Source organism: Verrucomicrobiota bacterium (genome assembly GCA_037139415.1).
Lineage (GTDB): Bacteria > Verrucomicrobiota > Verrucomicrobiia > Limisphaerales > Fontisphaeraceae > JBAXGN01.
This window is the reverse complement of sequence record JBAXGN010000033.1, coordinates 1-49497: the sequence shown is the minus strand read 5'-3', so window position 1 is coordinate 49497 and position 49497 is coordinate 1. Positions and strand designations below refer to the sequence as shown.

At 55.5% G+C, this 49497-nt stretch carries 34 protein-coding genes and 1 tRNA gene; 26 read left to right on the top strand and 9 right to left on the bottom strand.

From position 1 onward, the window contains the following. A partial coding sequence (locus WCO56_07985) for an autotransporter-associated beta strand repeat-containing protein (GenBank protein ID MEI7729497.1) occupies positions 1–10024 on the bottom strand: 10024 nt, incomplete at its 3' end. Between the two features lie 312 nt (positions 10025–10336). Here WCO56_07985 and WCO56_07980 point away from each other — a divergent pair. Then, complete coding sequence (locus WCO56_07980; GenBank protein MEI7729496.1) at positions 10337–12511, top strand: beta-galactosidase; 2175 nt, start codon at positions 10337–10339, stop codon at positions 12509–12511. A gap of 59 nt (positions 12512–12570) precedes the next feature. On the opposite strand, the gene WCO56_07975 is transcribed toward WCO56_07980, so the two are convergent. Continuing rightward, complete coding sequence (locus tag WCO56_07975) at positions 12571–13386, bottom strand: cysteine peptidase family C39 domain-containing protein (protein MEI7729495.1); 816 nt, start codon at positions 13384–13386, stop codon at positions 12571–12573. Between the two features lie 132 nt (positions 13387–13518). Between WCO56_07975 and WCO56_07970 the strand changes: the two genes are divergently transcribed. After that, positions 13519–14025 (top strand): zinc ribbon domain-containing protein, encoded by a 507-nt coding sequence (locus WCO56_07970; GenBank protein MEI7729494.1) that lies wholly within the window; start codon positions 13519–13521, stop codon positions 14023–14025. On the opposite strand, the gene WCO56_07965 is transcribed toward WCO56_07970, so the two are convergent. Next, the gene (locus WCO56_07965; protein MEI7729493.1) at positions 14022–15245 is read right to left on the bottom strand and encodes a mechanosensitive ion channel family protein; all 1224 of its coding nucleotides are present in this window, start codon (positions 15243–15245) and stop codon (positions 14022–14024) included. The genes WCO56_07970 and WCO56_07965 overlap by 4 nt on opposite strands. Positions 15246–15467: 222 nt before the next feature. On the opposite strand from WCO56_07965, the gene WCO56_07960 reads away from it, so the two are divergent. From WCO56_07960 to WCO56_07935, 6 genes are all read left to right on the top strand, one after another. After that, a complete protein-coding gene (locus tag WCO56_07960) occupies positions 15468–17708 on the top strand; it encodes a carboxy terminal-processing peptidase (GenBank protein ID MEI7729492.1) in 2241 nt (746 codons plus the stop codon). Positions 17709–17722: 14 nt separating this feature from the next. Beyond that, complete coding sequence (locus WCO56_07955; GenBank protein ID MEI7729491.1) at positions 17723–18328, top strand: riboflavin synthase; 606 nt, start codon at positions 17723–17725, stop codon at positions 18326–18328. A gap of 80 nt (positions 18329–18408) precedes the next feature. Then, the gene (gene nuoB, locus WCO56_07950; GenBank protein ID MEI7729490.1) at positions 18409–18921 is read left to right on the top strand and encodes an NADH-quinone oxidoreductase subunit NuoB; all 513 of its coding nucleotides are present in this window, start codon (positions 18409–18411) and stop codon (positions 18919–18921) included. A 7-nt stretch (positions 18922–18928) separates the two neighbouring features. After that, complete coding sequence (locus WCO56_07945) at positions 18929–19507, top strand: NADH-quinone oxidoreductase subunit C (protein ID MEI7729489.1); 579 nt, start codon at positions 18929–18931, stop codon at positions 19505–19507. Between the two features lie 5 nt (positions 19508–19512). Then, the gene (nuoD, locus tag WCO56_07940; protein MEI7729488.1) at positions 19513–20811 is read left to right on the top strand and encodes an NADH dehydrogenase (quinone) subunit D; all 1299 of its coding nucleotides are present in this window, start codon (positions 19513–19515) and stop codon (positions 20809–20811) included. 6 nt (positions 20812–20817) lie between these two features. Then, entirely contained in the window at positions 20818–21303 is a 486-nt protein-coding gene (locus WCO56_07935; protein MEI7729487.1) for an NAD(P)H-dependent oxidoreductase subunit E, read from the top strand. A 175-nt stretch (positions 21304–21478) separates the two neighbouring features. Here WCO56_07935 and WCO56_07930 read toward each other — a convergent pair. Next, positions 21479–21552: transfer RNA gene (locus WCO56_07930), tRNA-Gln, on the bottom strand. Between the two features lie 50 nt (positions 21553–21602). Here WCO56_07930 and nuoF point away from each other — a divergent pair. From nuoF to WCO56_07885, 9 genes are read left to right on the top strand one after another with little or no spacing between them, the layout of a single operon-like run. Further along, the gene (gene nuoF / locus WCO56_07925) at positions 21603–22994 is read left to right on the top strand and encodes an NADH-quinone oxidoreductase subunit NuoF (GenBank protein ID MEI7729486.1); all 1392 of its coding nucleotides are present in this window, start codon (positions 21603–21605) and stop codon (positions 22992–22994) included. Beyond that, on the top strand, positions 22994–24709 hold the full coding sequence (locus tag WCO56_07920) for a molybdopterin-dependent oxidoreductase (protein ID MEI7729485.1): 1716 nt from the start codon (positions 22994–22996) through the stop codon (positions 24707–24709). The genes nuoF and WCO56_07920 overlap by 1 nt, the downstream gene beginning before the upstream one ends. Positions 24710–24728: 19 nt before the next feature. Further along, positions 24729–25796, top strand: a complete 1068-nt coding sequence (gene nuoH, locus WCO56_07915; protein MEI7729484.1) for an NADH-quinone oxidoreductase subunit NuoH — start codon at positions 24729–24731, stop codon at positions 25794–25796. Beyond that, positions 25793–26359 carry an NADH-quinone oxidoreductase subunit I gene (locus WCO56_07910; GenBank protein MEI7729483.1) on the top strand — a complete coding sequence of 189 codons (567 nt, stop codon included), beginning with the start codon at positions 25793–25795 and terminating at the stop codon, positions 26357–26359. The genes nuoH and WCO56_07910 overlap by 4 nt, the downstream gene beginning before the upstream one ends. Before the next feature lie 2 nt (positions 26360–26361). Further along, positions 26362–26886, top strand: a complete 525-nt coding sequence (locus WCO56_07905; GenBank protein MEI7729482.1) for an NADH-quinone oxidoreductase subunit J — start codon at positions 26362–26364, stop codon at positions 26884–26886. 4 nt (positions 26887–26890) lie between these two features. Further along, on the top strand, positions 26891–27196 hold the full coding sequence (gene nuoK, locus WCO56_07900; protein MEI7729481.1) for an NADH-quinone oxidoreductase subunit NuoK: 306 nt from the start codon (positions 26891–26893) through the stop codon (positions 27194–27196). 4 nt (positions 27197–27200) lie between these two features. Continuing rightward, on the top strand, positions 27201–29114 hold the full coding sequence (gene nuoL / locus WCO56_07895) for an NADH-quinone oxidoreductase subunit L (GenBank protein MEI7729480.1): 1914 nt from the start codon (positions 27201–27203) through the stop codon (positions 29112–29114). 1 nt (position 29115) lies between these two features. Continuing rightward, positions 29116–30726 carry an NADH-quinone oxidoreductase subunit M gene (locus WCO56_07890; GenBank protein MEI7729479.1) on the top strand — a complete coding sequence of 537 codons (1611 nt, stop codon included), beginning with the start codon at positions 29116–29118 and terminating at the stop codon, positions 30724–30726. A 9-nt stretch (positions 30727–30735) separates the two neighbouring features. Next, a complete protein-coding gene (locus WCO56_07885) occupies positions 30736–32199 on the top strand; it encodes an NADH-quinone oxidoreductase subunit N (protein MEI7729478.1) in 1464 nt (487 codons plus the stop codon). 4 nt (positions 32200–32203) lie between these two features. Here WCO56_07885 and WCO56_07880 read toward each other — a convergent pair whose 3' ends face one another. The 4 genes from WCO56_07880 to WCO56_07865 all read right to left on the bottom strand — a co-directional run bounded on the left by WCO56_07880 (position 32204) and on the right by WCO56_07865 (position 36801). Next, positions 32204–32902: a hypothetical protein gene (locus WCO56_07880; GenBank protein MEI7729477.1), complete on the bottom strand. Its 699-nt coding sequence runs from the start codon at positions 32900–32902 to the stop codon at positions 32204–32206. A 53-nt stretch (positions 32903–32955) separates the two neighbouring features. Continuing rightward, entirely contained in the window at positions 32956–34896 is a 1941-nt protein-coding gene (speA, locus tag WCO56_07875) for a biosynthetic arginine decarboxylase (protein MEI7729476.1), read from the bottom strand. A gap of 136 nt (positions 34897–35032) precedes the next feature. Then, positions 35033–35875 carry an alpha/beta hydrolase gene (locus WCO56_07870; GenBank protein ID MEI7729475.1) on the bottom strand — a complete coding sequence of 281 codons (843 nt, stop codon included), beginning with the start codon at positions 35873–35875 and terminating at the stop codon, positions 35033–35035. A gap of 44 nt (positions 35876–35919) precedes the next feature. Next, complete coding sequence (locus WCO56_07865; GenBank protein ID MEI7729474.1) at positions 35920–36801, bottom strand: DUF58 domain-containing protein; 882 nt, start codon at positions 36799–36801, stop codon at positions 35920–35922. A 123-nt stretch (positions 36802–36924) separates the two neighbouring features. On the opposite strand from WCO56_07865, the gene aroQ reads away from it, so the two are divergent. The 9 genes from aroQ (at position 36925) to WCO56_07820 (ending at position 48077) form a co-directional block, all read left to right on the top strand. Next, the gene (gene aroQ, locus WCO56_07860; protein ID MEI7729473.1) at positions 36925–37356 is read left to right on the top strand and encodes a type II 3-dehydroquinate dehydratase; all 432 of its coding nucleotides are present in this window, start codon (positions 36925–36927) and stop codon (positions 37354–37356) included. 301 nt (positions 37357–37657) lie between these two features. Then, complete coding sequence (gene accB / locus WCO56_07855; protein MEI7729472.1) at positions 37658–38131, top strand: acetyl-CoA carboxylase biotin carboxyl carrier protein; 474 nt, start codon at positions 37658–37660, stop codon at positions 38129–38131. 80 nt (positions 38132–38211) lie between these two features. Next, positions 38212–39588, top strand: a complete 1377-nt coding sequence (gene accC, locus WCO56_07850; protein MEI7729471.1) for an acetyl-CoA carboxylase biotin carboxylase subunit — start codon at positions 38212–38214, stop codon at positions 39586–39588. 12 nt (positions 39589–39600) lie between these two features. Continuing rightward, complete coding sequence (gene thiE, locus WCO56_07845) at positions 39601–40278, top strand: thiamine phosphate synthase (protein MEI7729470.1); 678 nt, start codon at positions 39601–39603, stop codon at positions 40276–40278. A gap of 125 nt (positions 40279–40403) precedes the next feature. Further along, positions 40404–44789, top strand: a complete 4386-nt coding sequence (locus WCO56_07840) for an AMP-binding protein (protein ID MEI7729469.1) — start codon at positions 40404–40406, stop codon at positions 44787–44789. A 23-nt stretch (positions 44790–44812) separates the two neighbouring features. Further along, entirely contained in the window at positions 44813–45499 is a 687-nt protein-coding gene (locus WCO56_07835) for an HAD-IB family hydrolase (GenBank protein ID MEI7729468.1), read from the top strand. Continuing rightward, positions 45490–46752, top strand: coding sequence for a zinc-binding dehydrogenase (locus WCO56_07830; protein ID MEI7729467.1), 1263 nt, complete (start codon positions 45490–45492; stop codon positions 46750–46752). Before WCO56_07835 ends, WCO56_07830 begins: the two co-directional genes overlap by 10 nt. A 3-nt stretch (positions 46753–46755) precedes the next feature. After that, positions 46756–47361 carry an RsmD family RNA methyltransferase gene (locus WCO56_07825; GenBank protein ID MEI7729466.1) on the top strand — a complete coding sequence of 202 codons (606 nt, stop codon included), beginning with the start codon at positions 46756–46758 and terminating at the stop codon, positions 47359–47361. A gap of 212 nt (positions 47362–47573) precedes the next feature. Further along, entirely contained in the window at positions 47574–48077 is a 504-nt protein-coding gene (locus WCO56_07820; GenBank protein ID MEI7729465.1) for a hypothetical protein, read from the top strand. A gap of 243 nt (positions 48078–48320) precedes the next feature. Here WCO56_07820 and WCO56_07815 read toward each other — a convergent pair whose 3' ends face one another. Further along, the gene (locus WCO56_07815; protein MEI7729464.1) at positions 48321–49061 is read right to left on the bottom strand and encodes a hypothetical protein; all 741 of its coding nucleotides are present in this window, start codon (positions 49059–49061) and stop codon (positions 48321–48323) included. Positions 49062–49497 lie beyond the last annotated feature (436 nt).

Genomic DNA, 49497 nt, shown 5'->3' with positions numbered 1-49497 from the left:
CATTGGTCCCAATGGTGCCACCTAGCAGATCCAGCACCGCATTGGTGCCATTGAGCGTGATGGTGCCAGCCGACGTGCCGACCACGTTGCCCTTGGTGATTGATCGCACTTGGAAAGCCCCATTGTTTGTCAGCACGAGCGTGCCAGTACTGGTTGCTCCATAAAGCGAGTTATTGTCGGCAAGGGTCAAAATATTGGCCATCACCGAGCCTCCGCTCAGAAAGAAAGTTCCATTCCCCGCACCATTCGTGCTATTGGCTCCCAAGACTTGGCCCACGATCAGGTTCGAGGCAACCAGCGTGCCCGCCCCCATGCGGAAGAAGCCATTTTCCATGGTCCAACGCTGCTGGTTCCGCCCCACGGTCAGATTGACGATGAGGGCATCCAGCGTGCCGGCGCTCACATCGAACACATGGTTGAGGGACAGGTTGGTATTATTATTATCGGCCGCCCCCACCAGCATATTGGCAACGGGACTGCTCCCACCCGCCGCGCCACGCAACGTGAGCGACGGCGAAACCCAACCGGCCGCAAAATCCATGGTCGCGTGGGCCGTTCTGGAACCCAAGTACACGTTACTGGCATTGATCGTATTCACCTGGCCAAAGTGAAGTTGATTGGTGAAATTGGTGGTACAGCCAGCCGTAGTTATATCGCCAAGAGCCAACGTTATGGCCGTAATGGTATTCGTGGCGGCCAGCGTAGCGACGGCGAACTGACCATAATTGCCAGAACTTAACGGGCCAACGCGGAAGGTGTTGTTGACAGCCGTGTAGATAAAGTTCCCCAGCCCAGACATGTCCAAGGTATTGGTAATCACCGGATTGACGCCGGCGAGCACGCTCGGCCCAATGTTGATATCAGCGGCACCGTTGACCGTGAGAGTGGAAGCCGGACCGCCGGTAATGATGGCAGTGATGTGATTGGTGGCCAGAGTATTGGTCAAACCCGTGGTGCTGAGGGAAAGTTTGGCGATAGTCTGGCTGTGCCCTTGCAGATCCAGAGTGGCCAGCGTCACACCGCCATTGGTCGGGCTGAAATTGACGGTGGTACCGGTGGGCAGGGCATTATTCACACCGAGCGACAGGGTGCCTCCATTCAGGACAGTGAGACCGGTATAATCATTGGCCTGATTGAGGGTCACACTGCCGGTATTCCATTTGGTCAGCCCCGTTCCGCCGGTGAGCTTGCCAGCACCAGTGAAGGTGTAGCTAACGCTGGTGTTGCTGAAAGTCACCGAGGTCGGCGAGAGATTGGTGGTCAGATTCACCGTCGTAACACCCAAGGCACTATCATCAAACCGGACATTATCACCGCCCAGAATAGATTGCTGATACATGGTGGGGACAGGCAACAGATCCACCCAATTGGTCGAGGTATTAATATCCCAGTTCCCATTCTTCACACCGGTCCAAGTAATGGGATAATTGCCTTGCGCATCCGTCGCATTCGTGAGGACCAAGTCAATGGAAGCATTGGCGATATTGTTGGAAAGATACCCCGGCACCCGGTAGCCACTGGCGAGACTGAAATTATAGGCGCCCGCCAGCGTGGTGTATTTGATGAGGGTCAGTTGCGTCGTTGTGGTGGACATCGGCGGCAACTGCGAAATGCCAATGGTATTGGCTCCACCCACGCTGAGGGTGGTTGTCACCACGTTCGTGACGGCGGAAAACACATTCAAGGAGAGCAGTGCATTCGTGAACTGCACACTATCCAAAGGCACGGCTACGGTGCCGAGTTTACCCCCCAATATCAGCGTCGCGTTGGCCACCATCGCCGTCGCGGCCACGGACCCGCCCGCCACCGCATTGGTGACTTTGAGGATGTCCGCCTGCGAATTAAAGGTGCCCCCGGTGATATTCAGCGTTCCGCTGGCCGAACTATTGGTGCCTTGGGTGGCAAGTTTAAACGAGCCGCCAGAGTACACCGTGAACGTGCCACCGCCGACATTCAGTGTGGCCACCGCCGAACCAGTGCAGGTGTTGCTTTTGACCGCCATGGTAATGTTCGTCACCGTAAAGATACCGCTGTCGAAGTAAAGATTCCCAACCGTACCGCCAATGTTACCCGCTCCGTTTTCAATCCCAATGTACAAGTTCCCGGCCGTGACCGTGGCGTTATGGCCACGCAGGTCCAAAGTGCCGGTGGGAGTACCCGCTGTCCCTGTGTTATTCTTGTAGCCGAGCCAGATATTGGCTGCCGACCCGGTCTTGCCGCCGATAATTACAGTGCCGGGACTACCTGCGGTCTGGGACGCAAACTTGAGCGTGCCGTTCGCTTTGCACAGGGCGATATTGAATGTGTCCGCAAGCAGAACGTTGGTCCCGGCGCCCAGGATATTGGTGCCGGAACTGGCGTTATTTTGGAGCGAATTACCTAACTGGAAGGTGGTGGCAGTGATCAGGTTATTGGTGTCCGAGAGCGTCAAGGTGTCACTCGTTCCCCCACTGCCATTGCCATAGGCAACGCGGAATTCACTGATCGGGATACTGCTGTTGCCAAGGGTGACACTGGCCAATTTGGAGAGGTCGAGCGTACTGCTATTGCCGTGCGCATTGGCAGCAGCCACGTTGGTACCGACGGTGAAGTACTGGGAGGCGTTAGTAACAATCAGTGAGCCCCCGCCTGAAATCCTCAGATTGGTGTAGTCGTTGGTGCCGACGTCAACGCCTACGGTAAAGTTGCCACCGACCGCCAAGGTTTGCCCAATGCCAATGATAATGGAGTTCGTGGCCGTTGAATTGGTGCTGCTTACCGCCAAGGAAGAAACCGTCTGACTGAAGGTCCCAAGGTCCAATGTACCAGCGGTCGTCAGGTTGGTCTCACCCAGGACCAGGGCCGTATTGACCGGCAAATCGTTCTGAGAACTCTTTACCAGCGTACCACCGGAAACGACGGTCGGTCCCGTGTATTGATTATCCGCGCCCAGGAACAGTTTGCCAGGGCCGCGTTGGATTAGTCTGCCCGTGCCGTAAATAACCCCGCTAAAAACATTGGTGTCCGACCGGGCAAAGGCCAGCGCACCATTATTTGTGACTGGGGAAGACCACGGGGTTGCGCCGCCGAGCGAACCCACCGTCCCGCCGTTGCCCACTGCCAATATTCCCGCAGCAAGCTGAAGTCCGCCTGCCCAATCGTTATCCGCTCCAAGCGTGACTTGTCCGGGACCAGTCTTAATGAGCGTGCCAGGACCAGTGACCTTGCCGGAAATAATCAGCGTGGCACCCAGCGAATTGAAGGTGTTAAATCCAGGAGTAAGCGTCACCGGCCCCGCGAAGGTATTCGGATTTCCCGATATCTCCGTTGCAAGGGTTCCGCCGATGAGCGTCACCGGCGTATTTTCCGTGACCCCGCCATAGGTGGAAAGGATGGCATTAGTATAAACCGTCGCCAGCGGCGTGCCGGTAATGGAGGCTTGCAACTCCAGCGCACCGTTGGTCACAATGATCCCCGCCAAATTGATCATGGCAGTCGTCACCGCCACGCGGTTAATTCCCACTTTGGTGAGCACGTGCCCGCCACCATCAATGCCACCACGGATATCAAAGCGGGAGGTGTTGTTCTGTCCCACGGACGCATCGCTGCCCAAGGTCACCGCCTTGACCCCCTGGTTATTCAAGTTACCCCCACTGTTGATTAGCGATCCGGTGTTGGCATCCCGCTGCCCATTGAGGAGGATCGGCTTGGTGCTCCCCGTGGCCGCCTGGATGTCAATGCCATTCAAATCAAGCGCCGTACCAGACTGGACGGTGGCCAGGAATGGCCCCGAAGGAGTGCCGAGCGCATTAGCGGTTCCGAGCTTGAGCATCCCCGCGTTGATGAGGGTGCCGCCACTATAATCGTTGGTGGTGCTGATAGTATTGGTCAGTGGCGAACTTTGAATAACCAAAGCGGCACCGCTTACCTTGCCGGTACCCACGAGCGTATAGGGGGTAATGGTATTGGTGAATTGCACTTGAATCGGCGCAACCACGTTGGTCAGGTTGACCGTGTATTGCCAAGCGCCATCGCCAAACGTGACTGCATCCGCCGGAGAGTTGGTGTACCAGGCATCTCCGCTCTCAAACCACCAGTTGGCGGTGGTGGCAATGTCCCAAGTCGTCCCATTTTGTCCGTACCAGCTAATTCCCGAAGCGCTGGTAACTTCAAGGTCCACTTGGCCCGGAATCTCAGTCTTCAACTGCGCCACCACACCACGCGGCAGCGCGCCCAATTGCAGATTGTTTGCCAAATCCCCGGTCGCATTCAGGTACTTGATGAGCGGTATCCGAACGCCAGCCACCAGTTGCCCGCTGACATTAATAATGACCGTGCCATTCACCGTCAGGTTGGTCGCCCAGATGGAAGGCGAAAAATTCACCGTGTCAGCCGTCCATCCATTGAAGTTCAGCACCGTCGCGGTGCCACTCGGGCTGCTACCCAGCATTAGCGAAGACATCGGCACGGTCTGGCCGGTCGCCGTGAAGACAAGCGTCAGGGTCTTGTTGTCATTCACAGTGAAACCGCCACCTGCTGCAGCGGTGGCCAGGAAAGTGAGTGAGCCATCGTTCACCACAGTACTGACGCAGGTGTCGCCACCATTCAGGAGCAGCGTACCGGCACCAACCTTGGTCAGGGTACCCGCGCCACTAATCGGCCCATTGATCGTCATCGTGTATGCCTGATTATCGAGGGTGGCAGAGACGCCATTATTGACAACCAAACTACGGCCGACAGCCAGAGCGACGCCGTTCGCACTCACTTGCAGCGTACTATTGCCCGAAAATACCAGCGGTGCCGCCGCCCCCAGTGCGGCATCCGCGTTGATGACCAGCATGCCGCCGGCGTTGGTGGTGCCGCCGGCATACGTGTTCGCGCCGCTCAAGGTCAGCGTGCCCGCACCAATCTTGGTCAGGCTAAGGGTGCCGACAGTATTTTTGAGCAGACCGTTGAAGGAACTGTTGGTATCAGCATCCCCCACGATGAGGTTCGCATAACCACCCGAATTATCAATATTGCCCGCCACCGAAGGCCCGGAGTTACCGAGACCATTCACAGTTTCGGTGTACCCCGACATATCCACAAAACTGCCGTTGGTAATAATCAAGATGCCCTTACCCGGGCCGTTGGGAATGACTTCCGACGCACCCAACCTGAGTTTGGCCACAGGACCGTAGCTGTAGGCCACCGGATTATTGGCACCCACAATGGTATTACCAGCGTAGTCATTGAGAGGATTGGTGATGATGTTCGTGCCGGTCTCGAAACCGATGCCAAGGAAACCTGGGCCGGTGATTTTGCCATTGATGGTCAGGGTACCCGGAGAACCACCCGCCGCCAAGTAGCCGCCGCTGGCGGTGAGATTAAGGATGCGGTTGGCATTCACGGATGGCACCGCCGACCCCGTATTCTTTAGAGTGCCGCCCACGAGGGTGATGTTCGTGGTCGGTGTGGCCGGGGTGGCACCGAGATTGACGTCATTGTTAATGCCCAGAATACCGTTCGCAATAATGGTGCCGCCGGAATAGGCATTGGTGGAAGTGGTGCCCATCGTCAAAATGCCGGGGCCCACCTTCTGCAAGATCAACCGTCCGTTGGCGGCAGGGTTGTCGCCAATCGTACCGTTGATCGTGCCAGCACTCGCGTTGTTAAGCACCTGGCCGCTGCCCACCGACAGTATATTAGTGATATTGGCAGCACTGTTGGTCACCAGCCCTTGGGCCACGGTCGTATAATTCACATTCAACCAACTGACCGTTTCGTTGTACCCGTTCAGGTCAAGAATACCGGCCGGTATATAAGAGCTGTAACCAGCGGTGGTGGTGTATGGTTGGACGGTCACACCGTTGGTGCCAATCCCATCCGGGATCACCTCGCTGGCACCCAGTCTGACCATGCCGTTATTGATATACAGGCCGTTGGTCCAGTTATTATTGGGATTGTTAAGCAGCAACAGTCCTTCGCCATTCTTCGTCAACGAGAAGTTGCCCGTAATGGCGCTGGTGACACTCAGAGTTGTGTTTGGCGCGGCTTCCAAGGCGGCGTTGGCAGTCAACGTAATGCCTTGGTTCGTGTTAATGCCAACGAGGCCACCACCAGTGGCCCCAAGATTGCCGCCGGCGAAGAGCAGTTGGTTGGAGGTGTACAAAGTCGGCGGAGTGCCCAAGCGGTTGTCGCCATTGATCAGGAGCAGGCCGGAACTGATGATCGTCTGCCCGTGGTAGGTATTGTTACCGGTCAGGCCGAGCGAGTTGCCTTTGACAACCAGTACGTTCGTGCCGCCACCGAAGCCAACGCCATCCCCGACGTTGACGGTGGTGATACCACCGGAACCATTGGCTCCGTTGGTCATATAGGATGTGGTATTCGCCGCGCTGTTTGTCACCAAGCCGGTACCGGTCATGAGGTTGAAACCGTCGCTAGCGCCTTTGAAGTCGAACACCCCGTTCATATTCAGTACTGAGTAGCTGCCGTTATCATAAATTTGATCGCCGTAGGCGGTGTTGCCATATTCGATGGTGGCACCGGGAGAAACCCCGGTGATCCCATACACTGCTTTCCCGGTTCCACCCGCTTGCTTGTTCAGCACGAGTTTACCTTCTTTGACGTTAATTTTGAGATCGGCGTTGTTGGCCGTGCCGCCAAGCGTGAGGATGCCCGAGCCAGTCTTGACCAGATCAGAGAAGGAATTGGCACCGGTAAAAGTATTTGTGATGACAAGATTGCCGACGGACGCCACATCAATGCCGCCGCCAATGTTGTTATTCACATCAAACCTGCGAGCAGTGGGACTGGCACTATTGTCACCCGTGAACTGCAGCGTGCCCCCGCGCAAATAGACTCCCGTGGCGCCGCCATTGGTACCCAAGTTACTGTTGTAGCCTGCATCCGCGATCGCTCCAACGCTCAGAACACCTTCGTTGATGAAATTGCTGCCAGTGTAAAGATTGTTTCCAGACAATACCAATTTGCCAGGCCCGCTCTTAGTTAAATTCATCAGTGCGCCGTTACCAGCCTGATTGGTGATCACCGAACTTACAGTTAAGGCGTGAAGGTTGTTGGTAGGAATAAGCACGTGAAAGATCAGTTCGGTAGTGCCGCTGGCAAGATTACCGCCCGCAATGGTGCTATCGAAATCACCGCTGGCCAAAATGCCGCCGTTCGACACCACCAACAAGCTGCCAAGGTTTAGATTCACTGAGGCCGCCGTTTGCGCGAGGTTTAGGGTATTGTTCGAACGCAAGCCGGTAATCGGCCAACTGCCATCCGTCAACTTGACATTGGTGGTGGGCATCCAGTTGGCCGTGCTGTCGAGAGGGTTAATGGAATAATCACTGCTGACCATCGCGGTGACCGAAGTAACCTGCAAGCTGGTGTTGGTGGTCCACTTGGCAAATTCTGTTCCAGAAATAACGTACGCTGGACTCCAAGTGCCGTTCTGCATCGTTGGCGCTGTGGCAAGGAAGAGCATATTGGTCCGGTCCAACCCCAATCCCGGCCCGGTGATATTCACCGTGCCATTATTACCCCGGCTCAGCCCGGCACCCGTCAAAATCGAACTATAGCCTGGCTGGGTGGGTGTCAACAACACTTTGCAACTGCCCTGGTTGGCCACGTAAAAAGTGGAAATGTATTCGGAATAGTTGGCCGCCGAGGCGTCATTGGTAAACGCAAGCGTGCCGCCATTCAACATCACGGTGGTACCGGTAGGCACACGATCAGCGTGGCTTGCCGCGCTGGTGTTGAAAAGCGCCAACGCGCTGCCGCCGTACATCGTGTATTGGCTCACGCCGGAGAAGCGACCGCTCGTCCCGCCCAACGTGATGGTGCCGCCATACCCGAGAGCCTGGCCAGTGAAGGGACTATCGCTGGTGAACGTAATATTATTGGTATTATACTTATGATAGAGGCCATAACCACGCATGGTGTTCGTGAAGGAGTAATCGTCGGAGCGATTAAACTGGACCGTACCGTAGTTGGTAATATCCCCGTAGCCGACATTGCCGATAGTGCCGCCGTTGCCAATCATCAGGGTGTCGCCCCCCGATACAGTGGTGCCGCCCGTGTAGGTATTGTTGCCGGAGAGAATCAGTGGATTGCCCGCCACCTTATTCAGTTGCACCGCACCACCAGAGTTGTCCCCAATGGTGGAAGCAATTTCATTACCCAGCAAATTGAGCGGGGCGCTGGCACCCAGTTGGTTCATCTGGGTAAAGTTGCCATTGCCAGTTCTAATGATCAGCTCCCCCGGCGCGCCAGACGACAAACCCGCAGTCAGCGTGCCATTGGTGATCAACCAGAGCCCTCCGTAGGTCCTGCCGGACATATTCAAGTACCCGGAGGCGAGGCGAAGCGTCTGGTTACCGAGGTTCAACGGCGGTGCCATCCCGGAAGCCTGGGCTGGCGAATAAGCAAGTTGCAGCAGACCCACCGTGCGATCAGCCGTCAGGGTTTGTCCGTAACGGAGCAGGACGGCATTGGTCAGGTTATTCCACTGCGTCTCCGGTTGGCTGACCCAATAATCCTGATCGCCGTAAAGTCTCATCGGCGTGTTGCTCAGGGAACTATAACGCATATAATCATCGCCGTTTATGATCCAAGGAATGATGCCAATCGTATTTCCGAAATTGGTCAGGCTACTCTGGTTGGTGAACACCAGGCGATCCTGATAGGTTTGGTTCGGTTGCCCCACGCCCGTACCGCCAACGGTCAGCGTGCCGCCGCCCAAACGGACGACATTGCCAACCAAAAGCAGGTTGGTCTGGTTCGCCGTAGTGTCGTTGAGATTGATCGTACTATTCCGGTTGGAAATCACCAGCGTGCCAATGTATTCTTGAAAGACCGCATTCGCACTTCCCGCCCCGTTAAAGTTAATGGTGCCATTATCAAGGATGACGGTGGCATTATCCCCAATGCGGTTGCTATTGAAACCGCCGGTGGTATTATTCTCGATCTGGAGGGTTCTGCCATTGGCCACGATAATGAAGGAACTATTGGTGATGCTGCCCTGGTTGGTCAGAATCAGCGTACCGCCCTGCACACGGGTGTAACCGTGGTACAGGTTGGCATTGGTGAACATGGTGACCCCGCCGTTACTATTGCTGACGTTGATGAGGCCGCCAGTGCTCCAGTTGGGGTCCGTGATGTTGCCACCCCAGAACGAGTTACTGTTCTGGGCGCAAAGCACGAGTAACGAGGCGGTATTCAGGGAAGAGTTGTTCACCACCGCCGTGCCGTCACCATTCAAACCATTCAGGTTTTGCACGGTGGTTCCATTGAGATCAAAAACCGCATTGGTCATGTTCAGGTTGCCTTTGCTGCTACCGCTGGGGATGACATTGGCCACTGTGGCAATCGTCCGCCCACCCAACAGGAATGTATCCACCACTGCCCCAGCAGCCGTATTACCACTGTACGTATTAGCCGCCCCCAACGTGAGGTTGCCCGTGCCACTCTTGATCAGCCCCGCCACACCCGTGATAATGTTGCTCACCCCAAAATCACCCGTGCCGCCAAACACCAGCACATTGGTCCCGGCCGCCGCCCCCGTGGGAGCACTGTTGGTCAAATTACCCTTGAAAACGAGCGCGCCGCTACCACTGGCGACGGCATTCCACACGGTCTGGGTGGCTTGGGGAAGCCCCGCTGCCGAGGGGGCAACAAACGCCATCGCGTTGCTGACAAGGTTGTTCCCCCCGCTCACGTAGTTGGTGACGCCGTTGGTCAGGGAGAACCAGTTTCCCCACAGGACGAAGTTGAAATTACTGAAGGACAGTGCGCCAAAGGAGGTGCCCGCCGTGAAATCGTTCCAGTTGGTCTGGCGCACAGCGTTGCTCAGCACGAGAAAATCCCCGGCGACAGGCACACTAGGGGACCAGTTCGCCGCGTTATTCCAGTTGCTGCCGGTGGCAAATTGCCCAGTCCAAGTGACGGTCGCTGCCGTCAGACGAGCCGGGGCGACTCCCAAGCCAATCAGCGTGAGTAACAACGCAACACGTTTGGCATGACACGCCAACCAGCGAGTACTAAAACAGGTCTTCATATTTGATATTCCAACAGACAAACCGCATGTGGAACAACCCTTGTACCCGAATGCGTGTTAGCCTGAGCCAACCAATAGCACGTCCGTGCCAAAAAAAAAGAAAAAATATGTGACAAAAACGAGCAAAACCGGACCTAGCAAAAACAATCAGGTAGACAAATTGGTGCTGGTGAGACTTCCCCGCAATTTTCAAATTATCGGCGTACATCGGTGAAAACTATGCCCGGGCGGTTGCTGGTTTAAAAAATGTTTTTTTGATTTGCTTTTGTGCAGGCACGGTTATCGTTTGCCGTGTCGAAACGAATAACAATTATGCTGATGTATTACCCGTTTGGCCTACTGGCTGCTGCCTTGTTGGTTATCCCGTCGGCGATGATCCAAGCCGCTGCGCCGGAAGTGATGCCGGAGCGCACGGTCGTCAGTTGGTCGGCCTGGCCTGCCACCAATCTTCTAACCAAAGGCGCGGAGGCCATGCCGGACAAGGATGGCTGGTTGGTGGTCCAGACGCGGAAAGAGTCAGGCCGCGTTGGCGTGTCTATCCCGATGCCGCCGGATGCCCGGGACTTGGAAGCGTTTGCCGAAGTGGCGGTGCCCGTCCGCAATCTGGGTTCGGAAAACCTGCGGCTTACCTTGCGGGTGGACGATGAGGCCACGGAGAGCCTGCCGACCGTGCAACACCGCAAGGGGATCTTCGAGGCGCTGATTTCGCCCGGTCCGGAGCCGGTGTGGCTGGTGGTGCCGCTGGGGGATAAGCACACGAACCGGCTTGCGGGCAGGTTTATCTCCATGGTCGGGCAGCCGCGCGATTTTATTCGCCGGGGCAGTGTCAACGGCGCCAATGTCACCCGTCTTTCTATCTTCACGCCCGATCCAACCTCCGCCCATCGCTTCGCTGTGGGCCTCGTGATTGCCCGGGGCACACCCGCGCCGTTCCGGGATTGGCCGGAGGCGCGCGTATTTCCCTTCATTGATGAGTTCGGGCAATTCGCGCCGCGCGATTGGCCGGGGAAAATCCATACGGAAACCGACTTTGCCGAGTGCCGGCAACGCGAGACCGCCGATCTCGCCGTCCATGCGCGGCCGGTGGATTGGGATCGCTACGGCGGTTGGGCGGGCGGTCCCCAACTCAGTGCCACCGGCTTCTTCCGCGCTGAGAAATATCAAGGCGCGTGGTGGATGGTGGACCCCGAGGGTCGCCTCTTCTGGTCCCATGGCGTGGTGCGCGTGGGCACCCGCGTTCGGGTCGGCGGCATTTACCACGGCACGCCGTTGCCGGATCGAGAACCCTTCTTTCGCCTACCCGCGAAGGACTCCCCGCTGGGCGTTTTCTACGGCACCCAGCCGCAATCCACGCGCGGCTACTATCTGGGCCGGGATAATCACGCGGTCTATGATTTTCTCGAAGCGAATCTCTGCCGCAAATACGGGACCAACTGGTCGCAGGAGTACGCGGTGCAGGCGCAGCGCCGCCTGGCCAGTTGGGGGTTGAACACCATTGCCAATTCCTCCGACCCGCTCATTTACACCCAGCGCAAAACACCATACACCGCCATTGTGTATTCCGCGCCGCTGGGCCGCGACGAGTTCCGCCTGCAAGGTTCGGGCGGCAACTGGGGCAAGCTGCCCGATCCCTTCGATCCCGGCTGGCGGCAGTTGATGGATCGCACCCTGAGCACCGAATTGAAGGCTTCCCTCGACGATCCTTGGTGCCTGGGGTTCTTCGTGGATAACGAGCTGCACTGGGGCGATACCTGTTATCTGGCCGAGGCCGCGCTTGCCTCGCCCGCCGGGCAATTCGCCAAACAAGCTCTGGTCGCCGGGTTGCAAAAGAAATACGCGGATCTGCCCGCGCTTAACGCCGCCTGGGGCACGGCGTTCCCAACTTGGGACGCGATCCTCGCTGCCACCTCCCTGCCGGATAAAAAGCGTCCGCCGGTGCGCCAGGATCTCGAAGCGTTCAGCGAGCAATACCTCGACGCATACTTTCGCGGCTGCCGCGATGCCATCAAGGCTGCCGCGCCCAATCACCTGTATCTCGGTTGCCGCTTCGCCGGTTCGGGAAACGCCATGGTGATGCGGGTTGCCGCGCAATATTGCGACATTGTCAGCATCAACAGCTATTCCACCTCCGTCACGGACTTGCGTCTGCCCGCTGGGTTGGATCGCCCGATTCTCATTGGCGAATTTCACTTCGACGCGATGGACGCACCGATGCATCCCGCCGGCCTGGTGCTTGTGGCCAACCATACGGACCGCGCCCGCGCCTATATGACGTATGTGCGGAGCGCCCTGCAAAACCCGGCGGTCATCGGCACCCATTGGTTTCAATTCTACGATCAGCCCACCACCGGCCGTTTCGACGGCGAGAATTACCAGACCGGCCTCGTGGACGTTGGTGACACACCGTATTGGGAAACCATCGCCGCCTGCCGTGAGATGGGAAACCGCCTTTACCAAACCCGCGTCCAGAAATTCACCCGCCCCTGACTCAGCCAAGGTCTGTCCTGAAAAATAGAGTAAAACTGTTTGCCGGATTGGGCTGGCGCTTACTTGCGTCGCTGAATAACCACACCGGAATGACGCCATTTTTCGTCGAAGGCGGCGTATGACAATGCGGTCTTCCCGGCCAAGGGATCACCCAATACAATTTCGTTATCATTTACCTCCAATACCGCAACATAATGATCCACAAACAAGCCATATTTGATCACCGCCAGGACCTCACCCGCATTTCTTAACTCCTGGATGGTCTTAAAGAACCGATAATCCGCAGTGATTCCCTGCGCCCCATACTGCGCACTCAGGGTTTCTGCCAGCACATCGGGGGCGGTGCCGATGGCAAAGCTGGTGTGCGCCAGGATGGCGATGGTCCCTTCCTCCGCTTTCAGACCGAGTCGGCGCAGTGCCGTCACCGCCGCTGCCGGACCACACGTGTAATCCGTTTTTTGCAGGCAGACCCCGTCGCGGTTCACATCGGTTTCCAGGCTGGCCAGATGCTTGCGATTGATGGCGGGCCCAAGGAACGGCAGTACAGAAGAGGTGATGACAATCAACGCCATGAACAGGATGACCAAGCCGCGCAGGCGTGGCTGGGTTACCCGCGAAAGCGGAGTAGTCAACAACAACGTGGCAATGAAGCCGCCCAGCGCAAATTCCCGGCGTCCAGCGGTAAGCCAGGAGAAAGGGGGCAGAAAGAACAACGCATTGTTTTGCTGCGGCAGCCACAGCAAAAACAGGCAAAATAAGGGCAGGCCATATCCCACGGCCCAATACCATTTAGGCAACCGGGAAAACCAGCGTCCCAGCCACACTCCGGTCAGCGCGAACAAGGTAACACCAAGCGTTTCCAACCATGGATTCATGGGGACAACCTAATACGGCCATCCGAAAAGGAAAGGCGAAACAACGGACATTTTCGTTGGACGTTTTTTGATTGTCTTTTGCGCGGACGCGTTTATCCTTCGCCTTGCGAAACGAGAAATGAGAAACAAACTATGCCGATTTACGAATTTGCGTGTCCCAAGTGCCGGGTAGTCTTCAGCTTCCTCTCGAAGCGGATCAACCCGGAGCGCCTGCCGGTGTGCCCGCGATGCGGAAATAAGAAAATGTCCCGGCAGATGAGTCAGTTCGCTTCGCCCAAAGGGGTGAAGGAACCCGCTGCTCCCAACCCCGCCGGTCCCGAAGGCGGGCCGCCCATGCCGGATTTTGATGATCCAAAAATCGAGCGCGCCCTCAGTCAAATGGAAAGCGACATGGAACACATGGACGAGAATAACCCCAAACACATGGCACAGATGATGGCCAAAATGAAGGAGATGTTACCGCCCGGTTCCATGCCCAAGGAAATGGATATTGCCATCAAGCGCCTCGCTGCCGGGGAAGATCCGGAGAAGATTGAGGCGGACATGGGCGATGTGCTGGGAGATTTCATGGGCGATGAAAGCGCCAAGGGCGGTCCGGGCGCGCCGTATGCGCACGATGGGGGATTGTACGATTATTAAGCGCCCCCGATATGCTTCACTAAGTGCATCTGGGTGGGGAAGGCCAGTTCGATCATTTGTTGGTCGAACTTTTGTTTAATCGCCAGGTTGGTGTCGTGTATCGCGGCGGTAAAGGTTTTGCCATCCGTCTCCTTGCAGTTCAAAATGACCTTGACGATGATAGCTGAGTCAGAGAACTCAGTGAATCCGATGCTCATATCTTCGACGATGTTACAGCGACGATAGGTGTCTTCGAGGATGGTCATCGCCTGTTTAAGCTTGAGCAAGGGCGTTTGATACGGCAGGGCGTAGGTAACGATCTTTTGGACGTTCGGGCGGCGGGTGATGTTGGTGATGATGGCATTCATCATCGTCTTGTTTGGCACGCTGACCAGATGACCTTCCCAATTGCGAATCCGCGTGCTGCGCAGGCCAATCCGCTCGACTACGCCTTCCAGATCCTGAAGTTTGACCACATCCCCCACCTTGAACGGTTTATCGAGAGCGATGGACACAGCGCCAAACAAATTGGCGATGGTGTCCTGCGCGGCCAGCCCAAACGCCAGACCGCCAATGGATAGCGAAGCCAGGATGCTTGTTACATTAATATCCAGGTTTTGCAGCGTCATCAAGACCGCAACGACCACAATGGCCCACTTCAGGGCCTTGCCAAAGGTGGGAAATAATTGGGCGTCGAAACCGTCGCCGTCCCCCTGGTATTTCTTGCGCAAGTACAGGACAAACATATCTACCGCTCGGGTGAACATGTACGTGATGGACCAAGCCAGGACAATTTTCAAACCCACGCTGACATAGTGGTCCACCCAATGGGGATAATTGAAGACATTCAGCCCCACATGCAACAGAATGATAAAACAAACCATCTTGATCGGGCCGCGCAGCAAGTGAATCATGCGGTCCCGGACTTCATTCTGCCCTTCCAAAGCACGCCGTTCGACAATCGTCTTGAAGAGATAATCCACTGCCATCACCATTAGAATAGTCAGGCCGATATAGATAATGGAGGCGAGGTATTGCCAGAGGGGGATGTTTAAAAACGAAGTTTGGAGACACTGGACATTTTCCAGCCAGAAGCCAAACGAGTTTCCCATGGTGGGTGACTCAGGGAATGGCGTGACGGTTTTGGCGACCACGTTGGTGGTGGTTTGCGCCTGCGCGCCATTCAACATGAGCACGAGGACACCCATAAACAACAACCAGCTATAAAGCCTAATCTTCATGCGCTCCATTAAAAGACCACCCAAGGCTTCTGACAAGCCGGAATAATTCGCCAAATCATTGCGCATTATCACGGGTACATGCTATCCTTCGCCGATTGGAATGATCGGAGGTGGACTATTTTCCGCCGATTCCAGTTTTTGCCTGCTGGACAAACGGTGTTTATCCGGGATAGGCTTTGCCGAACTGACTCCGGCACCATGCGAGTCTGAAACATTATGGCAATGAAGGCTTTGATTAAGTTGAGTGTTATATTGGGACTGTTACTCGCACTGGCACACCCAGCGCGGGCAGCGGATGATTTGGCGGTGCTTGCCAACGGTGGGGGCTCCTATGCCGCACGGATTCCCAAACCGGAAGACCGCGCCATTGCCCGGGTCATCGCGGGTCTGCTGGAAAAAGTTCACTACACCAAACATCCGTTGGATGCGGAGTATTCCGGCAAGTTTCTCGACAAATATCTTGATGCGTTGGATCCCTCGCACATGCTTTTCCTGCAATCAGATCTGGAGGAGTTTGAGAAGTATCGCGCCACCTTGGGCGATCTCACCCGCCGGTTGGGGGATACCCTGCCCGCCGAAATTATTTTCGCGCGCTTCATGGAGCGCAGCGACCAGCAGGCCGTCTATGTCACCAACTTGGTGGCCACCGAGAAATTTACCTTTGATACGGACGAGCGGTATATTTTTAACCGTCGGGATGTGCCACGTCCCAAAGACCTCACGGCGGCCAAAGCACTCTGGAAGGAGCGTCTCCGTTTTGAATTTTTGCAGGACAAGCTGAACAAGGAAAAGCCGGAGGTAATCGTAAAAAACATTGTGCGCCGGTACGCCCGGCAGTTGCGCATGTTGAGAGAGCTGGACACCGATGAAGTGTTGCAAATCTACATGACGGCGCTTACGCATTGTTACGATCCGCATTCCGAATACATGGGCAAGCCCGCCTTGGAAAACTTTAACATCAGTATGCGCCTTTCGCTGTTCGGCATTGGCGCGTTGCTGCGCTCAGAAGATGGTTTCTGCAAGATTGTGGAATTAACGCCCGGCGGTCCTGCGGACCGCAGCAAAAAATTCAAACCCAATGACCGCATTGTGGCGGTGGCCCAGGGGACCAATGAATGGGTGGATGTCGTGGACATGAAGTTGAACAAGGTGGTCGAACAGATCCGCGGCCCCGAAGGCACCGAGGTGCGCCTGCGCGTGATCCCAGCCGACGCCCCCAACGAGGGCGACCGCAAGGAAATCACGATCATCCGGGAAAAAATCAAAATGGATGAGGCAGAAGCCAAAGCCAAGCTCATTGAATTGCCGGCGGAAAACGGCAAGCCAGCGCATCGTCTGGGGATCATTGATCTGCCCTCATTCTATGCCGACTTGGGAAATCGGCAAGCGGGGCGCAAGGATTGCACGGATGACGTAAATAAACTTTTGCTTAAACTGGTTGCTGAAAACGTGGAAGGGGTGATCCTGGACTTGCGCCGGAACGGTGGTGGCGCACTGGATGACGCGGTCAAAATGTCCGGCCTGTTTATCAAAGATGGCCCAATTGTCCAAGTGCGCGATCCAGACGGCACCATCAACGTGGATAAAGACATTGACCCAAGCATTAGTTACAATGGGCCGCTGATCATTCTCACCAGCCGGTTTAGCGCTTCCGCCTCCGAAATTCTGGCCGGAGCCATGCAGGATTACGGGCGTGCCCTGGTGGTTGGGGATATTTCCACCCACGGCAAGGGCACGGTGCAAATCGTGGAGGGGCTGAATCGTTTCGTCCGGCTTACCAATGATATTGGGGCGCTCAAGTTCACCATCCGGAAATTCTACCGAGCCAATGGCTCTTCCACCCAGTTGAAAGGCGTGACTCCTGACGTTGTGTTGCCGTCCATTAATAACCATGCGGAAGTGGGCGAAGGCCAGTTACCCAACGCCCTGGAGTGGGATACGATTCCCAGCGCCAAATATGACCCCGTCAATTACGTCGCCCCCCAACTTGATGAATTGCGAAAACGATCGGAGGCGCGGGTGGCTGCCGATAAGGATTTTCAATGGCTCCAAAAGGAGATCGCAATCTTTAAGAAGAATCAGAAGGAAAAAAGCGTGTCGTTGAATGAGCAACAGCGGTTGAAGGAGAAAAAGGAAAGCGAAGCCCGCAGCGAAGCCCGCAAGAAAGAGCTGCGCACGCGGCCAGAACCCAGTTACAAAATCTATGATTTCACCCTGAAGAATGTGGATAAGCCCGGTCTTCCTCCGGCGACCGTTAAGACTAATGCGCCGCCTTCGGTTTCCGCCAAGAAGAAGGATGAAAAGAAAAACGAACCGACCAAACCAAAAGATCCCACGCACGGAACCGGAGAGGATTTGGATGAGGATGCCAAAGATGACAGCCCGGTGAATGGCGTGGATGTGACCTTAGAGGAAACCAAACGTATTCTACTGGACATGATTGATTTGTCCGCCAAAAAATAAGAGACTTCCCTGTTATGTTCACTGGCATTGTCGAAGGTACCGGCGTGGTGAAAAAAATCCAGCCGACTGAAAAATCAATTCAACTGACGGTTGCGCCCGGCAAGATCGGACAGGGGCTGAAACTGGGCGACAGCCTGGCCGTCAACGGTTGTTGCTTGACGGTTGTAAAAATCGCTGGCAAAGGCGCCCAACGCACCTTGCAGTTTGATCTATTGCTTGAAACTTGGAATCGCACCAACCTGTCGGTGGCCAAGGTGGGCTCGCTCGTCAACCTGGAACGGTCACTGGCGGCAGATGGCCGCTTTGGCGGACACTTTGTCACCGGTCATATTGATGGCGTGGGCCGGATTATCCGTTGGGAACGTGCCGGACAGGATCATGTGCTGGAAATTTCCGCCCCGCCCGAAGTGATGCGTTACATGGTGTTCAAAGGTTCAGCGGCGGTGGATGGCATCAGTCTAACGGTGGCGGCGGTGACAAAAAAGAGTTTCCGTATTTGGATCATCCCCCACACGTTTGAAGTGACCGCTTTGCGCGAACGAAAAGTGGGCGACTTGGTCAACCTGGAAGCCGACATTCTCGGCAAATACATTGAGCAGATGTTAGCCAATCGTGGATAAAACTACTTGCGAACCAAGGCCGTGGCGATTACGCTGACTGGGCCAAAACGCATTGGAAGTTGTTGTTTGGCATGGATGTTATGGAACGCAGCACCGAAATCGGCTACAACACCAAGGTCGAGGGTGACATAATCGTTACCCGGCTTGATGCTGCCTTGAATTGGTGTCGCAAAAATTCACTCTGGCCGATGCCCATGGGACTGGCTTGTTGCGCTATTGAATTGATGGCCACCGGGGCAAGCCGCTTTGATATTTCCCGTTTTGGCGCTGAAGTGATGCGCTTTTCCCCACGGCAAAGCGATGTGATGATTGTTTCGGGCACGGTGACGTATAAAATGGCCATGGCCGTTAAACGCATCTATGAACAGATGCCCGAGCCCAAGTGGGTGATTGCCATGGGTGCGTGTGCCTCCACGGGCGGCATGTATCGCAGTTACTCCGTATTGCAAGGGGTGGATCAAATCTTGCCGGTGGACGTCTATATTGCCGGATGTCCACCCCGGCCCGAGGCGTTGCTGGATGGTTTGATCCGTTTGCAAGCGAAGGTAAGTAAAGAACACATTATCGGCTCGGGAGGAAAACGTTCGACGTAGCAGGATTATGACGGCATTGGAACCAGCCAAACAATTTAACGTAAAATTCGGCAAGCTACTGCTGGAGCCCACCGAGTTTCGTGGGGAAATCACGCTAGTACTGACGGATTCCGCCTGTATTAGTGAGGTGTGTGGCTTTGCCAAAAGTGATTTGGGCTTTGATTACCTCGTGGATATCAGCAGCGTGGATAATTATGGCGCTGATCCGCGGTGGACGGTGGTCTATGAGTTGTATGGCCTCTCCCATCGCTGCCATTTGCGGATCAAGACTAACGTCAGCGAAGAGAAGTCCGAACTTCCCACGGTTTCAGGTATCTGGCGCACGGCAGACTGGCATGAGCGCGAGATTTACGACATGATGGGTATTCGTTTCACTGGGCACCCGGATTTGCGCCGGATATTGATGTGGGAAGGCTACCCGTTTTATCCCCTGCGCAAGGATTTTCCCTTGGCCGGCAAACCATCTGAAACCGCTGAAGTGGCATTTAGCCGCTCCGCTCCGCTGGAGGGTGGCCCGTTCGTGACAGTGCCGGGCGGCCGGGATTCCATGGAACGTGAACCCCGGGCAAAGACGTTTGATGAATAATGTGCATGGCTGAAGTTCAAGACATACAATTCAGAGATCCGGCGTCCAAGGCAGCCGAGGTGGTCGAACGTCTCTCCGCCGGGCCGTTGCCGGAGGATCTTGGAGAGATTCAGGGGGATAAATTGATCCTCAACATGGGGCCATCCCATCCATCCACGCACGGTGTATTGCGGATCATCTTGGAGTTGGATGGCGAGACGATTGTCAAGGCTACCCCCGACGTGGGCTATCTGCATCGCGGCGATGAAAAGATCGCCGAGAACATGACCTATACCCAGTTTATCCCGTACACGGATCGGCTGGACTATCTGGCGCCGCTGGCCAACAACGTTGCCTACGCACTGGCGGTGGAAAAACTGTTGGGCATTGAAAAACAGTTGCCGCCCCGCTGTCAGTATCTGCGCGTCCTCTGCTGCGAATTGGCGCGCCTTTCTTCGCACCTGCTGGGGATTGGCTGTTTTGCCATGGATTGCGGGGCGATGACGGTTTTCCTGCTGACATTCACCGAACGCGAAAAGATTTATAACCTGATTGAGGCTCTAACGGGAGCGCGGTTGACCACCAGTTACACGCGCATTGGCGGATTATCGCGTGACCTGCCGCCCGGCTGGGTGGATCAATGCCGGAAATTTCTGGGCGAAGTAGTGCTCAATATCAACGAGGTGGATACCTTGTTGACGCGCAATCGCATCTGGGTGGATCGCACCAAGGATATTGGCGTGATCAGCAAACAGGACGCGATTGACTACGGTTTGAGCGGGCCAAATTTGCGCGCGAGCGGAGTGGATCACGATCTGCGCAAGGCGCATCCCTACCTAGTGTATGATCAACTGGAATTTGAAGTGCCGTTGGGTGCCGTAGGGGATTGTTACGACCGCTATTTGGTGCGCATGGAGGAAATGCGGCAGAGTGTGCGCCTTATCCATCAGTGCCTGGATCGTCTGCCGGGCGGCCCGGATAACGCGCTGGGTGAACCGATCAATGTGCCGGATGGCAAAGTGGTGTTGCCGCCGAAGAAAAAGGTGCTGACGAGCATGGAGGAGTTGATTCACCATTTCATGTTGGTCACCGAGGGCGTCAACGCCCCGCCGGGAGAAATTTATTTTGGTGCCGAAAATCCGAAGGGAGAATTGGGGTTCTATATCAATAGTCGCGGTGGCGGCACGCCTTACCGGCTGAAGATCCGTGCTCCATCCTTTGTCAATTTGAGTATCATCCCGCATCTCTTGCCGGGGCACATGATCAGTGATACCACGGCGATTTTAGGGTCCATTGATTTTGTCATGGGTGAGTGTGATCGTTAATAAGACATGAGTTTTTGTCCGCCAACCGAATTGGAAGCTGAAGTGAAAGAACTGCTGACGCACTATCCGCAGAAGCGGAGTGCGTCGCTGATGGTATTGCACGCCATCCAGGAGCGGTTCGGCTACATTTCCAAGGACGCCGTCGAATGGACGGCGCAAAAATTGGGGTTGCAGCCGATTAATGTCTTTGAATTGGTGACGTTTTATCCCATGTTTCTCCAGCAGCCACCCGGTAAATACGTTTTCAAAATATGCCGAACGTTGAGTTGTGCCTTGGGTGGTTCAAAAAAATTACACCACCAGTTGTGTGAGAAGTTCGGATTGAATCCCATGGCGCATGGGTTGCAAACCAGCCCGGACGGCAAATTTTCGGTCGAGTTTGTCGAATGCCTGGCGAGTTGCGGTACCGCGCCAGCCATCATGGTGAACGACGAGTTTTATGATGGTGTCAACCGGGAAAAAGTGGAGCTGATTGTGGCGGATTTGAAATGAGACCATGAGATGCGAACGCCGGAATAATCAAGAATGCATGCATAGAAAACGAGCCATAGCCAGATCGCAGATGAAGGGCAATACGCGCGTTGTGCCAAGCGTGAGTGTTCCTATGCTGCGGCTACGGGCGCATTGCGGCGGACGGATGGGAAAGATAGGTCGAAACCATGTAAAATGGCTGCCCGACATGGATTTGAACCATGACAAACAGATCCAGAGTCTGCTGTGCTACCGTTACACCATCGGGCAGTGCACGGGCATGAATGTACGGGTTTTTATTCAGGAGTCAAGCTGTTGATATGCCGCAAGAATATCGCCTCATTTTAAAGCAGGTGGACCAACCGGGTTATACCCCGGATCTGGACTGCTATTTGCGGCATGGCGGCTACGAATCGCTCAAAAAAGCCCTCGCCCTTCCATCGGTCACTTTACCAGATGGAAAAACCGAAACCGGACCAGAGCAAATCCGCAAGGATGTGATGGTTTCTGGGTTGCGGGGCCGTGGTGGTGCTGGGTTCTCCTGTGGGTTGAAGTGGTCATTTGTGGATCGCCGGACTAACAAACCCATTTATTTGATTTGCAATGCGGATGAATCGGAACCGGGCACTTTTAAGGATCGGCAGATCATTCATAAAGATCCCCATCAATTGATCGAAGGAATGATCATTTCCTGTTACGCCAATGGCGTCAAGTTGGCGTACATATACATTCGAGGCGAATTTGTCGAGGGTGCCAAGATCTTGAATCGTGCCCTGAATGAAGCGCGCGCGCGCGGTTTTCTCGGCAATAACATTCTGGGCAGTGGCTATGATCTGAATATTCACGTGCATCGGGGCGCGGGTGCCTATATCTGCGGCGAAGAAACTGGGTTAATTGAATCGCTGGAGGGCAAGCGCCCATATCCGCGGATCAAGCCGCCTTACTTCCCAGCGGTGCTTGGTCTTTACATGAGTCCAACGATCGTGAATAACGTGGAGACATTGTGTACGGTGAAACACATTGTCGCCATGGGTGGCGCCAACTATGCCAAATTGGGCGCGCCAAATAATACTGGCACCCGCATCGTCAGCTTAAGTGGCCACGTCAACCGCCCCGGCTATTATGAAATTGAAGTGGGCCGGGCCACCCTGGGCGAATTGATCTTCCATGCCAATTTTGGCGGTGGACTGCTCCCCGGCCGCAAGTTAAAAGCGGTGATTCCCGGAGGATCCTCGGCCAAAGTTTTCAAGGCGGGCGAAAAAATTAAAATCAAACGGAAAGGTCCGGATGGCCAGATGACGATGGTTGAAATGGATCCGTTGGATTTGCCTTATGATTTTGACACCATCCAGGCGGCGGGATCCATGTCCGGTTCCAGCGCCATTATTGTGATGGATGACAGCACGGATATCGTGGAAGCACTGGCGAACCTTGCCGAGTTCTACGCCCATGAAAGCTGCGGCCAATGCACCCCCTGCCGTGAGGGTTCGCTCTGGATGAGCAAGGCGCTGCACCGCTTGACGCACGGGCATGGCCGCAAGCAGGATGCGGAATACCTGCTGCACATTGCCAGGAATATTCAAGGCCGGACCGTTTGTGCTTTCGGCGAGGCCTGCGCCTGGCCAGTAATCAGTTTTGTAAATAAGTTTAAGGACGAATTTGAGGCCCGTGGCGCGGCGGATGAAAACCGCCCGCCGGACCATGTGAACTAATGTCGAGTCCCAATCAAAACGAGACCAAGCCCGCGCCGCCACCGGTCGAAAAGATCCAGGTGAAGGTGGATGGTCGCGCCATTGCGGTGCCCAAACTGATGCCGGATTGGACCGGCAAACTGGCGCCCACCACGATGCTGCAAGCCTGTGAACTTGCGGGCGTAACGGTGCCACATTATTGCTTCCATCATCAATTGCCTGCCGCTGGCAATTGTCGCATGTGCCTGGTCGAGTTTGGCACCCCGGTCATCGGGGCAGACCGGAAACCGGTGCTAAATGAAAAGGGCGAGCCAGTCATTCAGCGCTCGACGCTCCCCTACGAGCCGGGCACGCCGCGTGGAGCGATAGCGTGCGCCTCACCAATCTCACCGGGCATGGAGATTTACCCCAATTCGCCCGCTACCAAACAGATGCGTGAGGCGGTGTTGGAGTCGCTGCTAATCAATCATCCGTTGGATTGCCCCATTTGCGATCAAGCTGGCGAATGTAAACTGCAGGAGTACTCGGTGGAACACGGCCAGGCCGCCAGCCGTTTCGTGGAAACCAAGGTACACAAACCCAAGCAGGTGGATCTCGGTCCGCGGATCATGCTGGATGATGAGCGCTGCGTGCTCTGCACTCGCTGTGTCCGGTTCACCCGTGAAATTGTGAAAGATGACGCCTTGGGCATCATCAACCGGGGCAGTTATAACACCATTGCCGCTTATCCTGGCCGTCAGTTTGATAATAATTACACGCTGAATACAGTGGATATTTGCCCTGTGGGCGCGCTGACCTCAAAGGATTTCCGATTCCAAATGCGGGTTTGGTTTCTGAAAGAAACCAAAAGTATCTGCACCAGTTGTGCTACGGGTTGTAATATCCTCATCGGTTCGCGCGAGGGCAGGATTTACCGCTTTACGCCCCGGGAAAACGTCGCCGTCAACTCGTGCTGGATGTGTGACTTCGGACGCTTGAATTACAAGTGGATTGGATGCCCGGACCGCTTGAAAACGGTGCTAGGTCCACAGGGAAAACCATTGGCGTGGGATGAGGCGACTAAGGCCATTGCCATACTGCTGGGCAATTCGGCCAAAGGCTCGGTTGCCGTGGTTGCTTCCGCACGGCAGAGCACCGAGGAATTGTATCTGCTCGGCAAACTGATCCGGCACTTGGGGGCGATGAGTGATGCGGTGGCGCGGGAGGGGGATGAGGATCGCCTGCTGGTCAGTTTCGATAAAAACCCCAACAGCGTTGGCGCTCGATTGACGGGCATCAGTTACACAGAGGTGGGCATCAAACTGCCGAATATCGCACGGGCCATCGGTGAAGGGAAAATTAAAACCCTGATCGTCTTTGGTGAGGATGTGACCAAGCACGGTATTGGCGAGAATTTACTAAAGAAGCTGGACACCTTGATCGTCAGCGATATTTTGCCAAACGAAACCACCAAACTGGCTCACTACCTGTTGCCTGGGTGCGCCACTGCGGAAAAACGTGGTACCTTGATCAACACCAAAGGCCGTTTGCAAAAGTTTTGGCCGGCGGTGGATGCGCCCGGCGTGGCCCGCCCGGAAGTGGAGTTTCTCTCCACGATTGTACATAATGTGTTGGGGCAAAGCGTGCCGACCACCATGGAAGGATTGTTCAACCAGATGGCGGCGGAAATCCCGGCCTTGAAGGGGTTGAAGTGGGCGAGCGTGGGCGACTTGGGGGCCGATGTCCTCATTGGATAAAGCGAAGACTATTTGAATGATGGATTGGATTAATAAATTGAGTGAATCACAGCAGTTCCTGCTGTTTAGCGGGGTGAAGGTCCTGGCCGCCTTTGCGGTCCTGATGGGCATTATCGCCTACGTGGTGCTCGTGGAACGGCGGGTGTGCGCGTTCATGCAGGATCGCGTGGGGCCCAATCGCGTGGGGCCTTTCGGATTATTACAGCCGCTGGCGGATGCCGTAAAATCCTTCCTGAAAGAGGACTTCACGCCGGGTCATGTGCGCAAGGTCTATTATTGGCTGGCACCGGCCATTGTATTGATCCCCAGTTTGCTGACCATAGCGGTCATTCCATTTGGCTCCAAGCTGGGCAATCAAGCTATGGTGATTGCCGACCTGAATGTCGGTATTCTTTATACCTTTGGCATCGTGTCCTTGGGCGTTTACGGCATCGTACTGGCGGGGTACGCGGCAAATTCCAAGTATCCGTTCCTGGGCGGCATCCGATCCAGTGCGCAGCTTATCTCCTATGAAATCGCGATGGGCCTGTCGGTTATCCCGATTTTTCTCCTGGCCCGGGATTTGAACTTGAGCAAGGTGATCAGTGCCCAAAGCGGCGTTTCTTTTGGAATTGTGCCGAATTGGTTTGTGTTTCAAAGTCCGATGACCTGCTTGTGTTTTCTCATTTTCCTGGTGGCGGCATTTGCCGAAACGAACCGGTTGCCATTTGACATGCCGGAATCCGAACAGGAACTCGTCGGCGGGTACAATACGGAATACAGTTCCATGAAGTTTGCGCTCTTCTTTATGGGTGAATACGGCAACATGATTGCAGTGTCTGCCATGATGGTCACTTTGTTTTTTGGCGGTTGGACGCTGCCGTTTTTCGGACTGGATAAACCAGCGGATACACTTTTGTTCAGCCTATTGCATGTGGCGATATTCCTCGCCAAGTTATTCTCTTTTTTGGTTTTGTTTGTCTGGGTCCGCTGGATGTTGCCACGGTTCCGATATGATCAATTGATGAATTTGGGCTGGCGTCGTTTTGTTCCGTTGGCGCTGGCAAACATCGTGATAACGGCCGCTTGGCTGTGGTTCAAGGCATGATTGTTGAACGAAAAAAACTGACGTGGTTCGAGCGGCTGTACCTTCCCGCCGTATGGGGCGGCTTTAAGGTCACGGCCCGCCACTTCTATGCCACGGTGTTTAAAGGACAGAACGCTGCGGTACAGACTTCAGGCGGGTATCATCCCGAGATAAAATGGAAAGTGGGCGACGGTTATCGTGGCGCACCGTATTTGGTCAGGGACCAGGAAGGGCGCACCAAGTGCGTTTCTTGCCAACTCTGTGAATTTATTTGCCCGCCCAAGGCCATCAAGATCATCCCGCCCGGCCCTGCTGCAAACCCGGAGACTGGGAATGTGGAAAAAAGGCCCCGGGAATTTGAGATCAACATGCTGCGCTGCATTTTTTGCGGCTTATGCCAGGAGGTCTGTCCGGAAGAGGCCATCTTTCTGAAGCAGGATTACTCGCTCAATGGCCGGAGTCGTCAGGAAATGATTTACAATAAAGAAAAACTTTTAGAACTTGGCGGGGTGCATCAAGACCAGATCATGAAATGGAAAAACAAGGCCGAGGAGGCCGCGCATCAGGAGGCGTTTAAACCATGACCATGGCTCCGCACGATCTGCTATTTTTCCTATTTGCAGGGTTGACCTTGTTGTTTGCCTTCCTGGTGGTGGCGAATCCATTTAGCCGCAGTCCGGTGGCCAGTGCCATGTTCCTGGTGATGACGATCGTGTCTATGGCTGGTCTGTTTGCGCTGCTGCATGCCTTCTTTCTGGCGGCAGTGCAAATTCTGGTCTATGCCGGTGCCGTGATGGTGCTGTTTTTGTTTATCATCATGCTCCTTGATTTGCCGGCTGAAGAGCAGCGTAAAAACCAGATGTATGGACTGGTGTCTGGAATCGTGGCGGTGCTTGGATTGGCCGGCATCCTGATCAAGACTATTTGGTTTGCCGAGCCGATCAAAGCGACCCAGCCAGCGATCGAAGGCGGCACGAAAGCCCTGGGCGCAATGCTGTTTAACTACCAGTTGAAGTCACCCGGATTCCTGTTGCCGTTTGAAATCGTTTCCCTGATTTTGCTGGTAGCCATGGTGGGCGTCATTTTATTGAGCAAGAAAGACCTGAAATAATTGCATGAACATCGGACTCGAACATTATTTGACGGTAAGTGTGGCCATGTTTTGCCTGGGGCTTCTGGGGGTGATCCTGCGGCGCAACTTGCTGGTCATGTATATGTCGTTGGAACTGATGCTGAACGCCGCCAATCTGGCCTTGGTGGCCTTCTCCCGGTTTAACAACAATTTGAACGGGCAACTACTAGTGTTTTTCATCATCACGGTGGCGGCTGCCGAAGTCGCGGTGGGACTCGCTTTGATTGTGGCCTTGTACCGGCGTCGGCAATCCGCGCACGTGGAAGATTTGACCACCATGAAACTATAACGGGATGAATTTTGTTGAAAATATAGCTTGGGTCATTTTGTTGCTGCCGATGGTCGCGGCAACCCTGATCACTCTGTTTACGTTGCGCGATGGTCGCACAAGCGCGGCGTTGTCTATTGCGGCGATTGTGAGTTCGTTTCTGGTCACTTTGGTGCCATTTGTCTTGGTGCGGGAGGCAAATGTTGTTGAAAGCCTTTCCTTTCCTTGGTTGTCGGTGGGTGATTTGAAAATCGAAATGGGGTTGTTGCTTGACCCTTTGAGTGTGTTGATGCTGCTGGTGGTTACCGGCGTGGGCAGCGCCATTCATATTTATTCCTGGGGGTACATGAAGGATGACCCTTCGGTCGGACGCTATTTCGCCGGGCTCAGCCTGTTCACGTTCTCAATGCTGGGCATTGTGCTCGCCAATAACTTGGTGATGATGTTTGTGTTTTGGGAACTGGTGGGGGTATCGAGCTACCTGCTTATTGGGTTCTGGCATCAAAAAGCTTCGGCGGCAGATGCGGCCAAAAAAGCATTCCTCACCAACCGGTTGGGTGATTTTGGCTTTCTGGTGGGAATCCTGTTGGTTTGGGGGCTGACCGGTACCGTAAAATTTAGCGAGTTAGCAGCCAACCTCGGGCGTCATCCCGAACTGCTTGGTGCCTGGACTTGTGTCGCCGGTCTGCTGATCTTCTGCGGGGCGATGGGAAAATCCGCCCAATTCCCACTCCACGTGTGGCTGCCGGACGCCATGGAAGGCCCTACACCGGTCAGCGCCCTAATTCATGCGGCCACGATGGTAGCGGCAGGCGTATATATGCTGTGCCGGGTATTCTTCCTGTACAACCTCCCTCCGGTGTGGCCGGAAAATCTGGCTTTCTTGAATGGTTTCTCCGCGCTGGATTTTATCGCCTGGATCGGCGGTATCACCGCCCTGTTGGCCGCGCTCATCGCGGTGCAGCAAAACGATATTAAGCGCATCCTGGCCTACTCCACCCTTTCCCAATTGGGGTACATGGTTATGGCGGTTGGACTTCACGGTCCATCGCCGGCAATGTTTCACCTGACGACGCACGCGTTTTTTAAAGCACTCTTGTTTTTGGCCGCTGGCTCGGTCATCTATGCACTGCATCACGAACAGGATATTTGGAAAATGGGGGCACTGCGCCGCAAGTTACCGATTACTTGGTTGACGTTTCTGGTCGGCACGCTGGCGCTTTGCGGTATTTGGCCGTTCAGCGGTTTTTACAGCAAGGACGCGATTCTTGCGCAAGCCTGGGAGCATCAACGGGCTTTATTCGTTTTGGGAGTTACGGTGGCTGCCCTAACCAGTTTTTACATGTTCCGGCTGGTATTTGTGGTATTTCTGGGGCCCGTTAAAGACCAGCACGCGGAATCGGCCCACGAATCACCAAAAGTGATGACGATTCCTCTGGTTGTTCTGGCACTATTTTCAGCCATTGCCGCCTTCATTGGCATTGAGTCGCTGCTAGGACGTGTGAAGATGTTTGGGATCGAACATCACACCAGTTCGGTTGTGACCATGCTGTTTGGGCCATTTTTGCACGCACCAGTTGCTGCCGTTTCAGGACTATTCGCAGCCGTCATTGGTTTTCTCCTGGCTTGGGCCTTCTATGGCAAGGCGACTGTTGATCCCCTGCCCCAAAAACTTGGCTGCGTGGCGGTTTGGCTGCGCGATAAGTTTTACTTTGATGAAGTGTATGCCGGCGTCATTGGCTTGACGCATGACGCCATTGCCACGGTGGCAGACTGGTTTGACCGTTGGATCGTATCCGGGCTGGGTGTGCGTGGAGTTCATGCTTCTACGGAGTTCACGGGACGTGCTTTGCGTTTGCTGCAAACCGGGAACCTGCAAACTTATGTCTTTCTGTTCGCCTTGGGAGTGGTGATTGTGTTGTGGAAGATGCTTAAATGATATGAACCTGTCGCTTTTATCGCTTATCATTTTATTGCCCTTCCTCGGCGCGTTGCTGGTCGCCTTACTGCCGCGAAATTACCGGTTCGTCATCCGCATGGTATCCGTGGCATTTACGGCCCTGACCCTGATTGCGGCGGTTTTTCTTTTTGTTCAGTTCAACCCCAAGCTGGATGGCTTCCAATTCATCCAGAAAATACCGTGGGTCCCGTCACTGGGAATCAGCTATCACGTCGGCGTTGACGGCATTAACTTGGGATTGATCCTGATGGGCGCTTTGGTCGCGTTTGCCGCCGCCTGCATCAGCCGTGATATTAAAACCCGGGAGAAAGAATTTTATTTCCTTTTGCTGGTCATGACCGGTGGCATCTTGGGTGCATTTGCGTCGCTTGACCTCTTTTTCTTCTATTTCTTCCACGAACTGGCGTTGGTGCCTACCTTCATCATGATCGGCGTATGGGGACATGGCGAACGGAAAAATTACGCCACCTTTCAGATTACCCTTTACCTGAGCTTGGGTGCGCTGATTGCCTTGGTCGGGTTGATCTTGCTCTACCTGAAGGGCGGGGCGCGCACCTTTGACATGGTGGAACTGGCGAAAAACATTCAAGCCCGCCCGTTATCCATTGCCGATCAAGAACTCATATTCCCGTGGCTCTTGTTTGGTTTTGGTATTCTGGTTTCGCTTTGGCCGTTCCATTCCTGGGCTCCGCTGGGTTATGCCAGCGCTCCGCCTGCCACCGCCATGCTTCATGCCGGAGTACTGAAAAAATTCGGCTTGTACGGTTTGTTGCGGGTGGCGTTACCCTTGATGCCGCAGGCGGCGCAGTATTGGATGCAATGGCTGGCTGTTTTGGCGCTGGGCAATATTCTTTACAACGGTTGGGTGGCGATGCGCCAGCGCGACTTGAATCTGCTTATTGGTAATTCCAGCGTGGCGCACATGGGCTTTTGTTTCCTTGGGATAGCCAGCTTGACCTTGATCGGGGTGACCGGTTGCGTGATGGTCATGGTGGCCCATGGGTTATTGGCCGCCCTGACGTTTGCGTTGAGCGGTCATATCCGGCAGGAAACCGGCACCTTGGAGATCAACACTCTGGGTGGGCTGTTGCAACGCATGCCCTTTGCGGGTGCCTTGCTGGTCATGGCCATGATGGCGGGTTGCGGTTTACCAGGGTTTGGCAATTTTGCGGGCGAGATACTGGTCCTGTTTGGCGCTTGGAGTGGCCTATCATATATCGTCGTCTTCGCAGCATGGGGCGCGCTGATTATTGGTGCAGTGTATATGTTGCGGGCGGTGCGTAACGTATTGCACGGTCCATTACCAGAAGCTTGGAACAAAGTTAGGGACGCCGGTTACACCGAGCCCGACATGCCTTCAGCCATGGCTATGCCGCTCGGGCTATGGCGAAAATTGCCTTATGGTTTACTGCTTGCGGCCTTGCTGGCATTGGGAGTTTATCCGCCATTATTGACGAAAGCCATCGAACCAGCGGCGCGCCAAATCGTGAATAGGTCCAATAATGAATGGACCGCAAAACCGGTCAAAAAGATGGAAAAAACTTCTTTGAAAACATCGGGCAAAAAAGCCCGCAGCCAACTTGAAAAATAGCCGAACGGGATGAACGCAACTTTACTTAGCTTGGAAATCATCGTGGTGACGCTGGCGCTGGCGTTGCTGCTGGTGGATTTGTGGATCGCGCCAGCCTATCGGCGCTGGCTTGGGTATGTCGGGGCGGCAGTGCTGTTTATGGTCTGGGCCTTCACGTTTACCATGGATACCAGTGCCCCGGAACACGCTTTCGGCACCGCCTACGTGATGGATGACTTTGCCTTGTTTTTCAAGCGGCTATTTTTGTTGGCGGGGGCCGTTGTTCTAATCATGTCGGTGGAGTTTTCGGACCAGATACAGACCGGCATTACAGAGTTTTACGCATTGGTCCTATTGGCTTTGTCAGGCATGATGTTCGCCGCCTCCGCTAACAGTTTTGTCATGCTCTTTGTCTCCTTGGAGTTGATTACCATCACCTTCTATGTCCTTACCGGTTTTCTGCGCAGTCGGGTGCAATCGCTGGAGGCCAGCGTCAAATACTTGATTCTAGGTGCGTTGGCATCGGCGTTCATGGTTTTTGGCATCGCCATGGTCTTTGGGACTACGGGCACCTTGGATTTTGGTGAACTATCCGTCAAGCTGACCAGCAAAACTCCATTGGCGCAACCTATCCTGTTTAATTTGGGCATGTTGCTGATCCTGGCGGGGTTGGGGTTCAAAATCGCCGTTTTCCCGTTCCAATTCTGGGTGCCGGATGTCTATCAGGGGGCACCCACTCCAGTCACCGCCTTTCTGGCCATTGGTTCCAAGGCGGCTGGGTTTGCGCTTTTAGTGCGCCTGCTCTATGGGGTCATCCCCAAATTCGCATGCAGTTGGCTGCACCTGCTCATTGGGTTGTCGGCGTTGACGATTTTATACGGTAATCTGTGTGCCTTGCCGCAACGCAATCTTAAACGCTTGCTGGCCTATTCGGGCATCGCCCATGCCGGGTACTTACTGATGGGGTTTTCCACCTTGAACCAAGCGGGGAATCAAGCGGGTATTGTCGCCATGTTATTTTACCTGCAAGCATACTTGTTCACGGTGCTGGCCGCGTTCGCGGTCATTACCATCGTGCTGCGGCAACTGGAATCCGAGGATATTGGCGGCCTGGCTGGGTTGCATCAACGCTCACCATTCCTGGCAGCGACGATGACGCTGGCAATGATTTCGCTGGCCGGAATACCACCGTTGGCCGGCTTCTTTGGCAAGTTCTTGCTTATCAAAGCCGTCTTGCAACAAGGGGCAACGAATAGTGCATTTTATTGGCTCGCGGGGATTGCGGTGGCCGGCGTCGTCATGTCGTTCTGGTACTATTTCGGCGTGATTCGCGCCATTTATTGGGCCAAGGATGCCACTGACCTTTCTCCAGTCGAAATTTCATTTCCCATGCGGATGGCGTTGGTCGTATGCATTATCGGCATGCTCTATCTCGGTTTGATGCCCAATCTTCCGCTCGGTTTAGCGGAACAAGGCACGGCGGGTTTGCGGTAACCGGTCAGGACTTTGAGCCGAATATGCTCTGAAATACGACCTCTTTGATTTTCCAAAGGATGGCCATGGTGGTGGCGACTGGCAACAGGGTAAGGAGCAAAAAAAACCATTGATTGGCAGACTGGGGTTGTTGTAGCACTCGCATCCAGTGGGATGGCAGTTGACCAGATTGAACCAACGCGACCACCATGGAGAGTAGCGAAAGGCTGAAGGGAATGGCTACGAGCAAGTATTGATTCAATTGGGTGAACAAGCGGGTTTCCTGCTGTAACCCTTGATCGGGCAGCATCATGGCCAGGCGCAGCATCACATGGTTTAAATAATATAGAAACAGCAGCCCAAACGCCGCCAGCAGCAAGGTGGCGAGATAGAACACATTGGCATCAGGCACTTCGGTGTGCCAGAAAAGGAAAGGCGACAAGCCAGTCAGCACCATTGCCAACATGCGGACGCGATCCACACTCGCCAACCAGATGCGTTCTTGCCGGTGAAAATACCCAATTTGCCAGGTGCCATACAACAATACCCCGTTGACGATGATCGGCAGGATAAAATCAGAGGTTTGTGCCTCCAACCGGTTTTTTAACGCCACATGCACGCAGGTCACGAGCGAAACCGGCAATCCCCAGAACAGCGCTGAGAGCCCTCGCAATAACCGGCCCAGATCGCGCAGCAATTCAGGTGAAGGAGCGGGTTCCGGCATGGTCCATAAAGCGTGAGTTGTAAAAGCGGTATTGGTCAGTACGCGACGACCACTTAAAATGTCAGATAGGTGTATTCTTTTAAGCCGCGTTCGTATTCATCCAAGAGGCGCATGGCTTCGGATGGTTTCAGCCGGTCGGATTTGATCGCCTCATCCATCTGCGCTTTCATCCGGCGTTTCAGTTCGTGTTCATCGTATTGAACAGCGGACAGCGCTTGGACAATGGTATTGCCTTCGATGATTTCCTCAATGTAGTAGCCAGCCGGCTCATCAGGATCGAGAAAGACATGCACTTCGTTTACACGTCCAAACAAGTTATGCAAATCCCCCATAATGTCCTGGTAAGCGCCCATGAGGAAAAAGCCCAGATAATATGGCTCCTGTGCGCCATTGCCATTGGTGAGGAGCGGGTGTAGAGGCAGAGTTTCCCGCACATCACGCAGATCAATGAATTTGTTAATCTGGCCGTCTGAGTCGCACGTGATATCCACGAGGGTAGCCTCCCGCGTTGGCCTTTCCAGCAGCCGGCTGATGGGCATGATGGGGAATAGCTGACCCAAGGCCCAGTGATCCAGCAGAGATTGGAATACGGAAAAGTTGCAAAGATACTGGTCAGCCAGGCTGTCTCCCAATTTGCGGATTTCCTCTGGAATATAGGCTTGGCCGCGAAAACTCTGCACCACTCCAGTGCTGATTTCCCAGTAGAGACTTTCGATTTTCGCCTTATCCTGCAAATCCAGCAGACCGAGGGTGAACATGTGATGCGCGTCTTCTTTGCGTTCGAGCGCGTCGTGAAAGACTTCCAACTTGTTCAATTTGGTGAAATTTTGCCGGATATCCAGAAGTTCTTTGACCAAAGGATGTTCATCCTCCTCGTAGATGAACTGGCTGCCGCTCCTTACTTTTTCAATCGCGCCAAAAACTTCCACAATCAGCACGCTGTGATGCGCGACAATGGCACGTCCGCTCTCACTCACGATATCCGGGTGCGGCACCCCCTCGATACTGCATACGTCGGCTATATAATAGACCACGTCGTTGGTGTATTCCAGGAGCGTATAGTTGGTGGAACTGTCAAAAACGGAGCGGCTACCGTCATAATCCACCCCCAACCCGCCACCCACATCCAGATACTGGATGGGGAACCCCATTTTATAAAGTTTGCCGTAGAACCGGGATGCCTCCTGCACCGCCTTTTTCACCGTGATAATATCGGGTACTTGTGAGCCAATGTGAAAATGGATTAATTTGAGGCAATGCTGCAAGTTTTCCGCTTTCAACATATCCGTGGCGGCCAGAATCTCGGCGGTGCTGAGACCAAACTTGGCGTTCTCGCCGCCGCTGTCTGCCCACTTCCCCGCCCCTTTGGCGGAAAGCCGTGCCCGGATACCAATCAGTGGTTCCACCCCGAATTGCTTGGACACGGTGATGATCTGCCGGAGTTCTTCCAACTTTTCCACCACCAGAATGATGGTCTTGCCCAGTTTGGTCCCCAACAGTGCCATCCGGATGACACCGGGATCTTTATACCCATTGCAGATGATCAAATTACCGGGTTGGCTTTGCAGCGCCAGACCCGCATACAACTCCGGCTTGCTACCCACTTCCAAGCCAAACTGGTATGGCTTGCCGGCATCCAGGATTTCCTCGACCACCTCGCGCAACTGATTCACCTTGATGGGAAATACGCCCCGATAATGTCCCTCGTAATTAAATTCCCTGATGGAAGCGCGAAACGCCTCATTTAACGTCTCCACCCGGTGTCGCAGAATGTCCTGGAAGCGGATCAATAGCGGAAAACGCAGCCCGCGCCCTTTGGCTTCTTCGACCACATCGGTCAAATCCACCCGCGCGCCAGCCTCATGCAGAGGCATGGCCACCACATGACCCTCATCATTGATGTCATAATACTTAATGCCCCAGCGTTGGATATTGTACAAATTGCGGGCGGCTTGGACGTCCCAGCCGTTCGCGGTTGTATTCTGTTCACTCATGTTACGATTAAACCAGCCGCACAATAAAAAATGCCAGACCAGAATGCAATAGGCGTGAACGAATATTTTACAAAAGTTATCCACCACCGACACGTCGTCCATCGGGCGACCAAATCTCAATCCTTACGGGCTGTGATTATTTAGATGGCGGAAGGGTGTGCCCCTCTCCCGACAACACCGGTAGCAGGTCACTTTCCACGGTTTCCAGCAGGGTATTGTGTCCAGTGCCAGAATAGGCATGAAACTCTATCATTGTCGGATGCTTCTTGGCCAGCGACTTTCCCATGCTGACTGGCACCACCTCGTCCTCCCCGCCATGGAATAGATGGAGTCGGGGAGGTGTGGTTCGAGCAGCAAGCTCGTCTAATCGGGCACTATTGTCAAACCGGTCTAATAACGCGAGGCAAAGTGGCCAACCAATAATGCGTCGAGCCATGTCCATCAAGCTGGTGAAGGGGGCAAGCAAGACCACCTGCTTGACCGGATGATGCCCAGCAAAATCCAACCCGGCTGCCGTGCCAATCGAAAACGCCAAAACACTGACGCCTTTGTCGAGTTCTGCGCTGGGAACCTGATAGTGGCGTGCCAACGCTTGATATGCTCCCTCCGCTGCTTCAGCGATTGAGTCACGGGTGGGATGTCCGGCGCTGACACCATAACCAGGGTAGTCCACAAGCAGAAAACCCACGTCCCGCGAACGGACTTTGCCCACCGTATTCAGCCAGTGCAGTGCTGTGGCGGCATTGCCATGAAAACACACCCAAACATTCGCCGGCATCTTTGAAGGGTTGCCATTGGCGGCCAGGTAAAACGCGGTCTGCCGGCCTGAAGCGGTTTCAAACGCAAGTTCCACCATGCCATTCGGAAGGTGGGCGCGAAAATCCGTCGGGTATGCACGCGGATGGTAAATCAGACGCCGCTGGCAGCCAGCTAATAGCAGGAGGATGACGAATAACGCGATCCCAACAGTGGTGAACATGGCTTTGATGAGAGCTTTCTTTCCAAATCTTGAACCGGGCGTCTTCATGGATGCAGGCGGTGATGGCGCAGATGGAAAAAACGGGCCAGTGCTTGCAGGTATGGCTGATCCAATTCTACGACGATTTGATCCAGCCCCGCTCGCTGCAACGCCTGGCGAATGCTCTCCCGTCGGCGACCGGCGTTTTCGGCGAAGATGGCGCGGGCTTTGGGGTCCGCTGTGTTGATTTCCACCACTTCACCGGTTTCAGAATCTTCAAAGGCAATCCAACCAACATTTGGCAATGCCTCCTCGCTGGGGTCAATGATGGGGACGCCGATCAAATCGTGTTTGCGCCCCACCACTTTCAAGGCGCGTTCGTACCCTTGATCCATAAAGTCGGAAAGCAAAAAGATGACCGCTTTACGCGAATGCGCATGATAGACACGGTTAAGGGCGCCAGTTAGATTCGTCCCGCGCCGTTTGGGTTGGTGGGTCAGGATCAAGTCAATGATGGCCAGGACGTGCTGACGGCTTTTTCGCGGGCTCAAATAGCGCTCGGTCTGCTCCGTGAATAGCAGCAGGCCAACCCGGTCATTGTTGAGCACCGCGCTAAACCCCAAAATCGCTGCCAATTCCGCCGCCGTTTCCCGTTTGCTCTGCCTGAGGGACCCGGTTTGGCCGGAGGCACTGACGTCCACCAACAGCAGCACGGTCAAAGCACGCTCTTCGACGTACTTTTTTATGTGAACCACCCCCGTTCGGGCCGTGACGTTCCAGTCTATCCGGCGTACATCATCGCCCGGTTCGTATGGTCGCACCTCGTCAAAGTCCATGCCGCGCCCTTTGAATGCCGACCGGTATTGGCCAGCCATCAGGGTTTCCACCAACAGCGTGGTGCGCAGCTCAAGTCGGCGAATTTTTCGCAGCCATTCCTTGGGAATCATAAATCATGTTTGCGCAAGTCTCGACAAACCTTGAAAAAATACAAGTCGTTACCACAATTTTCCTGTTTTTTGTGAATTCTGCGTGACAAATCAGGGAAAATCTATTAAATTACCCCCCCATTCATGAAAGCATTATTCCTAAATGGACCAAACTTGAATCTGCTGGGTAGCCGGGAACCCCAAATCTACGGCCAGACGACACTGGCGGATATTGAAGCCATGGTCCGTAAACGAGCCAAAGCGCTTAAGATGGAAATTGATTTCAGGCAATCCAATCTGGAAGGCGAGCTGGTCACTTGGATACAGGAGGCCAAGGGTAATTTTGATGTCATCGTATTAAATGCTGCCGCCTATACTCACACCAGCGTTGCATTGAGGGACGCTATCGCAGCCGTGGGTATAACCACCATTGAAATTCATCTTTCAAACGTTTATTCCCGTGAAGAGTTTCGTCATCGCTCCCTGATAGCACCCGTCTGCAAGGGGCAAATTAGCGGTTTTGGGGCATTTTCGTATGTTTTAGCATTGGAAGCCGCCGTTAATGTTAAAGCTTAGTCATTTTTAGGCTTTTTTTCAGATTATTTGGCTTCCATTCGGTGATAACTGGCATTTTTTTAAGAAAAAAACTAGCTTGACGGTTTGGTAAACACCCGATATTCTCCCATTCGTAGTGTTGGTGAACCGTGAGCGGTAGTGTATTGAAAACTGTATATTACGATTGAGCAACAAAGTGCATAGTTTGAGATTTTTTTTGGCGTGTTTTTATCAGCAAGTGGCCCTTGTGATGGCAAGGGACATAACCTCGTTTGTTAGCTCGGATTCCATCTAAAACCATAATCACCACCTGGAGGGCTCTGTGGACCTAAAAGACATAAAAGCAATTATTGACCTGATGAAAAAGAACTCAATTAGCGAGTTCGAGTTGGAAAAAGGTCAGGAATTTAAAATTAAACTGAAACGAGGCAATGGGGGGACGACGGTCATGGATGACGGGCAGGGAATGACGGTTTATGCACCGGCTCCTCAGAATGTAGCTCCGCTGGCTTCACCTGCCACCTCGGCTCCCGCATCGGGAGCAGCTAATGCCAATGAAACAGAAATCAAATCGCCGATGATTGGCACCCTATATCGTGCTCCTTCACCAGAGTCCTCTTCTTACGTGGATATCGGCTCCGAAGTCAACCCTGACACCGTCGTGTGCATTATTGAGGCCATGAAGGTTATGAATGAGATTAAGGCGGAAGTGCGCGGAGTGATCACCGCCGTGCTGGTGGAGAATTCCAAGCCGGTTGAATTCGGGCAACCGCTGTTTAAGATTCGCCCTTTATAAATCGTTTATCATAAGTCGTTTGCCATTCCATTCGGTATTGGACTGGGGATTGGCTGTAGCGTAGTAATGCCTTTCACATCATGTTTGAGAAGATTTTAATCGCCAATCGCGGTGAAATTGCGGTCCGCATCATTCGCGCCTGCAAAGAACTGAACGTGCGCACGGTCGCGGTCTATTCCGAACCAGACGCCAACTCCATGCATGTGCAACTTGCGGACGAGGCGATCTGCATTGGCAAAGGTGCTTCCAGTGAGAGTTATTTGCGCGTAGACCGCCTTATTTCCGCCGCTGAAATTACCGATGTGGATGCCATTCACCCCGGTTATGGATTTTTATCTGAAAATGCACACTTTGCGGATGTCTGCGAAAACTGCAATATCCGGTTTATCGGCCCCAGTTCAAAAGCACTTAATGCCTTGAGCGATAAGGCGGTAAGCCGGGCATTGGCGAAAAAGGTTGGGGTTCCAATTCCGCCTGGATCAGAAGGTTTGGTGGAAACGGAGCAAGAGGCAATTCATATTGCGCAGAAGATCGGCTACCCGGTTCTGATCAAGGCCATCGCTGGCGGAGGCGGACGTGGCATGCGGTTGGTCCACAATGACATGACCTTGATCAAAGGGTTTCACACGGCGAAAGTGGAGGCGGAAAAAGCTTTTGGCAATGGCGGTGTCTATATTGAGAAGTTTATTGATAATCCCCGCCATATTGAGATTCAGATTTTGGGCGATAACCGAGGTAAAGTGATTCATCTGGGAGAGCGGGATTGTTCCATTCAACGGCGTAACCAGAAATTAATTGAGGAAACCCCTTCCCCTTTTATCGAAAATAAGTTTAAGGATTTACGGAAAAAACTCTGCAAAGCCGCCATCAAGATTGGGGAGGCTGCTGGTTATACCAATGCTGGCACGGTTGAATTCGTGGTGGCGGAGGATGGCAGTTTTTACTTTCTGGAGGTTAATAAACGCATCCAGGTGGAACACCCGATTACCGAGGAAGTCACGGGCGTGGATCTCGTTCGACAGCAAATTTTGCTGGCCTTGGGTGAGCCGCTGAAAATTTCGGACGTGACCATGCATGGTCATTCGATCGAATGCCGCATTAATGCCGAGGACCCGTTTGATGACTTCCGTCCTTCTCCGGGCCGGATTGAAATGTACTATTCTCCGGGTGGACGCGGGGTCCGTTTGGATAGTCATGCTTATGCCGGCTATACGATCCCGCCGCATTATGATTCCATGATCGGTAAACTGATTACTTACGGCAAGGACCGCCGTGAAGCCATGGATCGGATGAGCCGTGCCCTAAGTGAATTCATGATTACCGGCATCAAGACGACGATCCCCTTTGAGCAGGCTATTTTGCAGGATCCGAATTTCCGTCGCGGGGTTTATACCACCAGTTTCATTGAGCAACTGCTGAATGGCGCCCGTCGGGACTTGTTGGAAGAACAAGCCTGAAGTGATGGGGGAATGGCCACCTCCCTTGCGCTCATGAAAGCCATTCACGAATGTCATCTCTACACCTTTGTGGATACGGCCTTTCTGCATGGTCGCACTCCGGTGGACGTTGCCCGGCAATTATGCGAGGGCGGCTCGGATATCATCCAATTGCGGGCAAAGAATGAAACGGCAGACCAGGTGCGCCGGTTGGCGGAGGCAATTCTGCCGGTAACCCGCGCTGCCGGTGTGCCCCTGGTCATCAACGACTACCCTCAGCTCGCCGCCGAATTGGGTGCCGAGTGCTGCCATCTGGGACAGGAAGATTTCTTCGATACCGGCTACCGGCACAAACATGACTTACTTCAAGCATTGCCTTCCCCCTCACATTTTAGGCTGGGCTTGAGTACCCATCAGCCGGACCAGGCGCTCCGCGCCTTGCAGGCCGCACCGGATTATATCGCCATTGGTCCGGTTTACGCCACCGGCACCAAGCCTGCCGCGAAACCAGTGACGTTGGATTATGTACGTTGGGCGGCCAAGCAGGTTCCCATTCCATGGTTTGCCATCGGCGGCATTCAATTGACCAATCTGCCCGAAGTTCTGGCTGCCGGAGCGCGTCGAATCTGCGTCGTTTCGGCCATCTTGAACGCCGACGATATTACTGTGGCGTGTCGTCGCTTCCGCGCCAGCTTGGACGCAACCCTGTGATTAGTGACATGGCATTTTTTCCCATTACTCGGCTTGCATTTATTTCCCGAATGAACCTAGTCTTGAAGCAGTTGCCGATGTTGCCATGGATGGGTTGTTTGTGGCACCATTGGAGTACGTGAGTTGTGAACAACATTAACGAACCGCTATCCATTCGCCGATTTTTTGCCGGCAAGCATGTATTGCTCACCGGCTCGACCGGCTTTTTGGCCAAGGCTGTCATGGAAAAAGTGCTCCATGACCTGCCGGATATTGGCGGCATCCACCTGCTTATCCGCCCGCGCCTCAAGCCTGACGGTTCACGCGTGGACGCGCGTGAACGGTTGCATGAGGAAATCCTGCGCAATAGTGCTTTTGGCCGGCTGCGCGAGAAGTTCGGCGAAGATTTTGAGCGTTTTTGTGAAGAGAAGATCACGTGCATCACGGGCGACCTGACCATGGAGCGACTGGGGCTCGATGAAAAGGCCTATGCCGAGTTGGCCGGGAAGATTCACGTCATCATTAACAGTGCGGCCACGGTGGTATTTGATGAGCGGCTGGATTTGGCGTTAAGCCTGAATACCATGGGCCCCATGCGGCTCCTGGAATTGGCCAGGGCAGCCAATGCCATCTACGTTCACGTCTCCACCGCGTATGTAAGTGGTATGCGAACCGGCAATGTGCCGGAAAAATTGCTCACCCCATTGGAGGCCATCCACGCACAAATGCCCCCTGGCTCACCACGCCCGGAGCGCTTTGAGGTCGTCGAGGAAATTGCGTACTTGAACCGGTTGGTCGAGGAAGTCAAAGCCGAGTGCCAGCAGGAAATCAAACGCCAGGGATGGGAGGTCAAGAGCGATGAATCGCGCGATTTGCTCAATGCCCGCTTGGTGGTCGCCGGCATGAAACGTTCTCAGCAGTTTGGCTGGAATGACACTTATACGTTCACCAAGTTCCTCGGCGAACAGTTGATTTACCAGAATCATGGCCGTATCCCGACGGTCATCGTACGCCCTTCCATCATCGAATCCTCGCTGCGCGAGCCAGAACCTGGCTGGCTGGATGGTTTGCGCATGGCGGACCCGATCATCATCGGCTTTGGCAAAGGGCGGTTGCCCGATTTTCCCGCCAGTCTTAAGATCGTGTTGGACATTATCCCGGCGGATTTCGTGGTAAATGGTATCCTCGCCGCCAGCGCGCATATCGCCCGGATACCGGGTGGCTTCGATCTGTTCACGGTTGCCAGTTCCAGCAAGAATCCGCTTTGGTTTGAAAGCCTTTACGAAAACGTCCGGGATTACTTTGTTAAACACCCGTTCACGGATCGTGCCGGCAAGCCCATTATCCTTGGGGAATGGAAGTTTCGCAGCGTGCCCGATTATCGGCGCATGATGCTGAACCGTTATTTACGCCCGGCCAAACTGGCGCTGGCCATTGTCAATCGCGTCCCCGTTCCCGGCTCCCGCAAGTGGCGGCCTCGCTTGAAGAATATTATCTCCAAGATTGAGCAGTTGATCTATTACGTGGATATTTACGGACCGTATGTGAATCTGGATTGCCGGTTTGAAACCGAACACGCCGCCGAACTGCTGCAGTCGTTGGTGCCTGAGGAACGCGAGGCATTCAATTTTGACCCCCGCCGGTTCCATTGGCGCAATTATTTGCAGGATGTGCATATTCCCGGTCTCAAGCGGAATATCCTGCGCATGGAAGAGGTGCCGCGCACTGGGGCCGGTCAGGGCAAGTTGCTGGAGGAAGAGCAGGAGGCGGGACAAAAGCGGCGTGCCATTGTGAGTGTGCGGGGTGTACCGCAAACCATTGTGGAACTGGCGTTGCGCGGCAAGGAACGATTTGGAAACAAGCCGATGGCTGAGATTCGGCGTTCCAATCCCGAGAATGGGCCCGCTCATGTGCGGTTGAGCTACGCGGAAATGTATGATCGTGCCACAGATCAGGCCAGACTGCTGGCAGCGCGATTGAATCTGCACGCCGGGGATCGTGTGGCGTTGCTGGGTGAAAACTGCCCAGAATGGGCGCTCGGCTATTTGTCGGTTTCCCGTGCCGGAGCCACGGTGGTGCCATTGGATCGCACCATGCCACCCGCCGAGATCGCGCGTATTCTCAAGTTCACCGAGGCTAAGGCGATCCTCATTTCACCTAATCTTTTCAAGCAGGGAGCGGGACATCTGGGGCAAGGGAACGGTCTGCCGCCATGCCTGAATCTGCTCGCGGGATTAACCCCGTTTGATGGCCAGAAGTGGCCGGTGCCCGGCACTGCCGCGGACGTTGCGAACCGAACATTGCGGGAACCATCGGCGGAGACCCTGGCTTCGATCCTGTTCACCAGCGGGACCACCCTCGATCCCAAGGGGGTAATGCTGCATCACTCCAACTTCATTGCCAACGCCATGGCGGTGGCGGAAGTGCTCGAACCGCTGGAGAGTGATCGTTTTCTCTCGGTCCTGCCCATGCATCATGCGTTTGAGTTCACGGCGGGTTTCCTTATTCCGATGTATGGCGGTTCCACCGTGCATCACCTCGAGGTGCTGCGCGGCCAGGAAATCCTGGACACCATGAAGCTGAATGAAATCACGGTGATGATCGGCGTCCCGCGCCTCTTCAAGCTGTTCATGGATGGCATCCGCCTACGCATTGAGCAAGCGGGGGTGAAGGGACGGGTGGCGCTGGAGGCGGGGGAGATGGCCTGCCTGCTTGGCGAAGTCGTGGGGTGCAACACGATGCGCCCGAAAATGTTTCGCAAAGTGCATGATGCCTTCGGCGGTCATGTGCGTGCGTTTGTTTCCGGCGGGGCGGCGTTGGATCCGGAAATATTTCATTTTTTCCGCCGGTTCGGCATCACCATCTGCGAAGGCTACGGCCTTACGGAAACGTCGCCGGTGCTTACCGTCAATCCCATGGTGGGAGCCAAGGCCGGCTCGGTTGGCTCAGTGATTCCCGGCATGGAGATCAGCATTCAGAACCTGGGCGACGAGGAAAACGTCGGCGAGGTGCTCGCGCGCGGTCCCTCGATCATGCACGGGTATTGGCGCAATCCCGCCGCCACGGCGGCGGTCATGGAAAACGGCTGGTTCAAGACCGGCGACCTCGGGCGCCTGGACCACGAGGGCTACTTGCACATTACCGGACGGCTCAAGGATATTATTGTCACCAGTGCAGGCAAGAACGTGTATCCGGATGATGTGGAGTATTATCTCAAGAACCTTTCTGGCGTGAAGGAACTATGCGTCGTCGGCTTGCCGGGACGCAACGGCCAGGGGGAAGAGGTGACCGCCGTGCTGGTGTTGGATGCCGGGGCAAACAAGGAAAACATCGTTGCCGAAGTCGCGCATCGCACTCGGGATTTGCCAAGCCACCAGCGGATTGCCCGCGTCGAATTTCAAACCGAAGAGTTGCCGAAGACGTCCACGCTCAAGGTGCAGCGCGGCAAAGTCCGGGCGCGTTATACCGGTGCAGTCGTGGAGAAATTCACCGCCCCCGCCACCGCCGCTTTAACGGTAGCTGCCCCCGAGGTGATTACAGACTTAAACGCGGTGGAGATTGAAGTCGCACGCCTCGTGGCTCGGGTGGCCGGCAACCTTGCTCCCGCCGATATCTCGCCCGCGCACAAGTTGCAGATGGACCTGGGCATTGATTCCATCGGGCGCGTGGACTTGCTGCAAATGATCGAAGTCCGTTTTGGCGTCACGTTCCCCGGCGAGGCTGAGGCACGTATTTTCACGGTGCAGGACGTCACCGCGCTCGTCAAGGAGGCCGTAGGCAGTGATGCGTTGAAGACAAAATCGCAACGCCGACGTGCCCTGTGGGAGCGCGCCCATGTGCGGAAGGACGTGTTGGAGGCGGGCATGCAGCAAACGGCCGGGCGCCGTGTATTGCGCAAGTCCTGGGACACCGTCCTCAACTTGGTCATGGATGTTCACGTGCGGGTGCGCGGCGGCGGGCTCGAAAACCTGCCCAAGACCGGCCCCTACATCATCGTCGCCAACCACTCCAGCCACCTGGATTTGCCCGCCATCCGCAAGGTGCTCGGGCCGCACGCCGAGAAGCTGCACGCCATGGCGGCCAAGGACTATTTCTTCGACTCCAGCATCAAAGCCTGGTTCTTCACCACCTTCCTGAACGCGCTGCCGCTGGACCGCGAAGCGAACGCGGCGGAAAGCCTGGCCGTGTGCAAGACGGTCTTGGATAGCGGGCGCGCCTTATTGATCTTCCCGGAAGGCACGCGCACCATCACCGGCGAATTACAGCCGTTCAAGCCGGGCATCGGCGTGCTGGCGATGGAATTGGATGTGCCGTTGGTGCCGGTGTGGTTGCAGGGCACCTATGCTGCATGGCCCAAAGGACGGCGTTTTCCGCGTCCAGGGCGGGTGGAAGTACGGATTGGTCCCCCGGTGGACCTTGCGCCGCTCAAGTCGGCGCGGGAGACGGTCGCGGCTTCCGAACTCTACCGCCGTTCAGCCGCGTTGCTGCGCGAACGGGTGGAAGCTTTGGCGGACTTGCCGCCCATCCGCTGATGGCAAGCCCGGCAACGTCTTTTATGGCTGTGAATGCATCCTCTTCTTCCGTGTACCGCGCCGCGTATTGCGATGTGGACGGGACCTTGACGGATACCACCATCGTCACGCCGCTTGTCTGGATGAAGGTACACACGCTCGCGCCGCCGTGGAATTGGCTCTGGCTGGCCAGCCTGGCCGGGCGCGCTCCCTGGTGGTGGTGCGTGGATCAATTCAGCCGCCGCGCCTCCAACGTCGCCATCTACTCCAACTATCGCGGCGTCTCCGTGGCCAAGGTCCGCAGCTTGGCCTCGGATTATTACCAGCAACGCATCAAGCCCAAGCTGTTCCCCCACGCGCTGGATTGGATTCGCGCGCGGCAAAGCGAGGGCGTCAAACTCGTGCTCGTCACCGGCGGCCTCGATCTGTTCATGGAACCGATGGCCCGCGATTTCCAGGCGGACTGCCTCGCCCCGGCCCTTGAAGAACAGGACGGCTGCTTCACCGGCCGCCTGCAAGGCGAGCCGTTCACCGGCGCGCAAAAGGCCGCCGCCGTGCGCCAGCACGCCCGGGCCAACGGCATGGACCTGGCCCAGTCGTTTGCCCTGGGCGATGCGATTGGCGACCTGGCCATGATGGAATGCGCCGGGAATCCCGTGGCCGTGAACCCGGACCGCCGCCTGCTGCGCGTCGCCGCGCAACGCAATTGGAAAACCGAAACATGGACCTAGCCGATTCCGTTCAATACATCCGTTCCGTGCCGCGCTGGCTGCTGGTGCGCAACACCTCCGGCCGCTGGCCCTCGGTAGTCACGGGCGCGCTCTCCTGCATCCGGCTCACCCGGCTCGCGCCGCCGCCGCTGCCCAACGGTGAATGGGTCCGCCTGCAACCGCGCCTCAGCGGCATCTGCGGCTCGGACCTCTCCACCATCGCCTGCAAGGGCACCCCCTACTTTTCCCCCTTCGTCTCCACCCCGTTCGTGCTCGGGCACGAGCTGGTCGCCGAAATCGTCGAGGCCGGGCCCGACGTCCCCGCCCAATGGAAGCCGGGCCGGACCGTCGTGCTGGAACCGGCGCTGGGCTGCGCCGTGCGCGGGATGAAGCCGCTCTGCCGCCCGTGCGCGCGCGGGCAATACGCCAACTGCGAGAACATCCTCAAAGGCAGCATGACCGCCGGGTTCCAGACCGGCTTTTGCGCCGGCACCGGCGGCGGCTGGAGCCGCGCCAGCGTCGTGGCTCATCACACCCAATTGCAGGCCGTGCCGGAGGGGCTGAGCGATGAGGAAGCCGTGCTGGCCGAACCGCTGGCCTGCTCCCTGCACGCCGCGCTCAAACTCCCGCGCCAGGAAGACCAGACCCTGCTCGTCATGGGCTGCGGCACCATCGGCCTCCTGCTCATCCACGCCTACCGCATGGCCGGCGGGCGCGGGCGCATCCTGGCGACCGCCCGATTCCCGCACCAGGCGGAGATGGCCCGCACCCTGGGCGCCGACCTCTGCTTTGGCCTGCGCGGCCCGCGCGAGACCTACCAATGGGTCCTCGAACAAACCGGCGACCTGCGCGGCTCCGGCGGCATCTACCAGCCCGAACTCGGCAAACCCGTCGTCCTCGGCGGCGTGGATGTCGTCGTGGATTGCGTCGGCCTGAGCGCCACCCTCGACGATGCCATGCGCCTGGCCCGCCCCGGCGGCATGATCCTGCTGGTGGGCATGCCGGGCGTGCCCAGCGGCGTGGATTGGACGAGCCTCTGGTACAAGGAACTCCACCACCAGAGCACCTACGCCTACGCCTACGAAAACCTGCCCGACGGCCGCCGCCTCAAGACCATCGAACTCGCGCTGGAATACCTGCGCGCCGGGCAGGGGGTGCTCAAGCCCCTCGTCAGCCGCCAATTCCCCCTGGCCGACTACCGCGCCGCCATCGAGCACGCCTTCCGCACCGACCGGCCCGGCAACTTCAAGACCGTATTCAACCTGCACGACTGAACTATGCGAATCATTGGCGGCACCGCGGGCAACACCATTTTGAAAGTCCCCAAGGGGCTGGACGTCCGCCCCACGCCCGACCTCGTGCGGCAGGCCGTCTTCAACAGCCTCGGCGGGCGCGTGCTCGACGCGCGCGTCCTGGAACTCTTTGGCGGCACCGGCGCGCTGAGCCTGGAATGCCTGAGCCGCGGGGCCAGCTACGCGCTCTGCATCGAACTCTCCAGCCGGCACGCCCGGTTCATTGGCGACAACTTTCACGCCGCCCGGCTCCCGGTCGGCTCCCTGCAAGTGCGCGTGCAGGACGTCTTCACCGCCATCCCCCAGCTCGCCGCCTCGGCGGTGCAGTTTGACCTCATCATGGCCGATCCGCCTTACGGCGAGAAAAACATCGGCAGCCGTTCCCGCTCCCTCGCGCAAAAAACGCTCGACCATCCCGACCTCCCGCGCCTCCTGGCCCCCGGCGGCCTGTTCGTCCTGGGCCACGCCAAGCGCGACACCCTCACCCTCGTCCCGCCCTGGCACGAGCGCAAGCGCCTGACCCACGGCGACTCCTGGATGCGCTTCCTCGAATGCCCAGCCCCCGCGCCCGCCGCCGAACCCCAGCCGTAACCTGGGCGGCTCCACCTAATATATATATAGGTGGCGGCGGCCCGTTGCGCAGTTTTCCCATTGACCGGCGGGGCCATCCCGCCGATGATCGGCAGCATGATAACCAACCCGCCAGCGGGAAGAAGGAAAGAAAGGTTCGTTCAGGAAGAGTGTCGGCCTTAAATGCCATGTTCCATTTGACATTACTTCCCGGTTTACCCGCTTACGGTCCTATGCCAACGGCATTCCCCGTCGAATGGGGGCGACTTGGACGTGAAGGCAAGGTTGTGGAGTTCAAGACCGACGTGGGGACCTGGGTCGGCAACTTCAAGCCGGGGCTTGGAGGAATTAATCTCGCTGGGATGCATCCGAACGGGCGGGACGCAGTCATCATTGCTGCTGGTGATCTTTGGGTCGTCAATCCAGACACAAGGGTTGGGCAACTGTTGCTGCCCGCGATTGACGCAGCAATGGAAGTACAGGAGCCCACTGGCTGGATCTTCAGTTGGCAAGGCCTCGCTCTTGTGCGGTTGGGTTCACTGGGAATCGTCTGGCATACGCGGCGGCTTTCGTGGGACGGGTTCGATCAACTCCGCGTCGATCAGGGCGAGGTGAAGGGACTCGCATGGTCCCCCGATGACCAGTGGCACCCATTCTGTGTTGATCTTGGCACTGGAAGATCAACCGGAGGGAGTTTCGGGAGCGAAGATTCCGAGGGCTGGGAAAAGTGCCTTTGATGAGAAGACTCAGTCCGGGCCAAAACCACGCTCCAGAATGACGCTCTGCGCCATCGCTGAGCTTGGATTATCTGTACTACCTCTCTGGCACCCGCTGCGGGGTGCATCTTCTTTTCTGCGGTTTTCCGGTGGTCGCGCCCCGTGCCCCTCGCGACCGAACCGGCTACACTCTTTGAACCCTCCGGGTTCCGGCTCGGGCGGGCTTTGGGCGTCTTCGCTCATCCCGCGCGGGATGAAAGATAGCTAGCCGGAGTTCTGAGGGGAAAGGGGCATGGTCTCCGGCACCGTGGCGGCGGCGGGCGCGTCGGACGTGGGCCGGCGCGGGCGCGGATGCAGCAAGCTTTGTTGCAGGTAGAGCCCGCAGCGCTCCGGCTGGCGGGGGAACAGCTCCATCAGCTTCACCACGTTCAGGTACAGCATCAGTTGGAGATGTTCGCGGGCCAGTTTTTTCGCCTCTTGCGTCGCGGTCTTTGCGCCCGTGGCACGTTCGCTGGCCGCATGGATGGACGCCCAGCCCTCGACCAGCGCCGCCGCCTCCGCCACCGCCGTCGCGCCGAGGTCCGTTCCGTGGGCCGCGATGCGGTCCCGAAGCACCACCAGATGGGTTCCCAATTGGTCATCCGTACACCTGTTGAAGTTTCGCCGGCCATGCGGAAAGCATTCCAGGTAAAGCGCGGTGCGCAGGCCGTACCGAGCCATCACGGCCCCGGCAAGTTTGGCGATTTTGGCCCGCAGACCGGCGCGGAACTTCCGCTTGGCCATTTTTTGCCCCTTGCGGAGGCCAAGGCTGGTGTTGTCTTCGCTGAAGAACGTGTTCACTTGCGCCAACGCGTCTTGGGTGGCTGCGATGCGCGCATCCAGCGCTGAGGCCGGGTTATTGGCAATCATCCGCTGCAAATGATCCGTGGCAAAGGCCAACAAATGGCCCAAACTGAGGTACGGATCGTCAAATGGCACTTCAAACAAACGGGACAAGTCTTTCATAAACATCCATATCATATCCGGTCAATTGGCCGCCCATCACCGCCCGCTAACCGGGCAAACTACTGTCACGCAGCCCTGACCGGAAAAGTTACTGCCGTTAACTAAGTCTCGGAAGCCACTCTGCCAAACCCAAACCGGCCTGTCAAATTCGGAAACATGGCTATCCAATATTATATATGCATGTATATCATGATATTTGATATACATCAATATTGCATATCATAGTTCACAGACATATTTGGTCTGATACAAAATTGTATACTAACGAATATTTGTATTTCTGGTCATATTCAATATTGGATACGACAGTATATCGAGATATTCATAATACAAGTAAATCGTATATGACCATAAATCATGATATTTGCCTATATTGAATATTGGATATGACCGTTTATCGAGATTTTACATGCTAACCAAAAAACAATATGTGCAT

Excerpts from the sequence above, each read along its gene's own strand:
- WCO56_07980 (MEI7729496.1), top strand. The coding sequence starts at position 10,337 with ATGCTGATGTATTACCCGTTTGGCCTACTGGCTGCTGCCTTGTTGGTT.
- WCO56_07975 (MEI7729495.1), bottom strand. The coding sequence starts at position 13,386 with ATGAATCCATGGTTGGAAACGCTTGGTGTTACCTTGTTCGCGCTGACC.
- WCO56_07970 (MEI7729494.1), top strand. The coding sequence starts at position 13,519 with ATGCCGATTTACGAATTTGCGTGTCCCAAGTGCCGGGTAGTCTTCAGC.
- WCO56_07965 (MEI7729493.1), bottom strand. The coding sequence starts at position 15,245 with ATGAAGATTAGGCTTTATAGCTGGTTGTTGTTTATGGGTGTCCTCGTG.
- WCO56_07960 (MEI7729492.1), top strand. The coding sequence starts at position 15,468 with ATGAAGGCTTTGATTAAGTTGAGTGTTATATTGGGACTGTTACTCGCA.
- WCO56_07955 (MEI7729491.1), top strand. The coding sequence starts at position 17,723 with ATGTTCACTGGCATTGTCGAAGGTACCGGCGTGGTGAAAAAAATCCAG.
- nuoB (MEI7729490.1), top strand. The coding sequence starts at position 18,409 with ATGGAACGCAGCACCGAAATCGGCTACAACACCAAGGTCGAGGGTGAC.
- WCO56_07945 (MEI7729489.1), top strand. The coding sequence starts at position 18,929 with ATGACGGCATTGGAACCAGCCAAACAATTTAACGTAAAATTCGGCAAG.
- nuoD (MEI7729488.1), top strand. The coding sequence starts at position 19,513 with ATGGCTGAAGTTCAAGACATACAATTCAGAGATCCGGCGTCCAAGGCA.
- WCO56_07935 (MEI7729487.1), top strand. The coding sequence starts at position 20,818 with ATGAGTTTTTGTCCGCCAACCGAATTGGAAGCTGAAGTGAAAGAACTG.
- nuoF (MEI7729486.1), top strand. The coding sequence starts at position 21,603 with ATGCCGCAAGAATATCGCCTCATTTTAAAGCAGGTGGACCAACCGGGT.
- WCO56_07920 (MEI7729485.1), top strand. The coding sequence starts at position 22,994 with ATGTCGAGTCCCAATCAAAACGAGACCAAGCCCGCGCCGCCACCGGTC.
- nuoH (MEI7729484.1), top strand. The coding sequence starts at position 24,729 with ATGGATTGGATTAATAAATTGAGTGAATCACAGCAGTTCCTGCTGTTT.
- WCO56_07910 (MEI7729483.1), top strand. The coding sequence starts at position 25,793 with ATGATTGTTGAACGAAAAAAACTGACGTGGTTCGAGCGGCTGTACCTT.
- WCO56_07905 (MEI7729482.1), top strand. The coding sequence starts at position 26,362 with ATGGCTCCGCACGATCTGCTATTTTTCCTATTTGCAGGGTTGACCTTG.
- nuoK (MEI7729481.1), top strand. The coding sequence starts at position 26,891 with ATGAACATCGGACTCGAACATTATTTGACGGTAAGTGTGGCCATGTTT.
- nuoL (MEI7729480.1), top strand. The coding sequence starts at position 27,201 with ATGAATTTTGTTGAAAATATAGCTTGGGTCATTTTGTTGCTGCCGATG.
- WCO56_07890 (MEI7729479.1), top strand. The coding sequence starts at position 29,116 with ATGAACCTGTCGCTTTTATCGCTTATCATTTTATTGCCCTTCCTCGGC.
- WCO56_07885 (MEI7729478.1), top strand. The coding sequence starts at position 30,736 with ATGAACGCAACTTTACTTAGCTTGGAAATCATCGTGGTGACGCTGGCG.
- WCO56_07880 (MEI7729477.1), bottom strand. The coding sequence starts at position 32,902 with ATGCCGGAACCCGCTCCTTCACCTGAATTGCTGCGCGATCTGGGCCGG.
- speA (MEI7729476.1), bottom strand. The coding sequence starts at position 34,896 with ATGAGTGAACAGAATACAACCGCGAACGGCTGGGACGTCCAAGCCGCC.
- WCO56_07870 (MEI7729475.1), bottom strand. The coding sequence starts at position 35,875 with ATGTTCACCACTGTTGGGATCGCGTTATTCGTCATCCTCCTGCTATTA.
- WCO56_07865 (MEI7729474.1), bottom strand. The coding sequence starts at position 36,801 with ATGATTCCCAAGGAATGGCTGCGAAAAATTCGCCGACTTGAGCTGCGC.
- aroQ (MEI7729473.1), top strand. The coding sequence starts at position 36,925 with ATGAAAGCATTATTCCTAAATGGACCAAACTTGAATCTGCTGGGTAGC.
- accC (MEI7729471.1), top strand. The coding sequence starts at position 38,212 with ATGTTTGAGAAGATTTTAATCGCCAATCGCGGTGAAATTGCGGTCCGC.
- thiE (MEI7729470.1), top strand. The coding sequence starts at position 39,601 with ATGGCCACCTCCCTTGCGCTCATGAAAGCCATTCACGAATGTCATCTC.
- WCO56_07835 (MEI7729468.1), top strand. The coding sequence starts at position 44,813 with ATGGCTGTGAATGCATCCTCTTCTTCCGTGTACCGCGCCGCGTATTGC.
- WCO56_07830 (MEI7729467.1), top strand. The coding sequence starts at position 45,490 with ATGGACCTAGCCGATTCCGTTCAATACATCCGTTCCGTGCCGCGCTGG.
- WCO56_07825 (MEI7729466.1), top strand. The coding sequence starts at position 46,756 with ATGCGAATCATTGGCGGCACCGCGGGCAACACCATTTTGAAAGTCCCC.
- WCO56_07820 (MEI7729465.1), top strand. The coding sequence starts at position 47,574 with ATGCCAACGGCATTCCCCGTCGAATGGGGGCGACTTGGACGTGAAGGC.
- WCO56_07815 (MEI7729464.1), bottom strand. The coding sequence starts at position 49,061 with ATGAAAGACTTGTCCCGTTTGTTTGAAGTGCCATTTGACGATCCGTAC.